This is a genomic window from Streptococcus sanguinis (genome assembly GCF_019929145.1).
Lineage (GTDB): Bacteria > Bacillota > Bacilli > Lactobacillales > Streptococcaceae > Streptococcus > Streptococcus sanguinis_U.
In genome coordinates this window covers 230687-288357 of the sequence record NZ_JAHZOW010000001.1, presented here as the reverse complement: position 1 = coordinate 288357, position 57671 = coordinate 230687, and the positions used below count along the sequence as shown (strand labels likewise).

The following is a 57671-nucleotide window of genomic DNA, read 5'->3' as shown; positions in this document are numbered from 1 at the left end:
GGGAGTTAAGCTGCCAAAAATGATTGCTGAAAACTCGATCTGCTTTGAACTCAAAATCATTGACATGCTGTGTTACTGTCAGTAAGTAAGAAAATCCAGTATAGAGAGCGTAAATAATAGCTAACCATATAAAGAATCTTTTGCTGAAGAGCTGAGACAAAAGCTTGCCCAAGCCAAACAAAAGAGGAAGCAGCATCAGAAAGGCCAGCCACAAGGCAGGATAGCTCCGTAAATCTTCGCCTTCCTCCAACAACAAAACGGTCGTAACAGCGACTGTATCTAAAAGTAAAAAACTAATTAGCAGGTATGAGAACTGCTTATAGTGGTTGAGTAAAAATTTCATTTTTCTTTCTGGTAAATAGTTATATTCTCTAGCAAGATTTTTGTGAATTAAGAATCTCACTTTTTCTTTAAAAGATTGGACAAACGATTTCTAATCTTTTGAGATAAATTTTTCTGACTTAATTTTTCTTTTTGCTCGGTCAACTCTTCCCTTTTCCTCTGCCAGTCCAGTAAAGAGGGGAGAGAAGATAAGGGCATAATCTTGAAATCGTAATGACTGTCCCAAGCTAGATAAACCAATAAATGCTCTAAAACATCAGACAATTCCTGCTCAAAGAATGGCAAACTTTCTAAGCTCTTCATTCGGAACATACTAGTCAAAGCAGAGTATTTAAACCATACAAAGCCACCATAGACTCTCGTAAGAGAAGGGGTGGTCATAAAGTCAAAAGACTTATGCAAACCAGCTTCCTGCCAGACAGCAGCCAGACTTGGACGCGGCGGTTCTATCTCAAACAAGCCATCTCTGACTAGGCGCGGCAAATCTGGAATAACCAGCCCTACAGCAGAATCCTGCTCCAACGCTTCTATACTTGCATCCGCATAATCCACCATCATATTTATCAAATCAGAGCGCATAGCTTGGTCAAAAACTGCCTGATTCTCCACCAATCGATGAGTAGATAGGTGACCGATATAAGCATAGTCTTGCAGAATTTCCTTCTGCTCTAGCATGGCAAGCCAGGCATGAGATTTCTGACTTAGGATAATCTGCACTTTATTGCCTAGATGACCCAGAGCTGTCTGCAGCTGTTTCAGCATTTCTGGCTGCGTTACAGTCACTAAATACTGATACTGAGACGACAGAGAGAATAGCTTGTCCTGATACTGCTGAAAAATAGGAAAATCTGTTACATGAATATGCAGGAGGACAGGCTGATCTGTCCGATAGTTCGAAGTTGCCTGAGACAAATACTTGTCCTGCAGCAAACAAGGAAGGTCTGGACCAAAATGATAGAACAGGTGTTCCCTAATAAGCGAAGTTGGATAGGATGAGTTGGTTTCAAGATCTTCCAGCAAATACCTAGCCAAAAAAGGGTTGCCTGTGAGAGCTTTTACCTTTAGAAAAGGAAGCTTTGCTTCCAGAATTCTAAGAGGTTTATAGTATGAAAAATCTGGATGAAGCAATTCTCCCGCTTCTTCCTGACGGGTATCAAGGAGAGATTGATATCTGAATCCTGCCTCTACAAAACGTTTGGTAAACTGGGTCTCGTAATGGTCTATGACATCTTGAACGTCAGTAAAATCTTCTACCTGAGACCAAAATTCACGGAAAGACTTGTCTTTGAGAACTGACTGCTTAAAGGTGACAAAGTAGCTCTGCAGGTGCTCTTCAAAGTACCTGGTCTTGCGAAAATTAGTCATTCCCCAAAAATCTGCTTGCGGTTCCTCTTCAAAGCGCTGATAAATGGGCGCCAAATCCCATAGTGGACCAAAGCAAGTGTCGTTCATGAGAGTCAGAGAGTCTGAGTTCTGCAAAGTATCAAAACCCAGCCAGTTCATACCGTCACGCCAAGCTGCAAAATCAAAGCCTCGATTATCCCGCTCAAGCAAGTCAGAAATTCCCAAGTCTTCTCTCAGCCGGCATTTGTCCTCATTGCTCAAAGGACTATTTGAAATAAAAAGAATTTTAGAAAAAAGCGGCTTTAGCTGCTCCAATTGATAGAAGACATGACCGCTTATATGATTGCATTTATTGAAATGAACATAGAGTAATATTCGTTCCATGAAAATACCTTATTCTTTATGATTGAGAAATCTTCCAACTGCCATTACGCTGGATTAAGCCAGTAGCAGAATCCTTAGCAGAGACATCGTCATCCTTAATATCCTGGCGATTGACTAAGATAACTGGGTTGTTCTGAGAGTCTGCAAAGGCTAAAATCTGTTCTTCCTGATCCCGCACCGAAACCTGCAGTTTTAACTTAGCGTTATTTATCTGTGTTACATGACACTTGTAAGTCAAGCGCTTCTGTCCAGGTCCTTCTGTCGGCTGATCCATGGAATTATCATTGTAAAGCCAGATAGTTCGATCGATATCTGTCAGAGAAAAGGAAACATAGGTCGGTAGGTCTTGATTAACCTGATAAGAAATTTCAAATTCAATCTCTTGTTCAGGTGAAATCTGAGGCGAATGCAAGAGCTTAACCTTCAAATCAGAAACCGCTGCATTCTCAACCTGGAATCCTTCGTTCATGGCTTTTGTTTCAGTCGCATTGTCCAGACTGTACTGGTTGGCCACATCATCTGGATTGCCAATAGCCTTGACCAAGCCATTTTCAATCAAGACAGCCTTATTACAATACTTTTTAACAGCTCCCATATCATGGGTCACCAGAATGGTCGTCTTGCCTGATTCCTTGCGATCTTTGAAGTAGTCATTACACTTACGCTGAAAGGCTTCGTCCCCAACAGCCAAGACCTCGTCCAAAATCAGAATATCACCCTGAGCCTTGATAGCCACTGAAAAGGCCAGACGCACTTGCATACCGCTGGAATAATTCTTAAGTTTTTGGTTCATAAACTCGCCCAGCTCAGCAAACTCCACGATATCATCGTACATGGCATCTACTTCTTCTGTTGAGAATCCCAGCATGGCACCGTTCATATAGACATTTTCGCGGCCAGTTAGTTCTGGATTGAATCCGACACCCAGCTCAATAAAGGAAACCAACTTACCATCAATAGTTACCTTGCCCTTCTCCGGAATATAAATCTCAGAGATAATTTTAAGGAGGGTAGACTTACCAGAGCCATTGCGCCCGACAATCCCGTAGAAGTCACCCTTTTCGACCTCAAAGGAAATATCTTTCAAAACATGCTGTTCTTTGTAGCCTTTGATTCCCTTAAAACGATTGACTAGACTGGTTCTTAAACTCTGAGTAGCCTCAGTAGGCAATCGAAAGAATTTACTTACATGGTCGACTTTTACTGCAATATTATTTGACATTATAAAATCTCCGCAAATCTCTTAGCATTTTTATTAAAGAAGAACAAACCTAGAGCCAATATCACAAAAGGAATCAAGTAAGGGATGAGGGCGATTAGTTTGTTATTCACAATATCCCAGCCTCTGACATTAACAGGAGCAACAATGAAATGGCGCATGTCCTGCAGCATCTGGGCAATCGGATTGAGCATCATAATTTTAGCTACAAAAAGTTTTTTACCATCCAAAAGGAAGTTCAGAGAGTAGATAATCGGGCTGGCGTACATTCCTGCTTGAAGAGCCACTTCCCAAATCGGTCCAATATCCCGATACTTCACAAATAAGGAAGACAGCATGAGGGCACAGCCCATTGCCAAGACCAATACCTCCAGAAAAAGAGGAATAATCACCAGCGTATGCAATCCGAACTCCACCTGATTAATCAAAGCGAAGAGGAAAACAACGACTAGATTAATCAGAAAATTGATAGCTGCTCCAAGAACTGATGAAAAGACGATGGTATGCTTAGGAAAGTTTAATTTACGAAGCAAATCTCCCCGAGAAACGATGGAAAGCATGCCCATATTAGTGGCTTCGGTAAAGAAAGACCAGAAAACCATCCCCAGCAAAAGCCCTACTGTATAGTGGGGTGTCCCGTCATCAAAGCGCAAAAAGCGGACAAAGACCAGATACATGATAGTAAACATCATCAATGGCTTCAAAATCGACCAGAGATAGCCGACCAAGGACCCTTGATAACGCAACTTAAAATCCGTCTTGATTAATTCTTTCAAAAGAATTCGATTTTTTTTACTAAAAAAATCCATGAATATTACTCCTTATAAGCAAACTTTGTGAGAATGAGGCTCGTAAAAACAAGGGTATGAAAAGCACGGTTTTTACGGTAGCCATACTGGCGAATCCTGCGCCAGCGCTCCTTAAAAGGCGCCTCCATAATGGTCACAAAGTTCTCAATTAACTCTCTATTTTCAGCAGTCAGCGGCAGAACCAGCAAATTTCTAGCCTGAGTCTGACTGTCTTTTATCAATTTCCAATATTTGGCAAAAAGAACATGGGGACGAACCCAGTTTTTTACGCGTTTTCTGAGCGTTCGAGCTCCCAACACATTATTCGAATGCTGACGATAGAGCTCACCCGGCTTGTCAATATAGACTAGATTGCCAAAAGCCGCAGCCAGCAAGCCCAGATACCAATCGTGCATGAGCAGTTCATTCTCTTCCTTCCCAGTCCAAAGTTGGGCCAAGGCGCGATTTATCATAGAAACACCACCCGTCACTGTATTCTCCGTCAACTCTTGGACTAGTTCTGTATTAGCGTGATCTGACTGAGTGCGAATCATACTTTCGTGAACAACCTGTAGCTCTTGATCCACGACCTTCAAGTCAGTATAAACCAGCAAGGGCTGACTGCTATCATACTTGTCTGCCTCAGCCAATTGCATGGCAATCTTGTCTGGCAGCCAAACGTCATCTTGGTCGCTAAAGAGATAGAAATCCGAATCTTGGTATTGAAGCAAGCTATGAAAACTCTGAATGACACCCAGATTTTGTGGATTTTCCCGATTGATAAAGGAAATACGGTCATCCTTGCGACAAAAATCTTCAATGACAGCACGCGTCCCATCTGTAGAGCCATCATCACGAATCAGCAGCTGCCAGTCCCTATATGTCTGCTCTTGAATACTCTTAATCTGCTCGGCCAGAAACTGTTCCCCATTATAGGCGGACAGAAGAATGGTCACTTTCATGATAAAAATAAATCCTCATATTCACCCACAATTTTTTCCCAGGTGTAGTTTTCTTTCATATTTTCTTTGGCGGCTTGACCTAGCTCCGTAAACTCTGTTTGAGCATCTACTCGGTCAATCAGCTGGGCCAGCTGACCTTTTTCTTTTTCCCAGTAGAGAGCCGTCTCTTTTGCTACCTTCCGATTGAAGTCCACATCCAGCACCAGATTGGCATCTGTCTGAGCCAGTGCTTCCAAGAGTCCCGGATTGGTCCCGCCAACCTCATGGCCATGTATGTATGCAAAAGCATGATTACGGATATATTTGAGCAGATTCTGATCATAAACCGTCCCGACAAACTTAATGCGAGAATCACGATCAAAGTCCGTTTTCTGCTTGAGTTCTTCAAAGTAGGGATTGCCCTCATGATTGCAGATGATCAGCAAGTCACGTCTGGTTTTGGATTTCATAAATTCTTGAATGATGGTTTCATAGTTGTTTTCCGGAACGAAGCGTCCGACAATGAGGTAATAGTCTTTTTCCTTACTGGCCCACTTTTCAAAGAATACCCTGACCTTACCTTCGTTTTCTGTCAGATTGGACAGATAAAGGTCAGTTCCATAAGCGATACAGGTCGTTTTAGACCAAGGATAAGCTTTTTGAATATAGCTTTCGATGCCTTGATTGTCCGCGATAACCAAGTCTGCGTGCTTGGTCATAACCTTCTCAGAATATTTGAGATAGGCTTGAACTGGCTTAGACCACTTGGCCCGCTTCCACTCCAACCCGTCAGGATTAATAAAGAATTTACCGCCTGCCTGATGGATACGACGAGCAAAGGGAAAGATAAAAGCACCAATCGTATTTCCAAGAATGTAAAAAATTGGCTGTTCAATCTGCTCTTTTTTAGCAAACTTGAGGGCATAGGAGACAGCCATCATATCATAGGCAATTACGCGGGCCGGACCAAGCTTGGGTGGCTTGACTGTAAAGCAGTCTACTCCCTTGTAGTCAAAATGATGAAAAGCTTCATCATCTGATAAGCAGGCCACATGATACTGGATTTGAGAAGAGATTTGATGCTCCGTCAATTTCTCGACAAAAGTTTCAAATCCTCCATATTTGGCAGGAAGTCCCCGACTCCCGATGATGAAGACATGTTTCATGATTTCCCTCAATTCAAGATTTTACAATCCATTCTATTATACCACTTTCTAGTGTGTTTGTATAATACAAAAAGGACAGGTAGAGCCGCGGCTACACTTGTCCTTTTCTTTCTTTAACCTCTTCTACCAGAAAGCAGCTTATTTTTCACTTTGCGTAAGAAAGAGCTGGCTTGTTGAGAAGGTAAATTTGTATCCAATAAGCACTTGACATGGCGCAAGGAATTAGCCTGGTACATTTCAGTGTTTTCAATCTTATCCAATAAGTTTTGGTAAACACTCTGAACCGAGTAGCGCTCTTGGATTTTGCCAAGATTGGCCACCGACTGGTCTTTTAATCCCTCAAAGTTTGCCAAGGCAGCGTTTATCTTATCTGTTAGCTGTTCGATATTGCCAGATGAATACAGCTGACCTTCTTCAAAGATTTCATAGGCGGAAAGATGACCAGGATTGTCCGACAAAATGGTCGGAAGGCCATTCATAATCGCTTCAATATAGACTAAACCAAAGGTTTCCATTGCAGACGGAAATACCGCAAGATCTGCTTCCGTCACCTCTGCCCAAGGATTGTCCTTGTGTCCCAGGAAGCTAATATTTTTTACCTGATGTTCAGAGATATAAGTATCGCATCTTTTTTTGTACTCCTCATCCCAGGCTCCGATCAGAACTAAGGCTGGTTTTGGCTGAGATAGCTGGTCATAGGCTTTTATCAATTCTAATTGATTCTTCCGCTCTGTCAAACGTCCAACTGACACGATACGCCTTTCGGCTCTATCCTTTTCTCCTATATCAGTAGGATGAATTTTCGTAAAAGGGGCAAAAGACAAGACTTTTCTATTTGGCAGCAGCTCCTGTAACTGTCTCTGCAAGGCACCTCTAACTGCAAATATTTCCTGCGAATAATCACTGATAAAATCTAGCTTTTCCTTATAGTAGCCAAACTCTCCGTCAGGAAATTCATGAATCAGCCAGAAATGCGGAACATCCTCGCAGGCCGCTGCCACTGCACCTTGAAACATATTGACCGTATTGGTAATAACCAAATCAATCTTTCGCTCCGTTAGTATCTTTCTGAGCGCTGAGGTATTATCCTGATATGACCGAGCTCTAGTCTCAGGACTATCTGGCAGGCCACCAGGCGCATCCTCCCACCACCATTTAACTGACGGCAAGGCTATAGTCTCAATAGCCAAGGCAGCCAAGCTGGATATATAGTCCTGCTGAACGGCTACATGATAATCCGGAATCGCATTGATAACCTGATGGCCCGTCTGGACCAAGTATTCCATCAAATTGACAATAGAGATTTCAGCTCCATTATCCAGCGTTCCAGTCGGCGAAATGAATAATATCTTTTTTTTCATAGCTTATCCTAGTACATTCCAATAAAAGGGCACCATCAAGTAGAGGGAAACCAAGAAGTTAGCTACCAGAGTCCCAACCATCATTTGATTCACCACTCTGTCTTTAATGTCCAAGGTTCCTAGATTAGCAACAGTTGGTAGCAGTAAGATCAAGAAAGGTGTAAAATAACGTCCCTGAGCACCAACTGATATCATGGCACCTTTACCGAGGACAATGGGTGTCCACTGCAGATACATAATTGACACAACAGCAATCACTTGAACCAAAAACAGATAACGCGACATGACTGTATAGCCCTTGGTCATAAAATCCTTCTGCGACTGCAAAAAGATAATCGCCAAAACTGCCACATCAATAAAAATCAGCCAAAGCGGCAGCTGGATAGTAAAATTCCCCAAAAAGCCAAACATACCGATTGTCAAAATCGTATTCAAGTCACCATTGACGCTTTGCTTAAAGAGCGTATTCAGCAAGACTTGGCCATAGTGCAAGAGCCCTCCCTGATTGCCAAATGCCAAATGCAGGGCAAGAAAGAAAGCTGCAAAGCCAAGTATATAAAAGATAATGCGATAACGAGCTACAAAAGCTTTGGTTGCAACAAAAGGCTTGTTCAGAACCGCAAGGAATCCTTCAAACTCAAAATGAACAAAAGGTAGCAAGCCTAATAAAAGGACATTATTCGGTTTGGTGACAAAGAGGCCTATAGAAATCACCAAAAGCTCCAGTACATTTCTATTAGTGAATTTCTTATGGTAGGCAATATTGGTCAAAAAGCCAACCGCCAACATAATCTCCAGATAGCTCATCACATCGTAAGAGAGAGAAGCAGCCTGCTGGACCATAATAGGCAAAAGAGATAGGAAAAACAGAGCTTTTTTGCCATATTTGAAGTATTTAATCAGCAGATAAACCCCGATGATATATGCCAAAGCATTAAAGAGCCTCCCCATCATCACGATGAAGCCTACTGACGGATAAAGCATGCTTCCCAAGGTCATACCTAGTAGCTGAGGCAGAAAAGAGATAGCCTTGAGATTAAAGCCAAAGGTAAACTCTTCTTGCGCCAGATCTATCTTCTCTGAGAACAGCTGCTTGTACTCTGCCGGCGAAACATTCGGAGTGGATGGGATTTTGTCCATCCATTTATATGTTCGACTGGTAGGTTTATGGAAGATTTCCCATGTCATACGAGCGTGATTGGTCTCATCAGGCACCCGATTAATCGGCTGTGCAATCATAAAAGTCAAGACAAAGATACTTGCCAATAATAAGAAAATATTCTCGACTTTTACTTCTTTATTTCTTTTCAAAATAAGTCACCATTTCATCTTTTTTATCTAAACTGCAATTTTCTAATACAAAAGTGTAGGCATTCTCCGCCAGTTCTCTGCGTAAATCCGCAGAAAGAATCAGGCTTTCCAGCTTTTCTTTCCATTCACTATCTTTAGCCAAAAGTCCCGTCTGACCGTCTATCATCATGTCTGCAAAGGCACCGATATGACTGGCAATCGTTGGCACCTTGACTAGAGCTGCTTCTATCCATTTGATTTCTGACTTGGCACGATTAAAGACTGAGTCAACCAACGGAGCTAGATTAATATCAACCTGACTAATCAACTGAGGCAAGGCCTTCCAGTCCACATACTCATGGACGACAATACGCTGTGTGTATTGTTTCATATCATGCGGGATATCCAAGTGCCCTACAATATGAAGCTCCACGGTTGGGTAGTTGTCTAGCACTTCTTTGATAGCTGGCTTGATGAGCTCAAAATTCTCATTGTGGCTGATGGAACCAGAGAAATAACCGATTTTGATTCTGTCGTCTGCACCAAGGTCTTCCTTCAAGAACTGCGAGCTAACCGCAATCAATTCGCTGGACGCCAGATTACGATTCAGCAGGACTGAGTCCTTGTATTTGAGCAATTCCTCTTTTAACTGATTCGTAGAGGTAATCGCCCCATCACAAGCCGCCAGCATTTTCCCGTAATTCTTCACTCCAGCATCGTAATTGCCCTTTTCCTTCTCAGACAAGCCTTGGGTATAGCTCAGCTGATCCGTATAAAGGGTATCAAATACCAAATCATCAATATCAAAATAAACTGGCTTATGCTCCTCCCGAGCCAAATCGCATAAAAGCTGGAGCTGAGCAGACCAAGGAGCGCGGTAGATAATGATGTGGCTGGCATACTGGGCCTGAGCCAGACTAAACTCAGACGCATTGACCACTTTCACAGCAAAGCCATTCTTTCTAAGCTGCTCTGCCTTATTGAGCACACGGTAGCGCGTACACTGCGGAATGATGTTCTCTACACCGTCAATGATGAGGATATATTGATCACGAGGCACATCTTTGAATTTTTGAACAATGTTCTCAAGAATTTCTACTAGATAATCTGTCTTCTCCCGAACATAGTCCAATACATCAGGAACCTCTGACTCTCTTTCCAGACCCTGCCATAAAAACTGCTGATCATCATAATTCTTCAAAGAAGTATACTTAATCAGAGGACTACCCGCTTTTAACATCCTTAATGGATGAATATACATAGCCGAATCCTGATTTTCGTGAACCAAGGCATCGTAACGATAGCCCAAGTCAGCAAAGTACTTGGTAAAAGTCGTTTCATGCTTTCCGATTGCTTCTTCTCGTGAATCCGTGTCAGTCAGCACTTGCCAATAGTCGTAGAATTCTTCGGACTGAAGCAGCAAAGGCTCAATCACCAAAAAATAAGACTGTAGGTGATTGGGAATGTAACCATAACGGTTAAAACCAGTGATATCTTCCTGAGTCTCACCATAGGAAATCCCCCAAAAGTCAAGATTTCTGCCAGCCATAGTTTGAAAGACAGCCGCCAAATCACTCATAGGGCCGATATTGGTGTCATTGACGAGCATCAACTGAGAGCAATGCTGCAGCGTTTCCTTTCCTAATGAAAGAATGCCTTCACGAAAAGCTGCTGTATCATAGCCGGTATTATCCCGCACCAAGACTTGCCCATACTGCTCTAAAGTTTCTAAATCCTCTGCAGCCAGTCCGCCGTTAACGACGATGAGAGTCTTATCAGCCAAAGCCGCTAACTTTTCTAAAAAGATAAGTTTGTACTTCTGCAAGCGCGACTCGGATTCAAAAATGACATAAATTAAGACTTTTTCGCCGCTTGAAACTGAAGCTAAAGCTTTTTCTCGTTGAGAGTTCCGCAGCCATTGATAATAATAAATCTTAGGAGACTTAACTTGGCGTTTCAAACGAATCACTTGTTGCTTAATCCGACTTAAAACAGCTTTGATACTGCGAGGATTCTTGATTATCTGAGCCAGACGTTTCAATGGCGTAATCATGCCATTCCCCAGTCGATAGGAAATAGATCGGCGAATACGAAACTGCTCCTGAATAGCCTCATCCCGCTGTTCCTTTATCGTTCTCAGTCTGGATTTCAAGGAGTCTAGATTTTTATGTAACTGCCGCTGATCCTCCTGCAGTTCAAGAACATAGTCGTTCACTTTATCCATATGCTGAATCAGTTCATCCAAACGACCTTCCAGTGTAAATATGTTCTGGCCCAGAGCTTGGTAAATATCGTCTGGTATCTGTCTCACATACTTACGCAGGATTTTCAGATACATTTCGTAATGATATCTCGTAGAATCCCGTTTAGAGATTGATTCCTTATCAAAGACCCGGTAATTCAGCTTTGTTTTTGCATCATAAACTGGTTTTGCACCTTGATTGATAATTAAGTTTAAAAGAAAATCATAGTCCTCCAGTTTTTCACGATTCAGCGCTTCATCATAATAAATACCATCAGCAACCGAACGACGAATGAGGGAACAGTTGGAAATATAATTCTCTGTTAAGAAAGCTAGCTTGTCATAGGGCTTTGATTTAAGGTAAACTTCCTTTTTATCAGGATCATACAGATCACCATAGACAATATCTGCCTCCTCCTTCACCATGCTAGTGTAGAAGCTCTCAATATAGTCTGAATCCAGAAAATCGTCACTATCCACAAAAATAAAATAAGTACCTTGAATTTGCTGCAAAGCCTTGTTTCTTGTCTTGACGACCCCCATATTTTCATGACTTTCAAACCGCGTCGGAAAAGGGGAATCCGCCAAGACAGCCTCTATGATTTCAGCAGAATGGTCATAGGAGCCATCATCCAATACCAGTAACTCAATATTTCGATAGGTCTGAGCAAAAATACTGCGCAAACACTGTTCAATGTAATCTTGATGGTTGTAACAAGTTACAACAACAGATATTAAATCTTTCATATACTTTCCTTGTAAATAACTCTATTAGTTTGAGTTAGCATCTTGACTCTTCATGTATGCTTTATTTATCAGATTAGCCACCCACTTGGGCCAGAAAAGCTGATACATGAACAAGTCCTCTTTGGTTCGAGTATTATCTGAAATAGTCTTGGTTGTTTCCGACTCTCCATGAATCCGGTGGCACATAAGCTTCTCAGAAATATAAGCAAAGCGACCCTTATAGGCGCTAATCTTGTACCAAGCGTACCAATCCAGACTCACGCGCATTTCCTCATCAAATCGAAAATCCCTTAATGCCTCTAAATTGTATGTCACCGCCGGACAGGAAATGGGATTGCCAAAAGCTAGAACCCGATTTCTCCAAAAACGACTGGATGGCATCAGATTCAAGGTTTTAAGCATGAGAGTCTTGATTTTCAGATTGGTATTAGCCGGAATTTTGACTCCATTTTTCTCTTCAAAATAGTCTGTATAGGCAATGAGAATGTCTTTAGACTGCTCTATCTTCTGCATCACTGCTTCTAGATAAGCTGGCTCATAGTAGTCATCTTGATGAGCAATGGTAGCATAAGAAGTCTCAACAAAAGTAAGGGCATTGTTCCAATCCTTGCCGATACCTCCTCCTTCTTTCGTATAAAAAGGAATACCGTACTTCTGGCACAGCTGCTTGATTGAATCCAACGGTGTTGAGCTATAGCAGATAATCTTTGATGGCAAGGTTTGAGCTTGCAAAGACAGGATACAAGCTTCTAAAAATTCACTTTCGCCATAGGCGCAAATCACCCAGGTATGGTTATTTTTCATCTTTTTTACTCTCTAACTTTGACATTCTTTGCTTCATGATGGACAGTTCTTGCACCAACTGCTTGATTTGTTCCTTTTGCTTGGAAATGGAAATAGTATGTAAAAAAACAATAACCAACAGGAAAAAGATAGCCAAGGACATGACAAAGTTTGAGGTCAACTCAAAACCTAACAATTTGGCAATCGAAACGGGAATCCAATCAAAAATAGAAATAACAATCAGAACGAAGCCAATAATAATCCACATAAAGGCTTGCTCAAATAAAATATTGTTTTGATTGATATTCCGAAAGACAAAATACAGGAATAGAACTGAAGCCACCAGCATAACAATAGACAAAATGGACATTATTCACTCTCTTTCATAAAAGCAGCAATCAAGATTGAAGAACAAACTTCAATCATATAGCGAATGGACTTAATCGGAGTAATCGAAGAGACTCCTCCTGCTCGTTCAAACATATTGGCTGGTGCTTCCACCACTTTATATTTCCGCTTCAAGATATGGACGATTGATTCTGGCTCAGGATACTTGATAGGATAGCGCGCAGCGAATTGTCTAATAATGTCTCGATTGGCCAAACGATAGCCTGATGTGGTATCCAGAATTCTTTTGCCAGTTGTTAATTTAATAAAAGCTGAAATAATGGTAATGCCAAAACGCCGCATAAAAGTCGTCTGAAATTCCGAAGACTTGTCACCGATAAAACGAGAACCAACAACCAAATCAGCCTGCTGACGACGAATAGGCTCCAGCAAAGCATCCAGCGACTCAATATCATGCTGACCATCTCCATCAAACTGTACGGCCACATCATAATTCTTCTCAAGAGCATACTTATAACCCGTCTGAACAGCTCCGCCAATCCCTAAATTCATAACCAAATGAATAGCATTCAGATGATGGCTGTCCAAAATCTCCTTAGTTCTGTCAACTGACCCATCATTGATAACTACGTAGTCTAAGTCAAAATCAACTTTCTTCCGATATTCTATAATGCTCATAACCGTATTTAAAATACTTTCTTCCTCATTATAAGCAGGAATTATCATTAAAACTTTCATTAATTTAATCTATTCTTTCTATAACATGTCATCACATTATTTTTTGTTTTTCTGCAACTGTTTTTTCCTATATCTCATAAAGCTTGGAATTAGGGAGTTGATAATCTTATATCTTAGCATTGGAAAAGGCTTCATAACAATATTAAAGATTCTAAAACAAACAAAATACAGCTGCCAACCTTCTTCCATTGGTGTATCTTTCCATGGAGTTTTGTGTAGATAATAGAGGTACTCCTTTTTAAACCTATGTGTGTTCCCTTTCCGCCAAGGTCTCTCTTCACCAAGATAGTGAATAATTGTAGGTGCTTTTCGGAAATGATTAAAATCTTCCTGTGATATAAACTTAGTTGGCTTACTTAATTCACTCAACGTTTTGTAAGGATAAACATCATAAATATTAAAATAATTAAAGGAAATTGGCAAGGTAAAAATTTGCTCTTTCAAGGCTCCATTTAAGGCATCTTGGTCTGGTGCGAATAGCTTCCCTTCATGAAACTGATAAAATTCTATGACCTTTTTACCAATCTCTTCCCTACGCCATTTTTTTAGATCAATCAATAGGACGCCCGAATTATGATAGGGGTACTCTTTCAAAGCTAGAAATTCCTTTCTTGACTTATCCACAGTTGGTTCGGGACACATACCTATTACCTTATCTCCCAAGTCGCTATAAAACAATGAACCTAAATCTTCTAGAACTAGTGTATCTCCATCGAGATATAAGATCCTATCAACTTCTTGTGGAAGAAGTTTATCTAAAAAAAGACGTGCTAAAATAATTGAAGACCAACCGTTTGTATCAAAATCAAAGTCAATATAGTCTGCGATATTATTTATAGAAATAATACAAACTTTTCTATCGTAACTTTTAACGAATTCTTTTAATTTATTTTGATTCTCTTGGCTTATCCTCTCGCCAATTAAATATACTGTAATATTCTCAGCAGATTTATTATTCTCAAATATAGAACACATACAGGTTGCAACTTGAGGTACAAACGCATCATTTAATGTAAATAAGATATTCATAGAATTCTACTTCTTTCTTTTTTCCTGATTTTTAGCAACGCCATAAATAATCAGACTTGTTGCATAAAAGACGCACATGGAGATTAAAAAGGAATTAGCAGCTCCCAGCAATTTTTGATCACGGATAAATGGTAAAGTAATAAATTTTGAAACAGCAAATGTCAATAAATAGGCTATCATCAGATAATGCTGTTTTCTAAAGATGGTCATAATGATATCAACCACTAGAGCAAAAACATTCAAAATACCGCCTATAAGTAATATTGTGAAAGGAAGTTTATACTCCTGTAATTGGATACCATAGACAGCACTAAGCACTTCTGTACCAATCAGATAGCCCAAAATAACAATAACAAGTCCTAAAACAGTCATTACTAGATTTAGCGTATTGACCTGTTTGAAAAATAGTGTAAATTTCTTTTCATTCCAATAAATGGAAAGCTGTGTAGTCAACGGTCTCAGGACGAAAAATAAAAGGGATAGGACAAAGACAGGCATGAATAGAACATTAAAATCTCTTTGAACCCCAGATGAAAAATAGCCATTTGTCAAAAGGTAATCAATATCAATTTTTGGCTCGTTATAGATATACGTTAGCAAAAATCCATTTAAAAACAAGGGAAAACTATTTTTCAAAATAGAATACACATTTTTTCTGTCATCATGGAGTTTAGGCGAAAACTTTTCCTGAGAAAAATGTAATCTACAGTTTCTGAAATCTAAGGGGAAGGTCAGAATAAAATTCGCACAACAAATAACAATACTAGCTACCATCAATGATTTTGTAAGCACCAGGACTATCGCAAATATTAACATACAAATCCAGCTCCTATAGAATTGCACCTTTCCGGCTAAATCTGATCTATCTTTTTGCTGAAATAATCCTTGAAAAACATCTGAATACGCATCTATAGCCCGATAAACAACAAGCAATAAAATAATACTAGATTTGTAAACATCATACCCTTGCCATAGAGTATAGATAAACGATGTTAAAATCATCAAAAAGACCGTAAAAAGTCTCGTATTATGATAAGAACCAAATTGGTATCTTTCTTTTACATCCGTAGATTGCAGATTTCTAACTTGAAAATAACCTAGAACAAAGAACTGCTGACCAAGAGCATAAGCAATACTAAAAATATCAGAATCTCTTGAATCTAGAAATCTAGAAGCTAGTAGAAGCAAGACGACTGATATCAATGAAGATGAGACTGTCCCCAACATGTTCCATATATAGTTATTTTTCAGTCCTTCTTTTGAGATTATTTTTTCTATTTCTTTATTACCGTCATTATTTTTAGCATAAGGTGATGATCCTGATTTTGAGGGCATTTTTCTTCTCCAAATGTATTCTATTTCTTATTATACTATACTTTCAGTGAAAAGTGAAAATCCTTCTTGAAAGAATCTCTCTTTTAAATGATACTTTCTTCTCCAACCTAATTAAAAAGGACAAAACTTCTATCAAGCTTATATCTATACTTCTTCTCTTTCCGTTTCCTAAATCATCTTCAACTTACTTCCGAAAAACCTAGCTCTATAATCTGGTTATTTCCAATCACCTTCTATTCTTCCTCATTTTTTAAAACAATTACAATATTAAAAAACCCCGTTTTCACGGGGTTTAGTGTCTGACTATAATTGTTATCTGGGAACGGAATCGAATTAAGCTTCGATTTCTGTAACCATACCTGAACCAACGGTACGTCCACCTTCACGGATAGAGAAAGTAGTACCTTGTTCAACGGCGATTGGGTGGATCAACTCAACGTCGATTGTTACGTTATCACCAGGCATTACCATTTCAGTACCTGCTGGAAGTTCGATTGAACCTGTAACGTCAGTTGTACGGAAGTAGAACTGTGGACGGTAGTTGTTGAAGAATGGAGTGTGACGTCCGCCTTCTTCTTTAGTAAGGATATAAACTTCACCCTTGAATTTAGTGTGTGGGTTGATTGAACCTGGTTTAGCGATAACTTGTCCACGTTCGATTTCATCACGTTGGATACCACGGAGAAGTACACCTACGTTGTCCCCTGCAAGACCTTCGTCAAGCTGTTTACGGAACATTTCAACACCAGTAACAACTGCTTTTTGGATTTCTTCCTTGATACCAACGATTTCGATTTCGTCATTGACTTTAACGATACCACGGTCGATACGTCCTGAAGCAACTGTACCACGACCAGTGATTGAGAATACGTCTTCGACTGGAAGAAGCAATGGCTTGTCAGTATCGCGTTCTGGTTCTGGGATGTACTCATCAACAGTGTCCATCAATTCCATGATGATGTCTTCATATTTAGAGTCACCTTCAAGAGCTTTAAGAGCTGAACCTTGGATAACTGGAAGATCGTCACCTGGGAAGTCGTATTCTGACAAGAGGTCACGGATTTCCATTTCAACCAATTCAAGCAATTCTTCATCGTCAACCAAGTCAACTTTGTTCATGAAGACGATCAAGTGTTTAACACCAACCTGACGTGAAAGCAAGATGTGCTCACGAGTTTGTGGCATTGGTCCGTCAGTTGAAGCTACTACAAGGATAGCTCCGTCCATTTGAGCGGCACCAGTGATCATGTTTTTAACGTAGTCCGCGTGTCCTGGAGCGTCGATGTGAGCGTAGTGACGCTTAGCAGTTTCATACTCAACGTGCGCAGTGTTGATAGTGATTCCGCGTTCGCGTTCTTCTGGAGCAGCATCGATAGACGCATAGTCCTTAGGTTGGTTAACTGCTGAAGGCAAGCGACGTGCCAATACAGTTGTGATAGCTGCTGTCAAAGTAGTTTTACCGTGGTCAACGTGTCCGATAGTACCAATGTTAACGTGTGGTTTACTACGATCGTATTTTTCTTTTGCCATTTGAGTAAAAGCCTCCAATAAAATATATTTTATAGATAGACAGTAGGCAATACAGTCTAACTTTCCTTACTATTTTATCAAATTTAAATGAAAATGCAAGTCTTTTAGCATTTTTTTGTGAATTATTCCTTGTCTAACTGATAGTAAGGCTGATTGGAAACGGAAGCACCAATACTCGAAGCAGCAATCCATTCTTTCCCTTCTAATTGGCTGAAATTCTCAGCTTTCCCAGTCAGAATAATACCAGAAAAGGTCAATTGATCCCGATTTTCTGCTTCACGAATATCTAGCTGACCAAATTTCTTGAGATAGGACTCAACCTCATTGTACATGTTGTACCCACTAACACTTGGGAAAAGATTTTTATCTGCCTTTTTCAGATAATCCAAGAAAGTCTGCTGCTCTTTCTTAGCCTCTTTTGCCTTCTTCCTAACATCTGAATCATAAGTAAAGAGAAGACTAGCGTTAGCTCCATAGGTCAGCTTGGGATCAGAATACAGTTCAATACCATTTTCACTATCTTCTGACTGACTGCCAATCCAGTACCAGTTGATTTTGAGATTGTTCGGTATCATCTGCTGGATTTCCTTATAGGTATAAGGCTTATCAAAAGTCAAAGCTACTTCCACCAATTGATTCGGCATTTCTTTGACAGAAGCCAACTCTTTAGGCATAGAATTACTATCCTTTGTCCCTTTGGCATTGATATTATAGAAGACCGGATATTTTTGACGCAAGGTTCGCGTATAGGTTCCTGAGAGAGACAAATAAGTCCCTTCCGCAGTCGGATCTCTAAAAGCACCTATGAGTGAATAGTTTCCCTCATAGGAAGGATAAGCCACCTTCACTCCATCTAAATCCTTGAAACGATCGGAACGTAAGGTCCCTGAAAAAAAGGAAGTTTGAGTGTGGTAAAGACTATCATAGTCAACATTAGGATAGGCGATTTCGGACATAACTTCGTACTGTTTTTGTAAGTCTCGTCCGTTACTAGAGGCTAATTCTACCAGCCCCTTTCCTAGAAGACCTAAGAGAACTAAAGATACAAAGGAACTAATGACGACTGTCTTCCAGAGTCTTTTTCTTCTGCTTTTCTTTGCAACATTTTCAAATGTTTCCATTTCGATATCCTTTCTTTTCCAGCTCCTTTCGGAGTTTAGCACGACTGCGCATCAGCTGAATCTTGACCTTGCTCACTGAGTAAAACATAATTTGGGCAATCTCCTTGACCGTGAAATCTTGAAAATAATAGAGTTCTAAAAGCGTAGCTTCCTTGAGTGGCAGATCTTCTATCATACTTCTTAGCAGCTCATAATCTTCATTTTCAAAGGGATTGACCAGATCCTTTCCAAAAAATTCTTTTCGCAAAATCTCCAAATAACGTTTATCTCTCCTATATCTGTCGATATAGCGCCGAATGGAAACTCGATACATCCAAGCTCGCATCTTTTCCGCCGGAATAATAACTTCTGTTTCCAACATCTTGACAAAAACGTCCTGCACTACATCTTCTGCTTCCACTTTAGAAGCCCCTGACTTCTGCAGATAGGAGACAATCTCGCGAGCAAAGCCTATCAAGATTGTTTCATATTCATCTAGTTTGATAAGCTCACCCCCCTCCTTCACTAGTATAACGAATGGAAAAGTCTTTTGGTTACAAAAATAGAAAAAACCGGAACAATTCCGATTTTTTCTTTGTATTAGCCAGAGTTTCTCAGACCTGTCGCAATACCATTGATGGTGATGTGAATCAGCTTTTCTTGATCTGGTGTAAGCTGGCCGTTTCGCTGACGCTTGATTAGTTCTAGTTGGATATAGTTCAAAACATTGAAGTAAGGCATACGATAGTGCAAGCTATCTCTCAGATAGGTGTTTTCTGCTAGGAGCTCATCATGACCTTCAATCTCTAGAATGACATCCTTGGTCAGCTGCCACTCATCTAAGATAATATTGAAAATATCTCGCACATTCTGATCTTCGCAAAGCTGCGCATACTCAAAAGCAATATTCATATTTGACTTAGACAGAACCATGTCTACATTTGACAAGAGTGACTTGAAGAAAGGCCATCTCTTATACATAAATTGCAGAAAGGCTAAGTTATTTTCTGGGTCTTCATCAATGAATTCCTTGAAACTTGACCCAACACCATACCATCCTGGGAACATAACTCGACTTTGAGACCATGAGAAGACCCACGGAATCGCCCTGAGGCCACCGATTTCAGTGATGGTTTTACGGGCAGCTGGACGTGAACCGATATTAAAGCTAGAGATAGCCTTGATCGGGCTAGATTCAAAGAAATAATCGTAAAAACGCTCATCGCCAAAGACCAAATCACGGTAAATCTGATAACTACGATCAACTACTTGGTCCATAATTCGCTCATATTTATCAGACGTATGGCTATCGCTCTTCTTATGAGTTACCATGCGGTTAATGGCAGCAGACACTAGCATTTCCAAGTTATAGTAGGCTGCGTCTTTGTTTCCATATTTATTGCCAATGACTTCCCCTTGCTCGGTCAGACGGATCCGGTCATTGATACTGCGGAGTGGCTGAGAAGTAATGGCTTCATAGGTTGGGCCGCCACCGCGTCCCACTGTCCCTCCCCGGCCATGGAAGAAGGTAATTTTTACGCCAAATTGATCACCGATAGCTGTCAACTGCTGCTGAGCCTTGTAGAGAGTCCAGCAAGAAGACAGGTAGCCACCGTCCTTATTACTGTCTGAATAGCCCAGCATGATTTCCTGATAATTATCCTTAGAAGCAATCCACTTCTGCGCAATCGGCAGAGACAGGTATTTCTCCATAGTATCACAGGAATTGTCCAAGTCCTCAATGGTTTCAAAGAGCGGAACAATCTGGACACGTGCCCCGTTTTCATCAATCAGCCCTACTTCCTTAAGCATAATAGCCAACTCAAGTAGATCTGATACACTGGTCGAGTGAGAGATAATATTCTGCTTAATGACTTCCTCACCAATGGCATCTTTTAGCTGACGGGCTGTTTTGAAAATCTCCAGTTCTTTTTGCAGGAGTTCAGACTTAGGCTCGTGAGTAGCTGATAGGATACGAGGATCTTCAAGCAGCTGCTTGAGCAGTACTTGGCACTTCTCTTCCTCAGACAGACTACTATAATCTTGAACAATATTAGCTGAAGCCAAGAGCTCAGCCACACAGGCCTCATGAACGCTGGAATCCTGACGCATATCAATGCTGGCCAAGAAGAAGCCGAAAACATCAACCGCTTGGAGAAGTTCAGTCAAGTCCCCACTTACCAAGGCTTCGCCATGATGTTCGATAAGAGAATCATAAATAACCTGCAAGTCTTTTTTAAATTCCTGAGCTGTTTTGTAAGAAGGTGTCTCCTCCTTCTTCAGCTCAGTCAGGGTCTCGCTGATACGAGACTGAATATAGTTAGGAATGATTTCTCTTCCTTTATTGCTGACAGAAAGGTTGGCTTTCGCAGACAATTTTTCCTCAGCTCGGTCAGTCAATCGCTGACCGTCAGTTGAAAAGTTGCCTTCTTTAAGGTAAAGCAAGGTCTGAATCAACTTGGACTGGATATAGTGGAAAGCACGGCGGTAAGGCTCATTTTCACGATAAACAGACTTGTCAGTAGATAGAGCTGCCATTTCTGCTACTGCCTGACTGGTTTCTGAGAGATTGGTCGAGAGTGAGAAGGTGCGATAGAGTGTATAAACCTTGTCAATGTAATAGTTGAGGATGACTTCACTCTGGAGGGTGGCTGACAGTTTCAGAGTTTCTGCGGTTACAAAAGGATTGCCATCTCGGTCTCCGCCAATCCACATTCCCATGGTAATAGGCTTAGGATTATCCAGCTTGATACCGCGCTCTTCTGCCAAGCGTCTGTATTCGACCATAAAGTTGGTGATTGCTTGTAGGAAAGAGCTGTTATAGTACTCCATAACATTGGTAATCTCATTGGTCACTTTCAGCTTCTTCTCACGGATCATATCTGTCTGCATCATGAGCTCAATATAGCGGCGGAGATTTCCTAGCCACTTCTTCTCATTGACTAGTCCTGCTTTAACATCTCGATGCTGACGCAGCAAGCTATGGATATGATTGGTTAAGTCCAGAATAGTCTTGCGCTGAACTTGCGTCGGGTGAGCAGTCAGTACTGGAACAACATTCAAATTTTCCAGAATCTCCTGAGCATTTTCCCGCGTTGAAATCAAGTCAATAGTTGTTGACAGTTTCCCAAGATAATCTTGATTAATATTGTTCTGGTGGTTGATTTCATAAGCTAAGTCCACGTCTTCTGAGATATTAATCAAAAGCGGCAAAATAGAGAAATAACGAGAAATATAAACCATTTCATCTGTCGTTAGTTCTTCTACAATCGCTTTTAACTCATGATATTTGGAGTTAACCGCCAGCTCCTCCATGAGGGAGATTTTTTCAAAGGTCTCAGGGCTGAGAAGATTCCGAGTAATATCGGCAAGCAAGTCTGTCAAAATGGCGACTTCTTCTCGAATCACTTCTTTATTGCTGTAGCTTTCTAATTTGTTAAATGACATAATCTGCACCTTTCATTTTTGCAACAACTGTTCACACGAACTGCGATTAAGTTTCCTCAGACTGGCCTTGCGCCTCCGCTTCCATCTGTTCATAGAGGGCATCACGTCGCTCATTGGCATCAATATTAAGTACCAAGGCGATGGCTACTGACAAGACCAGAAGACTGTTCCCTCCTTGCGATAGGAAGGGGAAGGTTACTCCTGTAGACGGAATAAGGCCTGAAATTCCACCGATATTGATGAAGGTCTGCATGAGTATCATACCGCCGATTCCCAAAGCCATCATGGAGTTAAATGGATTCTTGGCCCGAATCCCGACCAAGATAATTCTTAAAATTAGGAAAAAGAGTAAGGCCAGAATCAGACTGGCACCAAAGAAACCAAACTCCTCTATCACGATAGAAAAAACAAAGTCCGTATGAGCTTCCGGCAGATAACCGCGCTTCTCAATAGAGTTCCCCAAGCCTAGGCCAAACCAGCCGCCATTACTCATAGCATAATAGGAATTAGCCAATTGGTGGCCTGAGCCAGACAGATCCTTAAAGGGATTGAAGAAAGCGCTGAAACGCTTGGCCACATACCCAAAGACTGGAATCTTGGCCACGCGCTCAACCCCAATCAACCAAATGCTCGCCAGAACCAATCCCGAAACACTGACAATGGCTCCCAGCATCGTAGAAAACCATCGATAGCCAATCCCGCTGACAGCAATCATTATCACGACGGTCAAAAATAGAATAGTCGCATTTCCAAGGTCAGGCATAATCGCTACAATCCCAATCAGAATAGCCACCATGGTCCGCCAGTCGTTAAAAGCTTTAGGAAACCAATGATTGTGAGTCAGAGCTTGATAATCATAGACCTTTATCTCCTCCTGCCTCTTAGTAAAGCGAAAAGCTAGATACCAGACCAGAATAATCTTCAAATACTCCGCAGGCTGAATACTGAAAGCTCCAAGCTTGAGCCAACCATGGGCACCGTTAATAGTCCCTGTTATAAAACGAGATAAGAGCAAGAGGATGATCTCAGCAAAGATAACTATAGTCAGGATGCCTCCTTTTTTCAGGAAACCCAAGCGGATTCTATATAGGAGCGCAATTATAAAGAGACTTATTACCCAAAAAATCCCCTGATTCAAGACCATGCCAAAACCATTTCCTCCGGCCTGAATCGAGGTAGGACTCGTCGTTGAATAGACCACAATCAATCCCAAAACAGATAAAATCAAATAGGGAATCAAGATAGAATAATTCAACAAGTGCTTCTTGTCAATTTTCATATTTCACCATTAAACTTCTAAAAATTCAATTCTCATTATACCACCTTTTGGCTTGAAAAAAAAGCATTAGTGGAGAGACTGGGACAATCATGACTTGCTTTGCCTTATTTATATAAAAATGTGATAAGATAGGAAGCAAACAAAGGAGGAGAACATGACAGACATTTATGATATCGAAATCCAAAAACAAGACGGAAGTCTGCAAAAAATGAGTGATTATAAAGAAAAGATTCTGCTGATTGTCAATACAGCGACCGGCTGCGGCTTCACTCCTCAGTACCAAGAACTGCAGGAACTCTATGAGCGCTATCAGAAAGACGGATTTGAAATTCTAGATTTCCCCTGCAATCAATTTGGCCAGCAGGCTCCTGGAGACGCTGCAGAAATCAACAGCTTTTGCAACCTTAACTACGGAACGACCTTTCCTCGATTTGCTAAGATTGATGTCAACGGTCCTCATACTGCTCCACTCTTTGACTGGCTCAAAAAAGAAAAGAGTGGTCTTCTAGGTGAGAAGATCAAATGGAATTTCACAAAGTTTCTGGTCAGCCGAGACGGAACAGTCATCAAACGCTTCTCTCCACAAACCTCTCCCCAGAAGATTGAAGAGCTCATTCAAAAGCTATTATAAAAGGTAAGAAAAAGCAAAACGATTTAGCCAACGGCAACTCATCTTCCACAGCCTGACTAATTTCTTTAAAAACAAGACATTTTGAACTTTCAAAACGTCTTGTTTTTGCTTTATAATATTTCAATTATATTACATTTTATTCATTTTCCAGCAATTCTGGGGATATTTTTTGCTTTTTTATTTGTTTTAAGTTAAAATAAACCAGTATGAGGAAGAGGATTAAACCGCTTGCAATCCTAATTTTCTTTGCTTCTTTTATCGCTTTTATTTTGATAAGCAAGCAAATTACTGACTCTCAGGAAAAGCAAGCACAGGCAAAAATTTCACAAACTAAACAGACTCCAAGTTCCTCAAAAAAAGAGGAAACATCTGACGATTCGTCCTTAGATGAAGAGTTTATTTCCAGACCAATCATTGACATTTCTGGCTGGCAACTGCCAAGTGAGATTAATTACGACTTACTCGCACAGAATGTTTCAGGAGTAATTGTCCGTGTTCATAGTGGAGCGCAGGCAAAAAAAGAAAATGCAGCAACCCATCTGAATGGTCTGGACAAGTCTTATGAAAGACATATCAAAGAATTTCAAAAGCGCAACATCCCTGTTGCTGTCTATGCCTATGTGGCCGCCAATAGCAAAAAGGAAATGGAAAAAGAAGCCGAAAGTTTCTACAAGGCTTCTGCCAAGTACCATCCAACTTATTATTGGCTAGATGTCGAAGAAAAGACCATGTCTGACATGAATGCGGGAGTTGAGGCTTTCCGAGCCAAGCTAGAGTCACTTGGTGTTAAAAATATTGGTATCTATATTGGAACTTATTTTATGGAGGAGCATAGCATCTCTACCGATAAATTCACAGCAATTTGGATTCCGACTTATGGTAATGACGACGGCTACTACAATGCCGCACCAAATACGGAGCAAGATTACGACTTGCATCAGTACACATCACAAGGACAGCTGACTGGCTTCTCCCATTATCTTGATTTGAACCAGCTGTCAACCTTGAAAGACCAGACGGCTACTTATCAAAAGCTATTTACAGTTCCTAAAGAAAGTCAATAGCTCAGAACGACAGCTCAAGTCTCAAAGACTGCTGTCGTTTTTTATTGTCACAAAATAGGAAATTTCCAGCCGTTTCCTCTTAATAAAGCCTATATTTTATGATATAATGATTTGATAAATGAAATTAGAAAAGGAAAATACAATGATTTCTTGGTTGAATAGAATTTTCAAAGGAATGGTCATTGCACTTGGCTTTATTTTGCCGGGAGTTTCAGGCGGTGTTTTAGCAGCTATCTTAGGTATTTACGAACGCCTGATTCATTTTTTAGCACATTTAAAAGAAAACTTCGTCGAAAACGTTCTCTATTTCATACCAGTTGGAATCGGAATGATTTTAGGAATTGCTGCCTTCTCCTATCCTGTCAATCTGCTGCTGGATAACTACAAAGTGATTGTCCTTTGGGGATTTGCTGGAGCTATCATCGGGACTGTTCCCAGCCTCATTAAAGAGTCTGTTGCTAAAAGTGAGCGTGATCGGGTTGATATTCTTGTTTTCTGGGTCAGCCTCATCCTTTCTGGAATCTTTCTTTATTCCTTAAATGGCATGGTCGGCACCTTGCCAGCTAACTTTCTCTCTTTCATCTTAGCAGGAGCCTTGATTGCACTGGGCATTTTAATTCCCGGACTCAGTCCGTCCAACCTTCTCTTAATTTTAGGACTCTATGCCCCTATGCTGAATGGCTTTCGCAAACTGGATCTCTTGGGAACCTTTCTTCCTATCGGAATCGGAGGCGCCTTAGCACTGATTCTCTTCTCTAAACTGATGGATCATATTTTGAAAAACTACTACTCTCGTGTCTATCACTTTATCATTGGCATTGTCCTATCCAGTACACTTCTCATTGTAGTTCCTCAAGCAGGAAACAGTGAAAGCATCAGCTATCATGGAGTTTCTATATTGACACTTGTCCTTGCAGCCTTTTTCTTTGGTCTAGGCACCTGGCTGGGACTCTGGATGTCACAATTAGAAGAGAGATATACAAATGGCTAAAAAATCTAAAATCAAAAAAACACTGGTCGAGCAAATTTTAAGTAAAGCTAAAATTGACCACCGAGGCCTGCAGCTGAATGCCTTAGCAGAACAGCCTGCCGAAAGCTTGGACCGTTCCCAGATTTATAAAACCTTGGCCTTGACAGGAGACAAGACTGGCACAATAATCGGTATCCTACCAATCACAGAACATCTATCCGAAAAGAAAATGGCCAAGATTTCTGGTAATAAAAAGGTCAGTATGATTCCTCAGAAAGACTTGGAAAAGACAACGGGCTATATCCACGGTGCCAACAATCCTGTCGGTATCCGGCAAAAGCACAACTTTCCAATCTATATTGACCAGTCAGCTTTAGAGCGAGATAGCATTATCGTTTCTGCCGGCGAAGTCGGCCGCAGTATCGAAATCAAGGCTCAAGATTTGGCGGATTTTGTTCAAGCTGACTTTGCAGACCTCAAGGAAAATTCTAGCTCATAATTCTTCAATACTGCACCTAATATTCTCAATAAATTCTAAAAAGAAAGAAACAACTTAGCACTATGAAATTATACTTTGTCCGACACGGAAGAACGGAATGGAATCAGGAAGGCCGCTTTCAGGGAGCCAGTGGTGATTCGCCACTGCTGCCAACCGCCGTTGAAGAATTGCATAACCTAGGAAAACATCTGGCTCAGACACAATTTGACAAGATTTACAGCAGCGATCTCCCACGTGCCGTTCGCTCTGCTGAAATTATTCAAGAAGAAAGCCAGTTTCCGACTGAAATCGTATCAATACCTGAACTGCGAGAATGGCAGTTGGGAAAACTAGAAGGCGCAAAAATTTCTACCATTGAAGCCATCTATCCACATCAGATGGCTGCCTTCCGCCACAACCTTTCGCAATTTAATCATACTTTTTTTGACGCTGAGTCAGTCTACCATACGACCCACCGGACCATTTCCTTTATCAAGACCTTAAAGGACAAGGACTATGAACAAGTTCTCATTGTTGGGCACGGTGCTAACTTAACTGCCAGCATTCGGACCATGCTGGGCTATGACACACCTCTCCTGCGCAAGAATGGCGGCCTGACCAACGCCAGCATCACCATCCTTGAAACAGAAGACTTTGAGAATTTTGAGCTGATCTCTTGGAATAATACGGATTATTTAGTTGAAAAAGCAGAAAATTAAGGCTGGATTTCTAGCTTTTTTCTTACTTTATAGCCAAATATAGATGAATTTCCCTATCTTTTGTGATAAAATAGGTAGGAAAACTTTTGGAGGAAAAACATGACTACTGAACATATCGAGGAATTAAACGACCAGCAGATTATCCGCCGTGAAAAAATGGCTGCGCTGGCTGAGCAGGGAATTGACCCTTTTGGCAAACGCTTTGAGCGAACTGCTAACTCTGCTCAACTGAAAGAAAAATACAACGATAAAGATAAAGAAGAATTAAACGAACTCAATGAAACAGCTATTATCGCTGGCCGTCTGATGACCAAGCGCGGTAAAGGAAAGGTTGGCTTTGCTCACATCCAAGACCGTGAAGGCCAAATCCAGATTTATGTGCGTAAGGATGCTGTTGGTGAAGAAAATTATGAAATCTTCAAAAAGGCTGACTTAGGAGATTTCCTCGGTATCGAAGGTGAGATTATGCGGACGGATATGGGGGAGCTTTCTATCAAGGCAACCCACCTTACTCATTTGTCTAAGGCTCTGCGTCCCCTACCTGAAAAATTCCACGGCCTGACAGATGTCGAAACCATCTACCGCAAGCGTTATTTGGATTTAATTTCCAACCGCGAAAGCTTTGAACGCTTTGTCACTCGTTCAAAAATCATCTCAGAAATCCGTCGTTACTTGGATGGACAAGGCTTCCTTGAAGTTGAAACTCCTGTTCTCCACAATGAGGCAGGCGGTGCTGCTGCCCGTCCATTTATCACCCACCACAATGCCCAAAACATTGACATGGTACTGCGGATTGCAACCGAGCTTCATCTTAAACGTCTTATCGTCGGTGGTATGGAGCGAGTTTATGAGATTGGCCGTATCTTCCGTAACGAAGGGATGGACGCAACTCACAATCCAGAGTTCACTTCCATCGAGGTTTACCAAGCCTATGCGGATTTCCAAGATATCATGGACTTGACTGAAGGCATTATCCAACACGCTGCTGTTTCTGTCAATGGAGATGGACCGGTCAACTACCAAGGAACTGAAATCAAGATCAACGAACCATTTAAACGCGTTCACATGGTAGATGCCATCAAGGAAATTACTAGTGTTGACTTCTGGCAAGATATGAGTTTTGAAGAAGCTGCTGCTTTGGCTAAAGAAAAGAAAGTTCCGCTTGAAAAGCACTTCACCGAAGTTGGCCATGTTATCAATGCTTTCTTTGAAGAATTTGTGGAAGAAACCTTGATTCAGCCAACCTTTGTCTACGGTCACCCTGTTGCAGTGTCACCCCTGGCTAAGAAAAATCCAGAAGACCCACGCTTCACGGACCGTTTCGAGCTCTTCATCATGACCAAAGAGTATGCCAACGCCTTCACAGAGTTGAACGATCCAATCGATCAATTATCTCGTTTTGAAGCACAGGCAAAAGCCAAAGAACTGGGCGATGACGAAGCAACTGGCATTGACTATGACTTTGTCGAAGCTCTGGAATACGGTATGCCACCAACTGGAGGCCTAGGAATCGGTATCGACCGTCTGGTTATGTTACTAACAGACGTGACTACCATTCGCGATGTCCTGCTCTTCCCAACGATGAAATAATCTGTATTTTATAGGATATTAAGAAAACAGATCCTGTTGGAATTCCAGCAGGATTTTTTACATCATAAAAAAGTCTGGTTCCCCAGACTTTTGACTATATTATTCATATCTCAGTGCTTCGATTGGATCCAGTTTAGAGGCCTTGTTGGCCGGCAGGATACCGAAGAGAACACCGATGGTTGCTGAGAAGAGAAGGCTGACGATGCTGACTGGTAGAGATACCGTTACTGGTGTTCCTTCCAGCATTTGACTCATGGCCGAGCCTAGTACAGACGCAAGTCCTGCAGCTAGAAGCAGTCCAATCAAACCACCAATCAGTGTCAAAATCATAGACTCAATCAGAAATTGCATCAGTATGTTGCCACGTGTTGCTCCCAGAGCTTTTCGAAGACCGATTTCACGAGTCCGCTCAGTGACCGATACCAACATGATATTCATAACGCCGATGCCACCAACAAAAAGTGAGATTCCGGCGATGGCTCCGATAACTCCTGTCATAGCACCATAAATATTTTGCACTTCCTGATAGAGAGCACTATCATCTGTCACTTGATATTCGCCCTGTTGGAGACCAGCAATTTCTGTTAATTTCTTGGCAACCTTAGGCCCAAGTTCTGGAACTAAGCTAGTGTCATTCACTCGAAGAACAATCTCTGAAATTTCATCTACTCCAAAGTTTGCGGCTATGAGAGTATTGGTCGTAATGGCATTGCCACCATAGACCTGCATGGAGCCAGATGCAGCAGCAGTTTCAGGATCCCTATAAACCCCAATCACCCGATAGTTACTGGCACCTACTGTCACAATTTTATTGATGGCTTCTTCAGCGGAAGAAAAGAGGTTCGCAGCCAGATCTTCGTCCAGCAGCACAACACTTGCAAAGCCTTGATAGTCTTGCTGTCTCAGAGCACGACCAGCAATGATTTTGTATTTTTTTACCTGAATATAGGTCATGTTTGCGCCGACAAAGTTGACGCGCTCAGCCTGCTTATTTTCGTAGCTAAAGGTTTCCATAGCTGAGTTGGTCACATAGTAGCCGTCCACTCCCTTGATATGGGTCAATTCTTTAACCCAAGCTTCCTGGGCCTTGGGTGGCTCTACCACTTCTTCGCTTTCATCTTCCACATTTACAGAATAGAGATCAGCCGTTTGTGTGTAGGAGCCATCCTTACTCTTTTTAGGAGAAAAGACAAGACGCATATTTTTCTGACTTTTGGTAAAACTCTCATTGACCCGCCGGGTAATGGAATCTCCTAAAGCCATGATAACCACAACCGAAGCCACTCCGATAATAATCCCAATCATGGTCAGGAAAGACCGCATCTTGTGTCCAAGAATGGAGCTAATGGCAAATTTCCAGTTTTGCATTAGACTAGTCCTCCTTCCTTAGAGCTATCAGATGAGATGACACCGTCACGAATGACAATCTGCCGTTTGGCATAGGCAGCAATCTCAGGCTCGTGGGTTACCATGATAATGGTTTTCCCTTCTCGATTGAGCTCAGTCAAGAGCTCCATAATCTGCTCACCAGTCTTGGTATCCAAGGCTCCTGTTGGTTCGTCAGCTAGAATCAAAGAGGGATTATTGACCAAAGCACGCGCAATGGCTACCCGCTGCTTCTGTCCTCCGGAAAGCTCTGAAGGCAGGTGATGCATCCGCGTGTCCAGCTCCACCTTGGTCAGAAACTGCTCGGCCAAGGACTTGCGCTTAGATAGACCGACACCTGCATAGATCAAGGGCAGTTCCACATTTTGCAAGGCATTGAGCTTAGACAAGAGAAAGAACTGCTGAAAGACAAAGCCGATTTGCTTATTTCGAACCTTGGCCAGCTTCTTATCTCCTAGCTTAGCGACTTCTTCGCTTCCTAGATGGTATTCACCAGTGGTCGGACGATCCAGCATCCCAATGATATTCATCAGAGTAGACTTACCAGATCCAGACGGTCCCATGATGGCAACAAACTCACCCTCTTCAACCTCCAGACTGATGTCTTTTAATACCTGCAGTTCCTGGTCTCCATTGCGATAGCTCTTATTAATATTTTTTAACTCAATTAGCTTCTTCATAAGATTTCACCTCTTGACCGTCTTTCAAGCTATCTGTCGGATTGATGATAACTTTACTATCCTTTGTCAAACCAGATGAGATTTCTTGATTTTCAGCATCAGCATTTCCGAGCGTCACTTCTGTCTTCTTGGCAACTCCTTTTTCCAGAACCCAAACATAGTTTTTGTCTCCGTCCATTACCACACTGCTAACTGGCACAATGAGTCCCTGAGTATTGTTTTTAACTTCAATATTGACAGAGAAACCTTGTTTGAGCTCACCAATCTCGCTGGTAATATCAATTGTAAATGGATATTTAGAACCTGAAGCTGTTCCGCTGCCACCAGTTCCAGATGGCTGAGCTGCTGCTTGCTGGCCGTCTTTTGGATAGTTGGAAATGTAGCTGATTTTACCAGTCCATTTCTTGTCTGGGTAAACTTTTGATGTAATGGTCACTTCTTGACCGACAGACAAGTTAGCCAGATTGTATTCGGATAATTCACCTTTAATCTGCAGATTTCCATTGCTGACGATGTGAACCAAGGTTTGAGTAGCACCTGTTGTTGATTTTGAAACATCACGGTTGACTTCTACGACCGTACCATCTGCAGTGCTGGTCACTGTTAAGGCATTGAGAGTAGCTTGCGCTTTATTCATATTATCCACTGCATCAGCTCGAGCATCGCGCAGGTCAGCTGCCTGAGACTCCACAGAACGCTGAGCCTGAGCTTCAGACGCCCCATCTGCTTCTTCGTCGCCAGTCGTATTTACAGTCACACCATTGGTTTGCAAGTCATGCAATTGACGATCGGCTTTGCTAACCGCCCGAGCAGCTGCATCATAAGCTGCCTGAGCCTCTGCACTTTTATAAGTGACCAAAGCTTGACCGGCAGTCACTTGGTCGCCGACATTGACAAGCACATTTTCCAAGTCACCCTTGGTGCTGTCATAGTAGATGTACTGCTCATTGCTGGCTGTGACATTTCCTGTCAGTAAGACTGAAGAAGCCACTGAGCCTTCCTTGGCCTTTTGAACTAAGGGAGTCGTATCGATCGGTGCCTCAGAAGGATTCCCTCCATTTAGAAACATGAAGAGAATTGCTCCTGCAACAACTGCAATCGCAGCTCCAATAATACTAAATAATTGCCATTTCTTTAACTTTTTCATCTCTTTTCCTCCTCTTGATGAAAACGATTTTCTTTTGTTATATTATATCACAAGGCTATCATAATTCTTCTAAAAAAATTTACAGTTTTTCACAAATGGTTGCTATTTTATCTCAGATAGTCACTCCGCTTAAATCCGTAGCAGATTTTTGCATTCACCTGCTAAAAAAGGTACAATTACCTCATATAATAGAAGGAGATTCTAACAAGATGAAAGAATTTGATATGATTGCTATTGGCGGTGGCAGTGGGGGAATTGCTACCATGAATCGGGCCGGCGAATACGGTGCCAAGGTTGCCGTTATTGAAGAAAAGAAACTGGGTGGCACCTGTGTCAATGTCGGCTGTGTCCCAAAGAAGATTATGTGGTACGGAGCTCAAATCGCTGAAGCTATCCATCATTATGGACCAGACTACGGATTTACCTCTGATAATCAAGCTTTTGATTTTGCTACCCTTCGGAAAAATCGCGAAGCTTATATTGACCGAGCACGTTCGTCCTACGATGGTAGCTTCAAGCGGAATGGTGTCGAGCTGATTGAAGGCCGTGCCCGCTTTGTAGATGCAAACACTGTCCAAGTCAACGGTGAGCTTATTCGCGCCAAGCATATTGTCATCGCGACGGGTGCTCATGCAGCTATCCCCAAGATCCCTGGCGCAGGCTACGGAGAGAATTCCGACGATGTCTTCGCTTGGGAAGAGTTACCTGACTCTGTTGCCATTGTCGGAGCAGGCTATATAGCAGTTGAGCTAGCCGGCGTGCTCCATGCTCTGGGAGTTAAAACTGACCTTTTTGTTCGTAAGGACCGACCACTGCGCAACTTTGACAGCTATCTGATTGACGGTTTACTCCAAGAAATGGAAAACTCTGGACTCCAGCTTCATACCCATAAGATTCCACAAAAGCTGGAAAAACTTCCTGATGGTCAGCTCAAGCTCTACTTTGAAGATGGCAGCAGTCACACAGCCCAGCATGTTATCTGGGCCATCGGTCGTAAGCCAAATGTTCAAGACCTCAATCTAGAAGCAGCTGGCGTCACTCTCAATGAACGTGGCTTCATCGCTGTAGATGAGTACCAAAACACTGTGGTTCCAGGTATCTATGCTCTTGGCGATGTAACTGGTGAAAAAGAATTAACTCCTGTTGCCATCAAGGCTGGACGAACTCTGTCTGAACGTCTTTTCAATGGTAAAACAAATGCTAAAATGGACTACTCAACTATTCCAACTGTTGTCTTCTCCCATCCTGCTATTGGGACAGTCGGCCTAACTGAGGTAGAGGCTGTTAAGACTTACGGAGCTGAAAATATCCACGTTTACACATCTAGCTTCACATCCATGTATTCAGCTGTCACCCAGCACCGCCAACAAGCTAAGTTCAAGCTCATCACAGCTGGTGAGGATGAAAAGGTCGTTGGCCTGCACGGCATTGGCTACGGAGTAGACGAGATGATTCAAGGTTTTGCTGTTGCTATCAAAATGGGCGCTACCAAGGCTGACTTTGATGCTACAGTTGCTATTCACCCGACTGGCTCCGAAGAATTCGTGACCATGCGATAGAAAATTCAAAATCAGAAGAGGTTTGGTATTCCAGCCTCTTTTTGACTTCTGCTATCATTTTATAATAAAGATGTTGATCGTTCCATAACCTAATCTTTCATTTTACAGACGAATCTTACATTTTTGTAAGATTGTAATTAAAGCTATTTCAGCTTCATTTGACACTCCTTTCAAATATCAGTCTAACGGAAGAAATTCAGATTTTTTTAGACAATAAACTTCTGCATCACTATTTTAAAAGGTAAATTGTCAAATATCCATCAAGAAACTCCAAAGATTATAAAAAGCGATTTTTTTATTAGTTATTATATGAGACAAGGAGCCTGAAATGAAATCTCAGACTCCTTTTTCTTTATGGTAAAATAGCTACAGCTCTAACTGGTGAACCGCTGGCTTGATGCCAGTTGGGAAAACTAATCGAGATGAGAGCACCCTTAACCGGCAGCTGATCCAGATTGGTCATAACTTCTAGCTGATAAATGTCCTGCTCCAAAAGATAGTATTCATTAAGCAATCCATGCTCTGCTGTAGGAATACCCGCATCTGTATCAAAGGTTTCGTGACCTACCGCCTTAACACCACGCTCATGGATAAGGAACTCTAGAGCATCCCGTCCCCACCCAGGAGTATGCTGAATCTCCTGATCATCCAGATTGCGCATAGCTGATTGACTTGGCCAACGCTTGGACCAGTCTGAGCGAAAGGCCACAAACGTCCCTGGCTCAATCCGCCCGTGCTCCGCTTCAAAATCTAAAATATCCTGCTTATCCAGAATAAAGTCTGGATTCTCTGCTACTTCCTTAGACTTATCAATAACCACCAAGGGCAGGAAAAGATCTTTTAGCTCAATCTCTTCCAACCAGCGACCACCCTCCACAAAGTGAATCGGAGCATCAATATGAGTCCCGTATTGACCAACTACAGAAAACTGCTGAACATGAAAACCGTCTTTCAAAGTGAAAATGTCCTTCTTCTCCAAGGCAGGCAGAGCTGGAAAATGCGGACTATCTTCCTTGATCTGATGGGACAAGTTGACCCATTTTTTCTCCTGTAGTTCCTGATAAATTTTTAATAAATCTGTCATAGCCTTCTCCAATCTAGTCAGTCTTGCTTTGGGAAGATGTTGATTACGCACCCACACCTCTAGCAAAAACTCTTATTTACTTTTGCATTATTATATCAATCAAAGTGAGGTGCTGCAATTCTTTATAGCACTTTTAGATAATCCTTTTTTATTGATAAGAATATAGTTTGAAGCTATAGCTAATTTTTCTAATGAAGCCTATTCAAACATTGAAAATTTTGATATGATAGTACAAAGCAATCCAGAAATGAGGAAAACTGATGAGTAAAACAAAAAAACTTCTTGCAGCCTTGGGCATCCTTTTCTTTAATATTTTTGGTCTTATCGCCTTCATCGTCTTGCTCATCAGAAGCAAGAAACGAAAATAATAATCTGTCTGTATAATTGTCTCGTCCGATTAAGAAGGACTTGACTTTTTTTTATTTAGCTTTTAAAATAGTTACCATAAAATCAAAAAGAGGTTTACTATTTATGAACAAGAACAAAGCTTTTCTTCTTGCCCTCCCAGCTATCGGAGCTGCCTTCCTAGCTGTCCTATCCCAATTAACTATTTCCATTGGTCCCGTTCCCATCACGCTGCAGACTTTTGCTGTCGGTTTGATTGCAACGATTTTCAAACCTCGCGAAGCTGTTTTGTCAGTCTTTATTTATCTGCTGCTGGGAGCTATCGGCCTACCGGTCTTTGCTGGAGGGAGTGGTGGTTTCCAGGCTCTCTTTGGCCCTAGCGCCGGCTATCTCTGGTTCTACTTACTCTTTGCCTTTGTGACATCCAGTCTGACCCATAAGGACAGTCCTTTCTATATGGTTTTTATAGCCAATGTATTGGGTGATGCTCTCGTCTTTGTCGGTGGTATCCTAGGCCTCCATTTCTTAGGAGGATTTGATTTCTCTAAGTCGGTCGCGGTTGGCCTTACTCCTTTTATCCTGCCAGACTTGCTAAAAATGGTTGTCATCACCATTATCAGCATTCCTATTTTTAAAAGTCTGAAATTCCATCCCTACTTTTCAGAGAAATAGAAAAAACTGATAGAGGTTTCTCTATCAGTTTTTAAATGCATCCACGAGAACCTGGAATTCTTCATTGGAAAGTGTAATTCCCTTGCCCATTTTGCTGTGGTCTGGACTCCAAGTCCGAATATCATACTTAGCTGGTGCTCCATTAAAGCTAACGCGATTAAGCTCCTTGGTCCAGCCCTTGTCATTTTCAGATAGGACCAGAAGTTTTTCTTCGATTTCGAATGTAAATTCTGCCATATTTCACCTCTTGTTTTATTTTCCAACTAATAATTCGTAAAAGAATTTACAATTTAGGGAATTTTGTTATATAATATATTGTAACAAGTTATGGAGATTTTAGCTATGAAAAAATATCTCGAAATGATTTTACAAAGAGCCAACGAATTTATCAGTGGCAAAAAGAATGAACAAGGACCAGAGGACAGCGGCCGCATCCTGCGTACCATCGAGCTAGCTCTGCGTAAACAATCTGGTGTCCACGTTATCTTTCTGGATAAAAGCTTCACTGGCGATATTGTCAAATACGATCGCGAGCGCCTGCAGCTGATTATCAAAAATTTCAAGAAAAGTATGACCACTATTATCCGCGTGCAAGACATCAAGCGAATCAGTCTCGTACCCAATAATATCCGTGAAGCCCAAAAGAAGGACATTCGCATCACCAGCCATCGTTTCAAAAGATAACTCTTCCATCCAGCCGGATGGAAGAGTTATTTGTTTGTCTGAAAATAAATCGATCGATGCTTCTTGCATCCTGGATTAAAAGAATGAGTACAGATAGGACAAGCATCCTCACAGCCAAGATACTGAGAAATAGTCAGCTCCGTCCTGCAATGACCACAAAGAACTACTCGATCTTCTGACCTACTCACAGGATAGGCCATAAAAGAATGGTCTTCGTAGCGGTCATGACAGAGAAAGCAAGGATAGTATTTCTGACAAGCAAAGCACTTAAGAGCTATGATATCTTTCTCACTGTGATAATGCTGGCAGCGAGTCTCCTCATCAAGAATATCTCCGTAAACCTGCATCATGCTACTTCCTCTCTAAGAACCTCTATTCATAAAGATGGCTTTTAGATTAAAAAGCCACCTATGAATATAAGATTAAGCTCGGACGGTCACGCTAGTGCCATCTTCCTTGTAAAGATTAATCAAGCCTTCCTTTCGAGCCCGCACCATATCGCCAGCCTCTACGGGCTGCTCCAAGTGAATGGTCAGAAGCTCCATCGGATTAGGAGCTCGATCAATTTTGTTACCATCAGCATCACGAAGGTCTGTGACAAAGGTTTCAAAATGACGGAAGCCCGGTCCATAAAACTCAACCTGATCTCCTTCATGGATAACATTTCGCTGACGAATAGTCGCTATCTGACTGTCTGCGTCATAGGCTACTACTTCTGCTACAAATTTGTATTCTGGAATCTTGCGTCGCGCTCCGAACAGCTGCTCATTCTCTGTTGGAGTATGATAGTAAAATCCTGTGGCCAATTCACGTTGAGCAACCTTCCACATCTCATCGACCAAGTCCTGCTTGATAGCTTCAAACTTTTCAGGACTTTCTAGATAAGCATTTACAGCTGCTTTATAGCAGTTAGTCACCGTAGAAACGTAATGAATAGACTTCATCCGTCCCTCAATCTTCAAGCTATCTACTCCATTTTCAATCATGTCTGGTATGCGGTCAATCATGGACATATCAACTGCGGACATGGAAAATTCTTCCGGAACTTCCCCCTTCAAGCTCTTACGTTCTTGTCCGAAAGGCATATCGTAGAGGTCGTATTTCCAACGGCAGGATTGCGAGCAACCTCCACGATTGGCATCTCGCATACTCATGTGGTTGGATAATGTACAGCGTCCAGAGTAGGAAATACACATTGCTCCATGAACAAAGGCTTCTATTTCAACGTCAGTCCGTCGGCGAATTTCAGCTAGCTCAGCCATAGAAACTTCGCGAGCTAGGACAACTCGAGTCAGTCCTAAATTTTTCCAAAACTCAAGCGTTTCATAGTTGGTCGCACTAGCCTGAGTCGATAGGTGGATTTCTAGACCAGGTGCTTCTGATGCCGCAATAGCAATCAAAGCTGGATCAGAAACAATGACAGCCGCAATCCCGATATCCCGCAAACGGCGGAACCACTCACCAGCTCCCTCTTCATTCCCCTCGTGCATGACCATATTGGCCGCGACATAGACCTTGGCACCATAACTAGCCGCAAACTGAACCCCTTCTTCCATCTGTTCAAAGGTAAAGTTCCCAGCCCGGCTGCGCAGACCATAGGCTTGTCCGCCAATAAAAACAGCATCTGCTCCATATCGAACAGCTACTTTTAGCTTCTCCAAAGTACCAGCAGGTGATAACACCTCTGGTCGTTTCAACTTTCTTGCCATCATTTTCTCCTATTTGCAATATAAAAGTGTTGATGTCTAATCCTTATTATTTTATAGTAATTTACCCCTAAAAGCAAGGTTCTTTGAATTATTTTCACAATTCTAATTTTTAGATTATTCGAATTAATTCAAAAAAAGTTTAAAACATCTATTTTTTAGTTCTACTTTATCAATGTTTTTTGTTCTCAAAAAAGAACTCCTAAAAAGAGTTCTCGTTTCTAATTTTATTTTACCATATCAGGGTCATAGTCATAAAATCCGGTATCGAGAAAACGATTTTTCGGATGCAGTTTATGAATCGCCTCATCCAGCACAAAGGCTTGATCTGAGCTAAACTTGCCTGCTTCAATCAAATCTCTCGCCTCAACAAAAATCTTAGCAATCTCAACAAAGTTGTGACCAGGTGTGTAGAGCCCTTCCAACTTCCAGTGGCAGAATCCATGGTCAACCAACTCTATCAGCTTGGTCATCAAATCCAAGTCATTATTGGCAAAAATATGAGTACCATGATTGTCCTCAAAAATCGAATAATGGCTCTGCGGATCGCTTGGTTCTGCCAGAAAGAGATCCCGTTCTCTCGTCTTCTCATCATCGATATGAGTAAAATTATAGTAATTCTGCAAGAGAGGACGCTTGGAGTGATGGATGACACTAGCTCCGTAAACCAAGACTTCAGCAGGAATTTCCAGAATCTCTGGCATCTTAAAAAGCTCTGCAGAAGGAATCTCACGCGCCAAGACAGCTTCTGAAACTCCAGCGTTCTTAGCCCAAAAGTTAATCTGTCGGCTGCTGGTAACCATGGTCGATGCGTCGTAAATGGTTTTTAATTTGTAGCCGTCGCGCTGCAGCACATAGAAAACACCAGCATCCCCAACGGTAATATAATCTGCTCTAATCTCCTGCAAAAAATCAAGATAGGGCTTGATCTTATCCATCATTTCCTGATGCATGAGCGCGTTCACCGCAACAGTCAACTCTTTTCCTGCTTGGTGAACTAAGTCAGAAATTCGAGTTAATTCGTCTAAACTAAAATTATGAGGTAAACGAAGGCCATAATTTTTCTCTCCGACATAAATTCGATCGACATTTGCCTCTAATAGTTCCTCAACTTGTTCTATACTTTCAGCTGTTGCTGTAATAATTATCTTTTTCATAAAACCATTATAGCAAAAAAATATAAAGGAGTGGTTTTTCATTCGAATTTATTCGTTTTGTAATCCTTTTGTAATATTTAAAACTGCAAAAAAATGGTAGAATTAGAGGGTACTGTAAGGAGAGAGAATTATGCACGTAAGAAAATACCAACAATATGATGACCCAACTGACTACTACTACCAAGAAATTGAATCTGAACAAACACCACTCTATCAAGAATACCTACCTGAAGCAGAAACATCACCAAGATTAAGTGAACTCTTTTTCTTCTTAAATATTGCTGTTTTCTGTGTCTTGACAGTTTTGTTTAGCTTTGTATTTTTGAGTTTAAAAATGAATACATTTATGTCCTTCACTTTGGCCATTGCTTCTAGCTTGATTAGCATTCAATCTTATCGCCTGTTCGCAAAGAAACGCCAAACTAGCAAATAAACCAACCCTGTGATTCTACGATTTTAAAATATAAGAAAAAACCGAAGATGCTTTCTATCCTCGGTTCTTTTTTTCGTTCTTGCAAACAAAGAAGACTAGCAATTTTGCTAGTCTTCTTTATTTTATTTTTCTTCTTGATTATCAGTTTCAGCAGTCTTTTCTTCTTGACCTTCTGTCGCTTCTGCTCCGAAGTCAATGATGATTTCTTCTGAAGGTTCCTCTTCTTCCTCTTGGAAGATCACAGGCTCTTCCTCTGCAAAGTTACTTTCTTCTTTATCAAATTTTTCTTTGATTTCGTTAAACTTATCTTGCGAGTAGTCCACGACTGATTTTGTCGTTTCTTTGACAGATTCGATGACTGTTTCAGTTGTAATCTCGCCTTTCTCAACTTTTTCCTTGGTTTGTTGAATTGCGCTGACAGCTTGATTTGAAAAGTCTTTAGCAGACTGAACGACAGCTTCGTGGATATCATCAGGATTTTCTTGGTATTCCTTAACAAAGTCCCGAACCTTATCTGTCGTTTCCTTTCCTTTCTTACTGGTCAGAAAATAGGCAGCAGCTGCACCTGTAACGGCGCCCAATAACAGTGATGAAAATTTTCCCATAATAGACCTTCTTTCTTATTTTTTAAACAATTTTGAAGCAAAACGCAAAGCAGATAAACCAGCTGTTGTCTTGACAGATCCCTTGCCAACAGACACAGCTTTTTTACTCAGCGTGCGCGCCTGAACGTTTAAATCTGAAACAGACTCAGACAGGTCCGCTACAGCTGTAAACAAAGGATCAATAGTTGCGACTTTTTGATTGATGTCGTCAGTTAAGACATTGACCTTGGCCAGCAAATCATTGGTTTGGTGAAGGGTCACGTTGACATCAGAGGTCAAGACCTTAATGGTATTTTCTGTTTCATCTAGCATCTTACCAGCTTTTTCGCCCAGATTTTTGACAGTAATCGTCAAGTAAATCACGAAGATAATGAGGGCAACCGCCAGTAAAGCATAAGCAATTTCAATTATCATATTTCTCTCCTTTCATCGCAGACATCTCTTAGAAGAGTCAACGGATCTATTATTTCTTATTCTTGATAATAAGGGGCTTTCATTTTTCTTTGGTAAATGATGATGCCAATTCCAACAAAAATAAGAATCAGCGACAGCCATTGGGAAACACGCAGACCAGCAAACATGAGACTGTCCGTCCGCATTCCCTCAATGATCATCCGACCAAATCCATACCAAATCAGATAGAAGGCGGCGATTTCTCCCTGTCTCAGCAACTTAGGCCGACGGCGGAGAACAATAATCAAGATAAAACCAAGTAGGTTCCATAGAGATTCATAGAGGAAAGTTGGCTGTCTGTAGCTGCCTTCGATATACATATTTTCCCGAATAAAGCTAGGCAGATAGTCCAAACTCTTAACTGCCGCACCATAGGCCTCATGGTTGGCAAAATTTCCCCAGCGACCAATACTCTGGGCAATCATCACACTTGGTGCTGCGATATCTAGAAAATCGACTGGGTGAATCAGCCTTCTCCGACAGAAGAAATAGAGAACGATAGCACCAGCTATCAGCCCACCGTAAATCGCAATACCTGCTATTCCACCATTCCAAAAATCAATGATTTTTATCAGATTCTTACCGTAATAATCCCATTCGAAGGCTACGTAATAAAGTCGGGCACCAACGATAGCTACGGGAAAAGCCACTAGGATAAAATCCAAAATGTCATCAGGAATAATCTTCCGACGCGGAGCCTCTTTCATGGCAAGATAAACGGCTAATACTAAGCCTGTGACAATACAGATGGCATACCAGCGAATACTGATAGGCCCTAGTTGGATAGCTACTGGATCAATCATGTTTCACCTCATTCCGGCTAATTAAATCGGTGAGGCGCTCTTCAAAGATCTTAGTAGCATCATAGCCCATTTGCTTAGCTCGATAGTTCATCGCTGCAGCCTCAATTACGACCGAGATATTGCGACCAGTCTTTACAGGAATCCGAATACGTGGAATTCTGACACCGGCAACCTCCAACTCCTCTGTATCATTACCTAGACGGTCAAAAGTTTTTTGAGTATCGTAATTCTCCAAATAGACAGCTATCTGAACTTGAGAAGAATCTTTCACAGCACTGGCTCCGTATAAGCTCATGACATCGATGATACCAACACCACGAATTTCCAATAGGTGGCGCAGAATTTCAGCTGGCTCTCCCCAAAGGGTCACTTCATCCTTGGCATAGATATCCACTCGATCGTCCGCAACCAAACGATGGCCACGCTTAACCAATTCAAGTCCTGTCTCACTTTTACCAATTCCACTGTCCCCTTGGATGAGAACTCCCATGCCATAGATATCCATCAGAACCCCATGAACACTGGTTCTCTCAGCTAGCCGAGAATCAAGATAACTGGAAATTTCTCCAGACAAGCGGCTAGTAGAGGCTTTGCTTCTAAGAATAGCAACCTGCTTCTCATCAGCCGCATCAATCATTTCTTTAGGAATCTCTAAATTTCGAGCAATGATAACCACCGGCGTCTCAGGCTGGAACATTTTCAGCAGTACTTGATGGCGATTATGAGAGCTCATCTTCATCAGATAAGACCACTCTTTCATCCCAATCAGCTGTATCCGCTCGGGTGTATAAAAATCAAAATATCCAGTCATTTCAAGTCCAGGCCGAGAAATATCTGAAGTTTTAATTTCTTTCTCCAGTAAAACTTTATCTCCGTACTCCTGAGACAGACGAGACATTTTTAAGAGGTCTTTGACCTTTACTGACATTGTCTTCTCCCTTCAAATTTGTCTGCTTCTATTATAGCAAATTTTTACCTCAAAAGAATCTTTAAGATTGATTTTAGGTCGAAAAAATATTTTGATTTAAATCAACTTTTTAGTAAAAATAGAAAAACAGCCATGGTCTTAGTCAAGCAGGCTGTTAAGAATCTTCTTTTGGTTATTAAAACAAGGATGGTTTTCTACAAAATCTGGGACCTCTTTCAGAGGCAACCAGACATGGGCATCTGTTTCGCCTTCCTGATAGCGGACTTGACTCTTATCGCCAGATACAACCACTTCAAAATAGTCGAAATGGCACTGATCTTTGATAGAGCACACCTGCTCCAAAAGTCTGATGCTGTCAGGAACCAAGCCTGTTTCTTCTTCTAATTCACGTAAGGCGGCTGTCAGACTATCCTCTCCAGCCAGCACACTGCCACCTGCTCCGAACTCATAATAGCCAGGATAAAGGCTTTTATTGGCTGATCGCCGCATAAAGAGAATATCACCATCCTGATGGCGAACCAAGACATTAACACAGAGATGAAACTGTCCTTCAGGAATTTTTTCTCCTCGAACCAGGAGATGAGGGAGTTGATTTCGATTTAAGTCATAGGCATTCCAAACTTCTGTCATATTTCCTCCTTGAATAAATTGCTAATATTTTGGTGATGTTTTTAAGTGTCAATTTACCTGGTTTTCTATCCTGCTTCTTTTTTAGATTTTATCTAAAAGAAGCAAGCAGAAAATAAATCACGGTATAGAAATGTCTTACTAAAACATTCCCTACTTCAAGTAAAAAATCGGGAGTGCATCCCGAAATTTTCTATTTTATTAAGAATTACCAAAACCAGCCGTCTTTATCGTCTTCGATAGCTTCTGCTTCTTTTCGTTTGCGCGGGCCGGTTCCATACATTTCTTCTTCTATGTCTTCTTTATAGGGCATAACCATAGCTAGCAGGATATAGATGAGAATTCCCAAGCCGAAATTGACCACAGTAAAGATAATAAAGAGGAAGCGCACCAAGCTCAGATCAAAATCAAATTTATCACACAGACCGGACAAGACACCGGAAATCAGTCGATTCTTTTTCAACTTATAGAATTTCACGTTCATGATAGAGACCTCAATGATCATATTTACTTTATTCTACCACATTTCACAGAAAAACAATCGGGCCAAAGGCTGATTATGGATTAGAATATTCATTCTTTTGAAAAAGAGAGTTCTTCAAGGAACTCTCTCGCTAATCTATCAAGCTTTCTCTGACAAACGGAGCTTGCCCATACAGCGTCCGCAACGGTATTTTTGAAGATTGACTCTACGTCTACGACGGATAAGTGCTCCGCAGCTCAGGCATTCATAGACGAGAAAAGATTGCGAGTCGGACAAGGAAGGAGCGTAGCGCAGACCATCAACTTGCTTGAGCAGTTCTTTAAAATCTCTATCCCCATGGCGGTATCCTTTACCCTGATAATAGAGGTGATAGTGAGCCAGCTCATGGCGAACAATTTTTCGGAAGGTCTCCAGCCCAAAAGTTTCATAGATTTTTGGGTTGAAATCCAAATGACCATCTTTAGGAAAGAAGCGTCCCCCTGTAGTGCGGAGACGCTTGTTCCAATAAGCTTGGTGGCGGAATTCCCAGCCAAAATCCTCAAGCGAAACCCGCTTGACATAGTTAGTTAGATTCATTTGGTGCTATCAGAGAGAGGTTGACCTTCTCCCGCTCCACATCCAGTTTATCCACCCAGACTGTGACTAAGTCGCCAACAGATAGGACCTGACTAGGGTGCTTGATATAGTCCGTGCTCAGCTTGGAGATATGAATAAGACCGTCTTCGTGGATACCGATATCCACAAAGGCTCCAAAATCGACAACATTCCGGACGACTCCTTCCAGCTTTTGACCGATGCGCAGGTCCTTGATATCCAAGACATCCTGCCGCAGAACTGGCGCGTCAAAGGAATCACGCAAATCTCGGCCAGGCTTGAGCAGATCCGCAATAATATCTTTGAGGGTTTCTTCTCCCAAGCCTAGCTCTGCAGCCAAACTAGCAGTCTGAACAGCTTTTAACTTAGCTTGGGCAGCTTCATCCAAACTGCTGATTTCCAGACGCTTAAAGAGCTCCTCCACTGCCTTATAAGACTCTGGGTGAACGCCTGTATTATCCAGCAGGTTATCACTTTCAGGAATACGCAGGAAGCCGGCTGCCTGTTCAAAAGCCTTTGCGCCCAGACGCGGCACTTTCTTGATGGCCTCGCGAGACCGAATCAAACCTTCTGTTTCCCGATACTTGACAATATTTTCTGAGATAGTTTTATTAAGACCAGCTACATGGGCCAGTAGGGCAGGACTGGCGGTGTTGATATTGACCCCGACTTGGTTAACCACGGTATCAACGACAAAGTCCAGACTTTCGGATAGTTTTTTCTGGCTGACATCATGCTGGTACTGACCAACCCCGATCGACTTAGGATCAATCTTAACAAGCTCTGCCAAAGGATCCTGCAGACGGCGGGCAATGGAAATAGCTGAACGCTTTTCAACAGTCAAATCTGGAAACTCATGACGAGCCAGTTCACTAGCAGAGTAGACAGATGCACCGCTCTCATTAACGATAACATAGCTGACATCTGGATGGGATTTCAAAACTTCCGCTACAAAGGCTTCGCTTTCTCGGCTGGCAGTGCCGTTTCCGATGGCAATGATTTCCACGCCAAACTGCTCAATCAGATCTGACAACTCTTTCTTAGAAGCTTCAATCTGAGCTGGTTTTGCTGGTGGCACGGGATAGATGACATGGGTCGTCAGCATCTTGCCTGTCGCATCAACAACAGCCAGCTTGGCTCCTGTTCGAAAGGCTGGGTCAAAGCCCAGTACTACGCGGCCTTTGAGAGGGGCAATCAGGAGAAGATGGCGGAGATTATCTGAGAAGAGCTGAATCGCTCCATCCTCAGCGGCCTCAGTCAGCTCGGTCCGAATACGGCGCTCCATGGCTGGAATGATTTTCTTTTTAACAGCTTGCTGGACAGCTTCGATAATATAGGCATTTTTCACCTTGAAACGTACTTCAAAGAAGCGCAGGATCTTCTCAAGATTGTGCTCAAAACCAACCTTGAGAATACCTAGCTTCTCACCACGGTTAAGAGCCAGAGTCCTGTAGCCTTGCATAGTCGCTACTTTTTCAGAAAAATCATAATAAATTTGGAAGATCTGCTTTTCATCCAAATCACCGTCTTTGAGACTGGATACGATAGAAGAATTGGTCTGCATCTCATGGTAGGTCCAAGCCCGCAGCTTAGTATCTTCGGAAATTGCTTCAGTCAGAATATCCACTGCTCCAGCTAGAGCAGCTTCTGCTGTTGGAAAGGCTTCACTAGTCAGTTTCTCTGCTTCTTCCTGTAGATTAGCCGCATCCTGTAGGATGAAGCGGGCCAAAGGAAAGAGACCTGCTTCACGGGCAATAGTAGCCTTGGTACGGCGCTTCTCCTTATAAGGCAGATAAAGTTCTTCCACATCGGCCAGCTTTTCAGCAGCCTCAATCTCAGAGCGCAACGCATCCGTTAGTTTGCCCTGCTCCTCAATTTTAGCTAAGACCGTCGCTTTACGCTCTGCCAAAGCAGTCATGCTCTTATCTAAGTCAATGATCGCCTTAATCTCGACCTCATCCAGATTTCCTGTCATTTCCTTACGGTAACGAGCAATAAAAGGAATCGTATTTCCTTCAGCGGTCAGATCTAGGACCTGTGATACTTGGCTTTCTTTAAGGCCCAATTTCTGGGCAATTTTTTCAATATTTATATTTTCCATAACAATCCTATTATATCACAAGTACTTTGAAAGATAGGCCTTTTTAGAACTATTTAGTACTATTTGTACAAAAAAATTTAGGCTAAATCAGCGACAAAGAGTCTCTTATGTTTCAAAATTTCATTTTTTGATAATTGGTAGTATAATAGAATTATTATTTTAGAAATGAGGTGCCTTTATGGCTGTTAAATTTACTAGATCAGACGATTTGGACAAGATGTTCGAGGAGTTTGCGACCCTGCCCAAGATGGAAAAGGTAGAGTTCCCTGAGGAAGACAAGAAAAAATCTAAAAACGAGAAGGATAAGAAAGAATGAGCTTCTTCTCTCAGCTGCCGGCCAGTGTCCTGCAAGCTGGTGCCATTTTTCTCTCCATTATCATTGAGGCCCTGCCTTTTGTCTTGATTGGAAGTATTATTTCTGGCTTTATCGAGGTGTATGTCACGCCAGACAAGGTTTATCGTTTCCTACCCAAGAACAAATGGGCTCGGATTTTCTTTGGAAGCTTGATTGGTTTTGTCTTCCCTTCTTGCGAGTGCGGAATCGTCCCTATTATCAATCGGTTTCTTGAAAAGAAAGTTCCCAGTTACACGGCTGTGCCTTTTCTGGTAACGGCTCCAGTCATCAACCCCATCGTGCTCTTTGCGACCTACTCAGCCTTTGGTAATTCCTTCCGAATGGCTCTGCTTCGTGCTTTAGGTTCTATGGTCGTGGCTATTCTTTTAGGGATTTTTCTGGGCTTCTTTGCAGATAGCAATATCCAAAAAGAAAATCGCAAGGCTGTTCATGAGCATGACTTTTCACATCTCAGCAAGGGACAAAAGCTTTTTCAGGTCTTTGTGCAGGCCATTGATGAATTTTTCGATACAGGCCGCTATCTGGTCTTTGGCTGTCTCTTCGCCAGCCTGGTACAAGTCTATGTGCCAACCAGAATCCTGACCTCTATCAGCTCGACACCGGCTGTCGCTATTCTCCTGCTCATGCTGCTGTCTTTCCTGCTCTCACTTTGCAGCGAAGCTGATGCTTTCATCGGAAGCTCCTTGATTGCTAGCTTCGGCTTATCGCCAGTCTTAGCTTTCTTGGTCATTGGGCCTATGCTAGATGTCAAGAATCTGCTGATGATGAAAAACTACTTTAAGACACGCTTTATCTGGCAATTTATCAGCCTAGTTACCGTCGTCGTCTTTCTTTACTCTTGGCTTGTGGGGGTAGTGCTATGATCCGATTTCTAATCTTAGTCGGCTACTTTGAGATCACCATGTATCTGCAGCTGACAGGCAAGCTCAACCAATATATCAATCTCCACTACTCCTATCTGGCCTACTTGTCTATGATTCTGTCTTTTATCTTGGCAGTTGTGCAGCTCATCATCTGGATGAAGAAGATGGAGGTCCACAGTCATTTAAATACTCGCTGGGCTAAGTTAGGCAGCGTGATGCTCCTTGTCATTCCGCTTTTTGTGGGAATTTTCTTTCCAACTGTTACCTTGGATTCGACAACAGTTTCGGCCAAAGGATTTCATTTCCCGCTGGCTGAGGGAACTTCAACTGCTATTCAGCAGGACGAAGGCACAACCAGCCAATACCTGAAGCCAGACACCAGCACCTACTTTACCAAAGGGGCTTACGAAAAAGAAATGCGGGCAGCCGCCAAGAAATATGTCAAGCAAGATACCATTCAGGTCACAACTGAGAACTACATGGAAATCATGGAGGTCATCTATGATTATCCCGACGAGTTTGTAGGCAAAACGCTGGAGTTCACCGGCTTTGTCTACAATGACCCCAGCGACCAGAAGAGCCAATTTCTCTTTCGCTTCGGTATTATCCATTGTATCGCCGACTCAGGTGTCTATGGCCTCTTGACGACTGGAAATACCCAGCATTTCGAGAATAATACCTGGATTCATGCCAAGGGAAAAATTACCATGCACTACCATAAAAGTTTGGGGCAAAGCCTGCCAACTCTAGAAGTTGAAAGCTTTGATAAGGTAGAAAAACCGGACAATCCTTACGTTTATCGGGTATTTGAATAAAGAAAACGAGGCTGGCACAATCGTGTCTTAGCCTCATTTTTTATCTTTGAATATGTTTCAAGCAGCGGTCAATTTCTTTCTATTTATCTCCCTTTTCAGAAACCGAATTTCTGAATACAATCTTTAGAAAAATTGTGATAAAATAGAGACATCATTTAGAAAATAGGTATCAGGATGTCTTCAAAAGTTATTGTTACAATTTTCGGAGCCAGCGGTGACTTGGCTAAAAGAAAACTCTATCCATCCCTCTTCAGGCTCTATAAGTCTGGCAATCTTTCCAAGCATTTTGCAGTCATTGGAACAGCCCGCCGGCCTTGGAGCAAGGAGTATTTTGAGTCTGTCGTTGTCGAAGCAATCGCTGATTTAGCTGACAGTCCAGAGCAAGCCCAAGAGTTTGCCAGCCACTTCTACTATCAAAGCCATGATGTGCAGGATACCGATCACTACATTGAGCTACGCAAGCTTCAAAGCCGACTCAATGAGCAGTACCAGGCCGAGCACAATAAACTCTTCTTCCTGTCCATGGCTCCGCAATTTTTCGGTACCATTGCCAAACACCTCAAGTCTGAAAATATCGTAGACGGCAAAGGCTTTGAACGTTTGATTGTCGAAAAACCTTTCGGGACAGACTTGGCAACTGCCAGCCAACTTAACGAAGAACTCTTGGCGGCCTTTGATGAAGAGCAGATTTTCCGTATTGACCATTATCTAGGCAAGGAAATGATTCAGAGCATCTTTGCTATCCGCTTTGCCAATCTTCTCTTTGAAAATATCTGGAATCGTGACTACATTGACAATGTCCAGATTACCTTTGCCGAAAAGCTAGGTGTCGAAGAACGTGGTGGCTACTATGACCAGTCCGGTGCTCTACGAGATATGGTTCAGAATCATACCTTGCAGCTCCTGTCACTCTTAGCTATGGACAAGCCGAAAAGCTTCAGCAAAGAGGACATTCGGGCAGAGAAAGTCAAAGTTTTTGAACGCTTGGTGCAGCCCGACAAAGATGACTTAAAACGCTTCTTTATCCGCGGTCAATATAAGTCTGGCACGGTCAAAGGTAAGAAATACATCTCCTACCGGAGTGAGCCTAATGTCAATCCTGACTCCATGACTGAAACCTTTGCTTCAGGAGCTTTCTTCGTAAATAGCGAGCGTTTCCGTGATGTTCCATTTTTCTTCCGGACTGGTAAACGCCTCACTGAAAAAGGCACTCTTGTCAATATTGTCTTTAAGCAGATGGAGTCTATCTTTGGTGAGGAATTAGCACCGAATGTTCTGACCATTCATATCCAGCCGACTGAGGGCTTTTCACTCAGCATGAATGGCAAAGAGGTCGGCGAGCGCTTCAGCTTAGCTCCTCTCTCTCTGGACTATCGAACAGACGCAACAGCTAGTGGTGCTTCCCCTGATCCTTACGAAAAATTAATCTTTGACGTCCTTAACAATGACTCAACCAACTTCAGCCACTGGGATGAAGTCCGCTCCAGCTGGGAGCTGATTGATCAGATTGAAGAGCTATGGCGTAGCAACGAAGTGCCTCTTCATGAGTATCCTGTCGGTTCTATGGGACCAGATGCTTCTTTTGAACTCCTTAGAGAATTTGGAGCTGACTGGCAGTGGTCTCCAAACAAATAAATTTTAAAAATTGTTCATAAAAAACCAGTACTCGTACTGGTTTTTTGTTTTATACCAAGCCTTCAAGCAGGCCTTTCATAAAGTTCTCTGAGTTGAACTCACCAATATCATCAATCTTTTCTCCAAAGCCAATCAGCTTCACTGGAATATCCAATTCCTGACGAATGGCTAGTACAACCCCGCCTCGAGCTGTTCCATCAATCTTTGTCAGTACAATTCCTGTGACTGGAGTGATTTTAGAAAATTCCTTGGCCTGAACCAGAGCATTCTGACCAGTTGAAGCATCGAGAGCTAGGAAAGTTTCATGTGGCGCTTCTGGATCCACCCGCTTAATAATACGGCCAATTTTCTCCAGCTCTGCCATGAGATTGTCCTTATTTTGCAGGCGGCCAGCCGTGTCAATCATAAGAACATCAACCTGCTCTGCCTGAGCACGCTCCATACCGTCATAAACCACGCTAGCAGGATCGCTCTTCTCAGGCCCCGTTACTACTGGAACATCTACGCGCCGACCCCATTCAGCCAACTGAGCCACCGCTCCAGCTCGGAATGTATCTGCTGCTACCAACATGACTTTCTTGCCTTTTTGTTTGTACTTATAGGCTAGTTTACCGATAGAGGTCGTCTTACCGACCCCATTGACCCCAACAAAGAGCATGACAGTCAAACCGGTTTGGAAATTGATTTTTTCATTAAAGCGGCCATCTTTCTCATAAATGTCCACCAATTTTTCAATAATCAGCTGGCGCAGAGCAGCTGGTTTTTTAGCATTTTCCAGACGGGCTTCATAGCGTAGTTCCTCAGTCAGACTGGAAGCCACTTGAACTCCTACATCACTAGTGATGAGCAACTCTTCCAAGTCTTCGAAGAACTCTTCATCTACTGAGCGGAAATTGGCAAAGAAGGCATTGAGTCGTGCTCCAAATCCTGTCCGAGTCTTCTTTAGGCTGCGGTCATATTTTTCCTGAGTAGATTCCTCTTGAGGAAGTTCAGCATGGTCTTCTGTAGCGGCTGCTTCTGATTCTGTTAGTGACTCCTCAGCTGTTTCTGGCTCGAACTCATTATTTGAATCAGTTGCCACCTCGTCATAAGAAACTGCTTCATGCTCGGTATGAGATGATGCTTCATCCGAAAGATCCGTTTGTTCAACAAGTTCTTCTACTATTTCGTCAACATTTTCAGACTGGTGCTCTTCTAGAGTTTCTTCAGTCTGACTTGCTCCTTGAGCCACTTCTTGATTTTCTGCAATAATTTCTCTTTCATGCTCTGGCTCCTTGCTTTCTTCTTGGATAGCTTGAGATGCTGGCTCTTCAACATCAGCTAAACTATCTTTTGTATCCGAAATTTGGTCATCAAGTTGCTGCTCGTCCTGATAGGACTGAACAGCTTCCGCTTCAAGATTTTCTCCTGCTTCTGGAGCAGGCGCTGTTTCTTCTTCAAGCTCGTCAATGTTTTCCAATGCTTCCTTGACAACTTCTTCGATCGGTGGTTCTTGCTTTTTTCGGCCAAAAAGGCGATCAAATAATCCCATCGGCTAATCCTCCTTTAGTATATATTCTTCAATAGCCCAAGCCACTGCATCCTCATCATTAGTCATAGGTGTCACCACATTGGCTGCTTCTTTGACGATGGCTACTGCATTCTGCATGGCTACTCCCAGACCAGCCCACTCAATCATAGACAGATCGTTGGCTTCATCACCACAAGCCATGACCTGACTTCTCTCAATGCCTAAATGAGCAATTAGTTTCTCCAAACCATTAGCCTTATGGACATTTTTAGGGGACCACTCCAGCAGCATTTCTCTAGATTTAAAAATCTCATAGCGCTCAAATAATTCCGGTGAAATTTGCTCAATAGCCGCATCCAGTGGTTCTTGAGCATAAGCAGTGACACATTTGTTATAAGTCTGCTGGCTGGACAAATCACTAAAATCAATGGACTCAAAGGTCAGAGCAGGATTGAACTGAGCATAAAGCGAGTCTTGATCGGATTGAATCTGATAGACAAGTCCTTCGCAGATAGCATCAAGAGGGATATGGAGCTTGTCTGTTTCCTCGTAAATCCGGGCTACATCATCATAAGAAAATACCGTTTTATCAAGGATTTCTCCAGTGTTGCGCTGAACAAGACCACCATTAAAAGTAATGGTGTACTCATCCTCTCGACTGTCTGTTCCCAGCTCATGCAGGAAAAAGTCCATGGCTTTGAGGGGGCGGCCAGTAGTCAGAACTACCTTAACTCCCTTGGCCTGAGCTGCTTTTAAAGCCGCTAAATTGCGCTCAGAAATCTTCTTGTCTGAAGTCAGGAGAGTTCCATCCAAGTCCAGAGCAATCAGTTTTATATCTGCCATTATAATCCCTCCATGTAAGTGATAACCGACTGAGCATCATGGTGACCAATGACTTCCTTGGCGACTTCTAAAATCTCAGGACGAGCATTTTCAGTCGCGATCGGATAGCCAGCCACCTGCATCATGTGCAAATCATTGAGATTATCACCAAAGACCATAACCTGAGAAAGATCTATGTCTAGCTTCTTGGCCAACTCGACAATGGCAACACCCTTATCCACATGGTCCAGAACGATGTCAATGGACTTGTAGCCGGTTGTCATGGCCTTGACTCCGTCGATATTCTCATTGACCCAAGCTTCACCAGCTGCGACTTGGTCCTCAGCAAAATTGGTCGTAAACTTGAAAATATCATCATCGATATCAGCAAGACTAGCTACTTTTTGAATGTTTTCATTATAATGAGCACTGAAAGAAAGATAGGTCGGATCCACAGTCTCCAAGACATAGCAGGCACGTTTGCCTGTCAAAAGCAGCTCGTTGACATTGACATAGGGAGATTCCTGCAGCTTGTCAAAAACCTTGAGGTAAAAGTCCCGTGGCATGGTTGCTTCATAGAGATCCTCGCCGTGAAACTCAACTAAACTGCCGTTTTCAGCAATAAAAATAATCTCATTGCGTACTTCCTCAAATAGCTTTTCCAGCGACAAGAGGCCGCGCCCACTGGCTACGGCAAAGTACATATCTTTTTCTTTAAAGCGAGCCAAAACTTGCTTGAGACGGTCCATATCAAACTGACCTTTACTGTCTAAAAAGGTGCCATCCATATCCGTTGCTACTAATTTTATACTCATGTTACATACTTTCTAAATCTTTTAACTTGACTGAGACAATCTTGGAAACGCCAGACTCCTGCATGGTAACTCCGTAAATAGAGTCTGCAGCTGACATGGTTCCCTTACGGTGAGTGACCACGATGAACTGACTGTCCTTATCAAAGCGATTGAGATAATCCCCAAAGCGTTTAACATTGGCCTCGTCCAGCGCTGCTTCGACTTCGTCCAAGATGACAAAAGGAATGGTCTTAACGCGGATGATAGAGAAGAGCAGAGCCAAAGCCGACAAGGCCTTCTCACCACCGCTCATCAGATTGAGCGACTGGATCTTCTTGCCCGGTGGCTGCACGGAGATTTCTACACCTGCCGTCAGCAAGTCTCCCTCCGTCAATATCAAGTCTGCTGAACCACCACCAAACATCTGACGGAAAGTCACCTTAAAGCTTTCACGAATGGCTTCAAAGGTCGATTTAAAGCGTTCCTTGACTTCGTCATTCATCTCTTCAATCGTCTCTAAGAGCAAATTTTTAGCTGATAGGACGTCGTCTCGTTGCTCGTTGAGGAAGTTCAAACGGTTGCTGACTTCTTCAAACTGCTCAACTGCTTCCAGATTGACCGGACCTAAAGCTCGAATGGCTTTTTCCAGATCCTTAACTTGGCTTTCAGCAGCTGGTAAACTTTCTAACGGACGAGCCTGGCTGCTTGCTTCATCGAAGCTCATCTGATAGTCATCTGTCAGATTGCTTGCCAGACGGCGCATGACATCCATGAGCTTATCCTTTTCTGCCTCTGCCTTGGCCTGCCGGCGAATCAATTCTTCATTTTGATGGCGGGCTTGCTCCAAACGACTGGCAATATCGTCAGACTGACCTTCTAGATCTTCAAGCTCAAATTTCAGACGAATCAGTCTTTGATCTAGCTCAGTCTTTTCTTGCTTGGCTGTCTCTAATTGCTCTTCCAGGATTGTAATATCCACTTTCTGCAAGCTGGACTGCTCCTTTTGCTCCATCAAGAGTTCCAAGGTTGCCTGCTCTTTTTCAAGGCTGGCTTTTTCCTCGGACAGTCGTTCCAAGTCATTCTTTTCAAAGCGTTGGTTGGAGGTCAGCTCTGTTCGCTGGAGCTTGAGTTCAGCAAGGCGAGAGGAAAGTTTGTCAAAACGAGCCTGAACTGCATCTTTGTTTGACTTAACCTGCTCTATTTCTACAGTGATATCCATTTTTTCTTGCTCAATCTCAGTCAAGCGGGCCTGCAGTCGGTCTTTCTCTTCTGAAATATCCAAAGCAGACTGACCAGCCAACTCCTGCTCCTGTAGATTTTTCAGACTTGTGAGTTCTTCTACACGCTTGGCTAACTGTTCATAGGCTAGATTAGCCTTTTGCTCAGCCAAGCGAGCCTGCTCACCGTCTGTCTTGATTTGTTCCAATACCTGCTTGGCCTGACTTAGCTGGTTTTGCAGAATTTGTACTGCTTCTTCCTGCTCTTTCAAGCTGACATTTTTCTGCTTAATCTCTTCAAGCAAAGCATCTAACTCCGGCTTGATAAAGATAGTATTGTTATTGCGGTTGGCACCACCAGCATAAGAACCGCCAGTCCGAAGCTCTGTTCCATCCAAAGTCACCATGCGAACCTGATAGCGTACTTGGCGAGCTGCTGCTCGGGCATGCTCCACTGTATCAAAAATAGCGGTCGTTCCCAGCAGATTTTGAAAAATGCTGTCTAATGAAGATTCATAGCTGACCAAGGAAGAAGCCAGTCCCAGAAAACCAGCACTTTTTTCAATCGTAGCACGGTTATGGTCAGGCAGCTGACGCGGCTTGATGGTTGTTAAAGGCAGGAAGGTTGCCCGGCCAGCTCGATTTTTCTTCAGAAATTCGATAGCCCGAGTCGCAGCCGCCTCATCTTCCACGATGATATTCTGACTGCTGGCTCCCAACGCAATTTCCAGCGCTGTCTGATAGTGGGGATCGAAGCTGAGTTTTTCGCTGACTGCTCCAACAATGCCACCCAGTCGGCCAGCTTCCTGCAGCACACTCTTGACCCCAGCATAGAAATTGCTGTGATTTTTGAGAATGGCTTCCAAGCTATTGGAACGCGCCTGCTTGTTTTTAAGGTCGTCCAAAAGCTCAAACATCTTAGACTGCTGATGCTTATAGTCTGCATCCAACTTCTCTACTAACTGAACCTGACTTTGGTAGTCAGCCAGTAGGCCCTTGAGGGCTTGGCGAGCAATTTCCAACTCCTCCAAACCAGCCTGCTCCTGAATCTGACTAGCCTCCAAATCAGCCTGTAGCTTAGCATAGTCTGCCTTCTTGCTCTCAGCCAATTTAAGCTCGCTAGCCAGCTGGCTCTCCAGAGAAGTCAAGTCATTAGAAAGATTTGCCTCTTCCTGCATGAGCTTGACATACTGCTCACGCAGATGCTCAATCAGCTGGTCTGGATCATCTGAAAAGTCTGCTAATTCTGCTTCCAAAGCAGCGATGGACTGCTCATTGTCACTCAGTTTGGCAGCTATTTGGCTCAATTCAGCCTGCTTGTCTTCTATGTTGCTTTCTATCTGAGCCAGTTTTTCTGACAAAGCAGCCAAACGCTCTTCATTTTCCCGACGGCTCGTCGCTGCCTGACTGGACTCCAACTTAGAAAGGTCAATCTGACGCTCCAAATCACTGATTAAGCGGGTCAATTCCAGCAAACTAGCTTGATCATCAGACAAAGTTTGATTGAGCTCATGGCGCTTGGCCTTCAAGGTTTGGTTTTCAACTTCCAGTTCATCGCGCTTGCTATAGTAGGCTGCTAGCTCCTGCTGGATATTCGTTAAATCTTCTTCAGCCTTGATCAACTTTTCCTTATTAGCTGTCAGCTGTGCGACCAAAACATCCAAGTAAAGCTCTCGGCGCTGGCCATCCAGACTCAAGAAGCGCTTAGCAGTTTCAGCCTGCTTCTCCAAGGGTTTGACCTGGCTCTCCAGCTCGTAGATAATGTCTTCCAGACGGTCCAGATTATCCTGGGTTTGACTAAGCTTGCTTTCCGTTTCTTTGCGGCGCGTCTTATACTTAAGCACTCCAGCCGCTTCTTCAAAGATTGCCCGGCGTTCCTCCGGCTTGCTGTTAAAGATTTCCTCGACCTTCCCTTGGGAAATAATGGAGAAGGAATCTCGTCCCAGCCCAGTATCCATGAAGAGATCGTGGACATCGCGCAGACGGACTTTTTTGCCGTCAATCTTATACTCACTGTCACCGCTGCGGTAAATATGACGCTCCACCCGAATCTCATTGGCAGCATCCTTGATAAATTGGTCACTGTTGTCCAGAACCACTACCACTGATGCGTAATTAAGAGGCTTGCGGGTTTCTGTTCCCGCAAAAATCACATCGGGCATCTTGCCGCCCCGCAGACTTTTCACACTGGACTCTCCCAAGGCCCAGCGCAGGCTCTCCGTAATATTGGACTTGCCGGAACCATTTGGCCCAACAACCGCTGTCACTCCCTGATCAAAGACAACTTTAGTCTTATCAGCAAACGACTTGAAGCCCTGAATTTCAATTTCCTTTAAAAACATGAAGAACTTTCCTTTTCAAATGCGTTTTTAGCAGCTTCCTGCTCGGCCAGCTTTTTAGAACGCCCCTGGCCTTGACCGGACTTGCGGCCATTGATGAGAACAGCTACCTCAAAATTTTTGGCATGAGCCGGTCCTGTTTCAGAAACGACCTGATAGGCAATTTCCACATCACCATTAATCTGCAGCAACTCCTGCAGCTTGGTCTTATAGTCCGTCACCCGCTCAAAATCTCCCGCTTCCACCTTAGGAATCATGACTTGATAGAGAAAGCTTTTGACTGCTTCCACACCCTTATCTAAGAGCAAGGCACCTAAAAAGGCCTCAAACAAATCTCCTAAAATCGTATCACGATTCCGGCCGCCAGACTTCTCCTCTCCGCGTCCCAGCTTGATAAATTGATCAAACTGACAATCACGGGCAAAGCCTGCCAGGCTCTCCTCCCGAACAATCATGGAGCGCAGCTTGGACAAGTCGCCCTCTGGTCTCTTAGGATACTTGGTATAAAGATACTCCGAAATAATCAGTTGCAGAACAGCGTCTCCTAAAAATTCCAAGCGTTCATTGTGTGAAATTTTTAAGAGGCGGTGCTCATTGGCATAGCTCGTATGGGTAAAAGCTGTTTCCAACAAGGTCTCATCAGAGAAAACCAAGTCAAACTGCTCCAGCAATGCTTTTTTCAAATTTTCCATTACTATTTTACATCATGCTGACTTCAGTCAGATAAGCAGCATGATACCTTTTCCTTTCCAAAGATATACAGTCTCTATTATAACAAAAAACAGGCGCAAACGCACCTGCTGACAGTGATTTCTATTCCTTATCCGGAATTACTTTAAACAAATAATAGGTGATAAAAATGGTCAGACCCAACAGACCAATCTTGACCCAAATAATAGGCGCTAGAAAAATGGAAATGCCCATCAAGATATAGATGGAAACGATGATCTTTTTCTTACGCTCCTTGGCAATCGTTCCTGTCTCTCGAAAATCTGCCACATAGGTCTG

At 42.4% G+C, this 57671-nt stretch carries 55 protein-coding genes (2 of these 55 running past the window's edge); 14 read left to right on the top strand and 41 right to left on the bottom strand.

The window, feature by feature from the left end; translation table 11 throughout:
- The 19 genes from K1I94_RS01445 to ftsW form a co-directional block, all read right to left on the bottom strand.
- Window positions 1–343: the 5' portion of an LTA synthase family protein gene (locus K1I94_RS01445; protein ID WP_223314181.1), read on the bottom strand. It extends 2126 nt beyond the left edge of the window; 343 of the gene's 2469 nt are visible here — the first part of the coding sequence; it begins with the start codon at window positions 341–343; its stop codon lies beyond the left edge, outside the window.
- Between the two features lie 56 nt (window positions 344–399).
- Window positions 400–2070, bottom strand: a complete 1671-nt coding sequence (locus K1I94_RS01440) for a rhamnan synthesis F family protein (RefSeq protein ID WP_223311648.1) — start codon at window positions 2068–2070, stop codon at window positions 400–402.
- 16 nt (window positions 2071–2086) lie between these two features.
- On the bottom strand, window positions 2087–3292 hold the full coding sequence (locus K1I94_RS01435; RefSeq protein WP_002914804.1) for an ABC transporter ATP-binding protein: 1206 nt from the start codon (window positions 3290–3292) through the stop codon (window positions 2087–2089).
- Window positions 3292–4098 (bottom strand): ABC transporter permease, encoded by an 807-nt coding sequence (locus K1I94_RS01430; protein ID WP_002897250.1) that lies wholly within the window; start codon window positions 4096–4098, stop codon window positions 3292–3294. The genes K1I94_RS01435 and K1I94_RS01430 overlap by 1 nt, the downstream gene beginning before the upstream one ends.
- A 5-nt stretch (window positions 4099–4103) precedes the next feature.
- Window positions 4104–5039 (bottom strand): glycosyltransferase family 2 protein, encoded by a 936-nt coding sequence (locus K1I94_RS01425; protein WP_011837185.1) that lies wholly within the window; start codon window positions 5037–5039, stop codon window positions 4104–4106.
- Window positions 5036–6184, bottom strand: coding sequence for a beta 1-4 rhamnosyltransferase Cps2T (gene cps2T, locus K1I94_RS01420; protein ID WP_223314180.1), 1149 nt, complete (start codon window positions 6182–6184; stop codon window positions 5036–5038). Before cps2T ends, K1I94_RS01425 begins: the two co-directional genes overlap by 4 nt.
- A 113-nt stretch (window positions 6185–6297) precedes the next feature.
- A complete protein-coding gene (locus tag K1I94_RS01415) occupies window positions 6298–7545 on the bottom strand; it encodes a glycosyltransferase family 4 protein (protein WP_223314179.1) in 1248 nt (415 codons plus the stop codon).
- 3 nt (window positions 7546–7548) lie between these two features.
- Entirely contained in the window at window positions 7549–8856 is a 1308-nt protein-coding gene (locus K1I94_RS01410; protein WP_223314178.1) for a DUF2142 domain-containing protein, read from the bottom strand.
- Window positions 8843–11824, bottom strand: a complete 2982-nt coding sequence (locus tag K1I94_RS01405) for a rhamnan synthesis F family protein (protein ID WP_223314177.1) — start codon at window positions 11822–11824, stop codon at window positions 8843–8845. The genes K1I94_RS01410 and K1I94_RS01405 overlap by 14 nt, the downstream gene beginning before the upstream one ends.
- 24 nt (window positions 11825–11848) lie before the next feature.
- Window positions 11849–12628 carry a glycosyltransferase family 2 protein gene (locus K1I94_RS01400; RefSeq protein WP_223314176.1) on the bottom strand — a complete coding sequence of 260 codons (780 nt, stop codon included), beginning with the start codon at window positions 12626–12628 and terminating at the stop codon, window positions 11849–11851.
- Window positions 12618–12977, bottom strand: coding sequence for a DUF2304 domain-containing protein (locus tag K1I94_RS01395; RefSeq protein WP_002895011.1), 360 nt, complete (start codon window positions 12975–12977; stop codon window positions 12618–12620). The genes K1I94_RS01400 and K1I94_RS01395 overlap by 11 nt, the downstream gene beginning before the upstream one ends.
- Complete coding sequence (locus tag K1I94_RS01390; RefSeq protein WP_002912852.1) at window positions 12977–13693, bottom strand: glycosyltransferase family 2 protein; 717 nt, start codon at window positions 13691–13693, stop codon at window positions 12977–12979. The genes K1I94_RS01395 and K1I94_RS01390 overlap by 1 nt, the downstream gene beginning before the upstream one ends.
- A 36-nt stretch (window positions 13694–13729) precedes the next feature.
- Window positions 13730–14722 (bottom strand): glycosyltransferase family 8 protein, encoded by a 993-nt coding sequence (locus K1I94_RS01385; protein WP_002912854.1) that lies wholly within the window; start codon window positions 14720–14722, stop codon window positions 13730–13732.
- Between the two features lie 6 nt (window positions 14723–14728).
- A complete protein-coding gene (locus K1I94_RS01380; RefSeq protein WP_002906138.1) occupies window positions 14729–16057 on the bottom strand; it encodes a lipopolysaccharide biosynthesis protein in 1329 nt (442 codons plus the stop codon).
- A gap of 333 nt (window positions 16058–16390) precedes the next feature.
- Entirely contained in the window at window positions 16391–17587 is a 1197-nt protein-coding gene (tuf, locus tag K1I94_RS01375) for an elongation factor Tu (RefSeq protein ID WP_002895003.1), read from the bottom strand.
- 122 nt (window positions 17588–17709) lie between these two features.
- Complete coding sequence (locus K1I94_RS01370) at window positions 17710–18708, bottom strand: anti sigma factor C-terminal domain-containing protein (RefSeq protein ID WP_002906137.1); 999 nt, start codon at window positions 18706–18708, stop codon at window positions 17710–17712.
- The gene (locus K1I94_RS01365) at window positions 18695–19165 is read right to left on the bottom strand and encodes an RNA polymerase sigma factor (protein WP_050540615.1); all 471 of its coding nucleotides are present in this window, start codon (window positions 19163–19165) and stop codon (window positions 18695–18697) included. Before K1I94_RS01365 ends, K1I94_RS01370 begins: the two co-directional genes overlap by 14 nt.
- A 122-nt stretch (window positions 19166–19287) precedes the next feature.
- A complete protein-coding gene (gene ppc / locus K1I94_RS01360; protein ID WP_002906134.1) occupies window positions 19288–22134 on the bottom strand; it encodes a phosphoenolpyruvate carboxylase in 2847 nt (948 codons plus the stop codon).
- Window positions 22135–22180: 46 nt separating this feature from the next.
- Entirely contained in the window at window positions 22181–23413 is a 1233-nt protein-coding gene (ftsW, locus tag K1I94_RS01355; RefSeq protein WP_223310646.1) for a cell division peptidoglycan polymerase FtsW, read from the bottom strand.
- Between the two features lie 154 nt (window positions 23414–23567).
- Between ftsW and K1I94_RS01350 the strand changes: the two genes are divergently transcribed.
- The 6 genes from K1I94_RS01350 to lysS all read left to right on the top strand — a co-directional run bounded on the left by K1I94_RS01350 (window position 23568) and on the right by lysS (window position 28865).
- On the top strand, window positions 23568–24044 hold the full coding sequence (locus tag K1I94_RS01350; protein ID WP_223314175.1) for a glutathione peroxidase: 477 nt from the start codon (window positions 23568–23570) through the stop codon (window positions 24042–24044).
- 206 nt (window positions 24045–24250) lie between these two features.
- The gene (locus K1I94_RS01345) at window positions 24251–25108 is read left to right on the top strand and encodes a glycoside hydrolase family 25 protein (protein WP_002894996.1); all 858 of its coding nucleotides are present in this window, start codon (window positions 24251–24253) and stop codon (window positions 25106–25108) included.
- Window positions 25109–25250: 142 nt separating this feature from the next.
- A complete protein-coding gene (locus K1I94_RS01340; RefSeq protein ID WP_176693582.1) occupies window positions 25251–26099 on the top strand; it encodes a DUF368 domain-containing protein in 849 nt (282 codons plus the stop codon).
- Entirely contained in the window at window positions 26092–26577 is a 486-nt protein-coding gene (locus K1I94_RS01335; protein ID WP_223314174.1) for an aminoacyl-tRNA deacylase, read from the top strand. The genes K1I94_RS01340 and K1I94_RS01335 overlap by 8 nt, the downstream gene beginning before the upstream one ends.
- A 62-nt stretch (window positions 26578–26639) precedes the next feature.
- Window positions 26640–27275, top strand: coding sequence for a histidine phosphatase family protein (locus K1I94_RS01330; protein ID WP_223314173.1), 636 nt, complete (start codon window positions 26640–26642; stop codon window positions 27273–27275).
- Window positions 27276–27374: 99 nt separating this feature from the next.
- Window positions 27375–28865: a lysine--tRNA ligase gene (lysS, locus tag K1I94_RS01325; protein ID WP_223314172.1), complete on the top strand. Its 1491-nt coding sequence runs from the start codon at window positions 27375–27377 to the stop codon at window positions 28863–28865.
- Between the two features lie 99 nt (window positions 28866–28964).
- Here the strand turns inward: lysS and K1I94_RS01320 are convergent, their stop codons facing one another.
- From K1I94_RS01320 to K1I94_RS01310, 3 genes are read right to left on the bottom strand one after another with little or no spacing between them, the layout of a single operon-like run.
- Window positions 28965–30233, bottom strand: coding sequence for an ABC transporter permease (locus K1I94_RS01320; protein ID WP_176798678.1), 1269 nt, complete (start codon window positions 30231–30233; stop codon window positions 28965–28967).
- Entirely contained in the window at window positions 30233–30931 is a 699-nt protein-coding gene (locus tag K1I94_RS01315; RefSeq protein ID WP_004186170.1) for an ABC transporter ATP-binding protein, read from the bottom strand. The genes K1I94_RS01320 and K1I94_RS01315 overlap by 1 nt, the downstream gene beginning before the upstream one ends.
- Window positions 30915–32078: an efflux RND transporter periplasmic adaptor subunit gene (locus K1I94_RS01310; RefSeq protein ID WP_002897231.1), complete on the bottom strand. Its 1164-nt coding sequence runs from the start codon at window positions 32076–32078 to the stop codon at window positions 30915–30917. Before K1I94_RS01310 ends, K1I94_RS01315 begins: the two co-directional genes overlap by 17 nt.
- Before the next feature lie 209 nt (window positions 32079–32287).
- Between K1I94_RS01310 and gorA the strand changes: the two genes are divergently transcribed.
- On the top strand, window positions 32288–33637 hold the full coding sequence (gene gorA / locus K1I94_RS01305) for a glutathione-disulfide reductase (RefSeq protein ID WP_223314171.1): 1350 nt from the start codon (window positions 32288–32290) through the stop codon (window positions 33635–33637).
- A 352-nt stretch (window positions 33638–33989) separates the two neighbouring features.
- On the opposite strand, the gene K1I94_RS01300 is transcribed toward gorA, so the two are convergent.
- A complete protein-coding gene (locus tag K1I94_RS01300) occupies window positions 33990–34721 on the bottom strand; it encodes a cyclase family protein (RefSeq protein WP_223314170.1) in 732 nt (243 codons plus the stop codon).
- 471 nt (window positions 34722–35192) lie between these two features.
- Here K1I94_RS01300 and K1I94_RS01295 point away from each other — a divergent pair, with 471 nt between their 5' ends.
- Window positions 35193–35738: a biotin transporter BioY gene (locus K1I94_RS01295; protein ID WP_049547906.1), complete on the top strand. Its 546-nt coding sequence runs from the start codon at window positions 35193–35195 to the stop codon at window positions 35736–35738.
- A 24-nt stretch (window positions 35739–35762) separates the two neighbouring features.
- On the opposite strand, the gene K1I94_RS01290 is transcribed toward K1I94_RS01295, so the two are convergent.
- Entirely contained in the window at window positions 35763–35975 is a 213-nt protein-coding gene (locus tag K1I94_RS01290; protein ID WP_002897227.1) for a YdbC family protein, read from the bottom strand.
- Window positions 35976–36065: 90 nt separating this feature from the next.
- Between K1I94_RS01290 and K1I94_RS01285 the strand changes: the two genes are divergently transcribed.
- Window positions 36066–36422 (top strand): hypothetical protein, encoded by a 357-nt coding sequence (locus K1I94_RS01285; protein WP_072074253.1) that lies wholly within the window; start codon window positions 36066–36068, stop codon window positions 36420–36422.
- 26 nt (window positions 36423–36448) lie between these two features.
- Here the strand turns inward: K1I94_RS01285 and K1I94_RS01280 are convergent, their stop codons facing one another.
- From K1I94_RS01280 to K1I94_RS01270, 3 genes are all read right to left on the bottom strand, one after another.
- A complete protein-coding gene (locus K1I94_RS01280) occupies window positions 36449–36772 on the bottom strand; it encodes a CHY zinc finger protein (RefSeq protein WP_223314169.1) in 324 nt (107 codons plus the stop codon).
- Between the two features lie 72 nt (window positions 36773–36844).
- Window positions 36845–38131, bottom strand: coding sequence for a peptidase U32 family protein (locus tag K1I94_RS01275; RefSeq protein WP_223310648.1), 1287 nt, complete (start codon window positions 38129–38131; stop codon window positions 36845–36847).
- Between the two features lie 224 nt (window positions 38132–38355).
- Window positions 38356–39285 (bottom strand): peptidase U32 family protein, encoded by a 930-nt coding sequence (locus tag K1I94_RS01270; RefSeq protein ID WP_223314168.1) that lies wholly within the window; start codon window positions 39283–39285, stop codon window positions 38356–38358.
- A 130-nt stretch (window positions 39286–39415) separates the two neighbouring features.
- Between K1I94_RS01270 and K1I94_RS01265 the strand changes: the two genes are divergently transcribed.
- Window positions 39416–39718 (top strand): DUF3270 family protein, encoded by a 303-nt coding sequence (locus tag K1I94_RS01265; protein WP_002894977.1) that lies wholly within the window; start codon window positions 39416–39418, stop codon window positions 39716–39718.
- A 122-nt stretch (window positions 39719–39840) separates the two neighbouring features.
- Here the strand turns inward: K1I94_RS01265 and K1I94_RS01260 are convergent, their stop codons facing one another.
- From K1I94_RS01260 to K1I94_RS01225, 8 genes are all read right to left on the bottom strand, one after another.
- Window positions 39841–40323, bottom strand: a complete 483-nt coding sequence (locus K1I94_RS01260) for a YtxH domain-containing protein (RefSeq protein WP_002906111.1) — start codon at window positions 40321–40323, stop codon at window positions 39841–39843.
- Window positions 40324–40338: 15 nt separating this feature from the next.
- Window positions 40339–40737 (bottom strand): DUF948 domain-containing protein, encoded by a 399-nt coding sequence (locus K1I94_RS01255; protein WP_002894975.1) that lies wholly within the window; start codon window positions 40735–40737, stop codon window positions 40339–40341.
- Between the two features lie 56 nt (window positions 40738–40793).
- Window positions 40794–41579 (bottom strand): prolipoprotein diacylglyceryl transferase, encoded by a 786-nt coding sequence (gene lgt, locus K1I94_RS01250; protein WP_223314167.1) that lies wholly within the window; start codon window positions 41577–41579, stop codon window positions 40794–40796.
- Entirely contained in the window at window positions 41572–42507 is a 936-nt protein-coding gene (gene hprK / locus K1I94_RS01245) for an HPr(Ser) kinase/phosphatase (protein WP_002894971.1), read from the bottom strand. Before hprK ends, lgt begins: the two co-directional genes overlap by 8 nt.
- A 138-nt stretch (window positions 42508–42645) precedes the next feature.
- Entirely contained in the window at window positions 42646–43137 is a 492-nt protein-coding gene (locus K1I94_RS01240; RefSeq protein WP_161542925.1) for an NUDIX hydrolase, read from the bottom strand.
- Between the two features lie 205 nt (window positions 43138–43342).
- Complete coding sequence (locus K1I94_RS01235) at window positions 43343–43618, bottom strand: PspC domain-containing protein (RefSeq protein ID WP_032907817.1); 276 nt, start codon at window positions 43616–43618, stop codon at window positions 43343–43345.
- A gap of 138 nt (window positions 43619–43756) precedes the next feature.
- Window positions 43757–44194 carry a SprT family protein gene (locus tag K1I94_RS01230; RefSeq protein WP_002903144.1) on the bottom strand — a complete coding sequence of 146 codons (438 nt, stop codon included), beginning with the start codon at window positions 44192–44194 and terminating at the stop codon, window positions 43757–43759.
- On the bottom strand, window positions 44181–46313 hold the full coding sequence (locus K1I94_RS01225; RefSeq protein ID WP_223314166.1) for a Tex family protein: 2133 nt from the start codon (window positions 46311–46313) through the stop codon (window positions 44181–44183). The genes K1I94_RS01230 and K1I94_RS01225 overlap by 14 nt, the downstream gene beginning before the upstream one ends.
- Window positions 46314–46491: 178 nt before the next feature.
- On the opposite strand from K1I94_RS01225, the gene K1I94_RS01220 reads away from it, so the two are divergent.
- The 4 genes from K1I94_RS01220 (at window position 46492) to zwf (ending at window position 49981) form a co-directional block, all read left to right on the top strand.
- Window positions 46492–46629 carry an SPJ_0845 family protein gene (locus K1I94_RS01220; RefSeq protein WP_002897213.1) on the top strand — a complete coding sequence of 46 codons (138 nt, stop codon included), beginning with the start codon at window positions 46492–46494 and terminating at the stop codon, window positions 46627–46629.
- The gene (locus tag K1I94_RS01215) at window positions 46626–47531 is read left to right on the top strand and encodes a permease (RefSeq protein WP_002909306.1); all 906 of its coding nucleotides are present in this window, start codon (window positions 46626–46628) and stop codon (window positions 47529–47531) included. Before K1I94_RS01220 ends, K1I94_RS01215 begins: the two co-directional genes overlap by 4 nt.
- Window positions 47528–48346, top strand: coding sequence for a TIGR03943 family putative permease subunit (locus K1I94_RS01210; protein ID WP_002897211.1), 819 nt, complete (start codon window positions 47528–47530; stop codon window positions 48344–48346). Before K1I94_RS01215 ends, K1I94_RS01210 begins: the two co-directional genes overlap by 4 nt.
- A 174-nt stretch (window positions 48347–48520) precedes the next feature.
- A complete protein-coding gene (gene zwf / locus K1I94_RS01205) occupies window positions 48521–49981 on the top strand; it encodes a glucose-6-phosphate dehydrogenase (protein ID WP_223314165.1) in 1461 nt (486 codons plus the stop codon).
- 49 nt (window positions 49982–50030) lie between these two features.
- On the opposite strand, the gene ftsY is transcribed toward zwf, so the two are convergent.
- The 6 genes from ftsY to K1I94_RS01175 all read right to left on the bottom strand — a co-directional run.
- Complete coding sequence (ftsY, locus tag K1I94_RS01200) at window positions 50031–51512, bottom strand: signal recognition particle-docking protein FtsY (protein ID WP_223314164.1); 1482 nt, start codon at window positions 51510–51512, stop codon at window positions 50031–50033.
- Window positions 51513–51515: 3 nt separating this feature from the next.
- Window positions 51516–52334 carry a Cof-type HAD-IIB family hydrolase gene (locus tag K1I94_RS01195; RefSeq protein WP_223314163.1) on the bottom strand — a complete coding sequence of 273 codons (819 nt, stop codon included), beginning with the start codon at window positions 52332–52334 and terminating at the stop codon, window positions 51516–51518.
- A complete protein-coding gene (locus K1I94_RS01190; RefSeq protein WP_223311677.1) occupies window positions 52334–53128 on the bottom strand; it encodes a Cof-type HAD-IIB family hydrolase in 795 nt (264 codons plus the stop codon). The genes K1I94_RS01195 and K1I94_RS01190 overlap by 1 nt, the downstream gene beginning before the upstream one ends.
- A gap of 1 nt (window position 53129) precedes the next feature.
- Window positions 53130–56666, bottom strand: a complete 3537-nt coding sequence (smc, locus tag K1I94_RS01185; RefSeq protein ID WP_223314162.1) for a chromosome segregation protein SMC — start codon at window positions 56664–56666, stop codon at window positions 53130–53132.
- Window positions 56657–57355 carry a ribonuclease III gene (gene rnc / locus K1I94_RS01180; protein ID WP_002903151.1) on the bottom strand — a complete coding sequence of 233 codons (699 nt, stop codon included), beginning with the start codon at window positions 57353–57355 and terminating at the stop codon, window positions 56657–56659. Before rnc ends, smc begins: the two co-directional genes overlap by 10 nt.
- A 121-nt stretch (window positions 57356–57476) precedes the next feature.
- On the bottom strand, window positions 57477–57671 hold the 3' portion of the coding sequence (locus tag K1I94_RS01175) for a YbaN family protein (protein ID WP_002906095.1). 165 nt of this gene lie beyond the right edge of the window; only the last 195 of its 360 coding nucleotides appear in the window; the start codon falls outside the window, past its right edge; the stop codon is at window positions 57477–57479.

Excerpts from the sequence above, each read along its gene's own strand:
- K1I94_RS01315 (WP_004186170.1), bottom strand. The coding sequence starts at position 30,931 with ATGAAGAAGCTAATTGAGTTAAAAAATATTAATAAGAGCTATCGCAAT.
- K1I94_RS01310 (WP_002897231.1), bottom strand. The coding sequence starts at position 32,078 with ATGAAAAAGTTAAAGAAATGGCAATTATTTAGTATTATTGGAGCTGCG.
- ppc (WP_002906134.1), bottom strand. The coding sequence starts at position 22,134 with ATGTCATTTAACAAATTAGAAAGCTACAGCAATAAAGAAGTGATTCGA.
- K1I94_RS01435 (WP_002914804.1), bottom strand. The coding sequence starts at position 3,292 with ATGTCAAATAATATTGCAGTAAAAGTCGACCATGTAAGTAAATTCTTT.
- tuf (WP_002895003.1), bottom strand. The coding sequence starts at position 17,587 with ATGGCAAAAGAAAAATACGATCGTAGTAAACCACACGTTAACATTGGT.
- K1I94_RS01400 (WP_223314176.1), bottom strand. The coding sequence starts at position 12,628 with ATGAAAAATAACCATACCTGGGTGATTTGCGCCTATGGCGAAAGTGAA.
- lysS (WP_223314172.1), top strand. The coding sequence starts at position 27,375 with ATGACTACTGAACATATCGAGGAATTAAACGACCAGCAGATTATCCGC.
- K1I94_RS01290 (WP_002897227.1), bottom strand. The coding sequence starts at position 35,975 with ATGGCAGAATTTACATTCGAAATCGAAGAAAAACTTCTGGTCCTATCT.
- K1I94_RS01335 (WP_223314174.1), top strand. The coding sequence starts at position 26,092 with ATGGCTAAAAAATCTAAAATCAAAAAAACACTGGTCGAGCAAATTTTA.
- K1I94_RS01260 (WP_002906111.1), bottom strand. The coding sequence starts at position 40,323 with ATGGGAAAATTTTCATCACTGTTATTGGGCGCCGTTACAGGTGCAGCT.
- K1I94_RS01320 (WP_176798678.1), bottom strand. The coding sequence starts at position 30,233 with ATGCAAAACTGGAAATTTGCCATTAGCTCCATTCTTGGACACAAGATG.
- K1I94_RS01330 (WP_223314173.1), top strand. The coding sequence starts at position 26,640 with ATGAAATTATACTTTGTCCGACACGGAAGAACGGAATGGAATCAGGAA.
- K1I94_RS01285 (WP_072074253.1), top strand. The coding sequence starts at position 36,066 with ATGGAGATTTTAGCTATGAAAAAATATCTCGAAATGATTTTACAAAGA.
- K1I94_RS01385 (WP_002912854.1), bottom strand. The coding sequence starts at position 14,722 with ATGAATATCTTATTTACATTAAATGATGCGTTTGTACCTCAAGTTGCA.
- K1I94_RS01430 (WP_002897250.1), bottom strand. The coding sequence starts at position 4,098 with ATGGATTTTTTTAGTAAAAAAAATCGAATTCTTTTGAAAGAATTAATC.
- K1I94_RS01240 (WP_161542925.1), bottom strand. The coding sequence starts at position 43,137 with ATGACAGAAGTTTGGAATGCCTATGACTTAAATCGAAATCAACTCCCT.
- K1I94_RS01380 (WP_002906138.1), bottom strand. The coding sequence starts at position 16,057 with ATGCCCTCAAAATCAGGATCATCACCTTATGCTAAAAATAATGACGGT.
- K1I94_RS01440 (WP_223311648.1), bottom strand. The coding sequence starts at position 2,070 with ATGGAACGAATATTACTCTATGTTCATTTCAATAAATGCAATCATATA.
- K1I94_RS01390 (WP_002912852.1), bottom strand. The coding sequence starts at position 13,693 with ATGAAAGTTTTAATGATAATTCCTGCTTATAATGAGGAAGAAAGTATT.
- hprK (WP_002894971.1), bottom strand. The coding sequence starts at position 42,507 with ATGTCAGTAAAGGTCAAAGACCTCTTAAAAATGTCTCGTCTGTCTCAG.
- K1I94_RS01295 (WP_049547906.1), top strand. The coding sequence starts at position 35,193 with ATGAACAAGAACAAAGCTTTTCTTCTTGCCCTCCCAGCTATCGGAGCT.
- ftsY (WP_223314164.1), bottom strand. The coding sequence starts at position 51,512 with ATGGGATTATTTGATCGCCTTTTTGGCCGAAAAAAGCAAGAACCACCG.
- zwf (WP_223314165.1), top strand. The coding sequence starts at position 48,521 with ATGTCTTCAAAAGTTATTGTTACAATTTTCGGAGCCAGCGGTGACTTG.
- cps2T (WP_223314180.1), bottom strand. The coding sequence starts at position 6,184 with ATGAAACATGTCTTCATCATCGGGAGTCGGGGACTTCCTGCCAAATAT.
- K1I94_RS01195 (WP_223314163.1), bottom strand. The coding sequence starts at position 52,334 with ATGGCAGATATAAAACTGATTGCTCTGGACTTGGATGGAACTCTCCTG.
- gorA (WP_223314171.1), top strand. The coding sequence starts at position 32,288 with ATGAAAGAATTTGATATGATTGCTATTGGCGGTGGCAGTGGGGGAATT.
- K1I94_RS01395 (WP_002895011.1), bottom strand. The coding sequence starts at position 12,977 with ATGTCCATTTTGTCTATTGTTATGCTGGTGGCTTCAGTTCTATTCCTG.
- K1I94_RS01270 (WP_223314168.1), bottom strand. The coding sequence starts at position 39,285 with ATGAAAAAGATAATTATTACAGCAACAGCTGAAAGTATAGAACAAGTT.
- K1I94_RS01255 (WP_002894975.1), bottom strand. The coding sequence starts at position 40,737 with ATGATAATTGAAATTGCTTATGCTTTACTGGCGGTTGCCCTCATTATC.
- ftsW (WP_223310646.1), bottom strand. The coding sequence starts at position 23,413 with ATGAAAATTGACAAGAAGCACTTGTTGAATTATTCTATCTTGATTCCC.
- K1I94_RS01190 (WP_223311677.1), bottom strand. The coding sequence starts at position 53,128 with ATGAGTATAAAATTAGTAGCAACGGATATGGATGGCACCTTTTTAGAC.
- K1I94_RS01220 (WP_002897213.1), top strand. The coding sequence starts at position 46,492 with ATGGCTGTTAAATTTACTAGATCAGACGATTTGGACAAGATGTTCGAG.
- K1I94_RS01415 (WP_223314179.1), bottom strand. The coding sequence starts at position 7,545 with ATGAAAAAAAAGATATTATTCATTTCGCCGACTGGAACGCTGGATAAT.
- K1I94_RS01370 (WP_002906137.1), bottom strand. The coding sequence starts at position 18,708 with ATGGAAACATTTGAAAATGTTGCAAAGAAAAGCAGAAGAAAAAGACTC.
- rnc (WP_002903151.1), bottom strand. The coding sequence starts at position 57,355 with ATGGAAAATTTGAAAAAAGCATTGCTGGAGCAGTTTGACTTGGTTTTC.
- smc (WP_223314162.1), bottom strand. The coding sequence starts at position 56,666 with ATGTTTTTAAAGGAAATTGAAATTCAGGGCTTCAAGTCGTTTGCTGAT.
- K1I94_RS01215 (WP_002909306.1), top strand. The coding sequence starts at position 46,626 with ATGAGCTTCTTCTCTCAGCTGCCGGCCAGTGTCCTGCAAGCTGGTGCC.
- K1I94_RS01345 (WP_002894996.1), top strand. The coding sequence starts at position 24,251 with ATGAGGAAGAGGATTAAACCGCTTGCAATCCTAATTTTCTTTGCTTCT.
- K1I94_RS01230 (WP_002903144.1), bottom strand. The coding sequence starts at position 44,194 with ATGAATCTAACTAACTATGTCAAGCGGGTTTCGCTTGAGGATTTTGGC.
- K1I94_RS01265 (WP_002894977.1), top strand. The coding sequence starts at position 39,416 with ATGCACGTAAGAAAATACCAACAATATGATGACCCAACTGACTACTAC.
- lgt (WP_223314167.1), bottom strand. The coding sequence starts at position 41,579 with ATGATTGATCCAGTAGCTATCCAACTAGGGCCTATCAGTATTCGCTGG.
- K1I94_RS01350 (WP_223314175.1), top strand. The coding sequence starts at position 23,568 with ATGACAGACATTTATGATATCGAAATCCAAAAACAAGACGGAAGTCTG.
- K1I94_RS01280 (WP_223314169.1), bottom strand. The coding sequence starts at position 36,772 with ATGATGCAGGTTTACGGAGATATTCTTGATGAGGAGACTCGCTGCCAG.
- K1I94_RS01225 (WP_223314166.1), bottom strand. The coding sequence starts at position 46,313 with ATGGAAAATATAAATATTGAAAAAATTGCCCAGAAATTGGGCCTTAAA.
- K1I94_RS01300 (WP_223314170.1), bottom strand. The coding sequence starts at position 34,721 with ATGACAGATTTATTAAAAATTTATCAGGAACTACAGGAGAAAAAATGG.
- K1I94_RS01275 (WP_223310648.1), bottom strand. The coding sequence starts at position 38,131 with ATGGCAAGAAAGTTGAAACGACCAGAGGTGTTATCACCTGCTGGTACT.
- K1I94_RS01340 (WP_176693582.1), top strand. The coding sequence starts at position 25,251 with ATGATTTCTTGGTTGAATAGAATTTTCAAAGGAATGGTCATTGCACTT.
- K1I94_RS01425 (WP_011837185.1), bottom strand. The coding sequence starts at position 5,039 with ATGAAAGTGACCATTCTTCTGTCCGCCTATAATGGGGAACAGTTTCTG.
- K1I94_RS01405 (WP_223314177.1), bottom strand. The coding sequence starts at position 11,824 with ATGAAAGATTTAATATCTGTTGTTGTAACTTGTTACAACCATCAAGAT.
- K1I94_RS01210 (WP_002897211.1), top strand. The coding sequence starts at position 47,528 with ATGATCCGATTTCTAATCTTAGTCGGCTACTTTGAGATCACCATGTAT.
- K1I94_RS01235 (WP_032907817.1), bottom strand. The coding sequence starts at position 43,618 with ATGAACGTGAAATTCTATAAGTTGAAAAAGAATCGACTGATTTCCGGT.